The sequence below is a fragment of the Streptococcus mitis genome (genome assembly GCF_005144795.1).
Lineage (GTDB): Bacteria > Bacillota > Bacilli > Lactobacillales > Streptococcaceae > Streptococcus > Streptococcus mitis_BB.
The window spans coordinates 1-57,671 of record NZ_SWFJ01000002.1; the positions used below are offsets into that span (position 1 = coordinate 1).

Annotated in this window: 55 protein-coding genes, 1 tRNA gene, 2 pseudogenes and 1 riboswitch (1 of these 59 running past the window's edge); of the genes and pseudogenes, 12 read left to right on the forward strand and 46 right to left on the reverse strand. The window is 38.8% G+C overall.

The annotated features are described in order from the left end of the window. From FBF73_RS01480 to rexB, 4 genes are all read right to left on the reverse strand, one after another. Window positions 1–1,474, reverse strand: a 1,474-nt coding sequence (locus FBF73_RS01480) for a YSIRK-type signal peptide-containing protein (RefSeq protein ID WP_136936763.1), incomplete at its 3' end; no start/stop codon positions are given. A 242-nt stretch (window positions 1,475–1,716) separates the two neighbouring features. Further along, complete coding sequence (locus tag FBF73_RS01485; protein ID WP_136936764.1) at window positions 1,717–2,895, reverse strand: hypothetical protein; 1,179 nt, start codon at window positions 2,893–2,895, stop codon at window positions 1,717–1,719. A gap of 17 nt (window positions 2,896–2,912) precedes the next feature. Beyond that, entirely contained in the window at window positions 2,913–6,563 is a 3,651-nt protein-coding gene (gene addA / locus FBF73_RS01490) for a helicase-exonuclease AddAB subunit AddA (protein ID WP_136936765.1), read from the reverse strand. After that, on the reverse strand, window positions 6,560–9,835 hold the full coding sequence (gene rexB, locus FBF73_RS01495) for an ATP-dependent nuclease subunit B (RefSeq protein WP_136936766.1): 3,276 nt from the start codon (window positions 9,833–9,835) through the stop codon (window positions 6,560–6,562). Before rexB ends, addA begins: the two co-directional genes overlap by 4 nt. Before the next feature lie 122 nt (window positions 9,836–9,957). Here rexB and FBF73_RS01500 point away from each other — a divergent pair, with 122 nt between their 5' ends. The 4 genes from FBF73_RS01500 to FBF73_RS01515 all read left to right on the forward strand — a co-directional run bounded on the left by FBF73_RS01500 (window position 9,958) and on the right by FBF73_RS01515 (window position 14,003). Further along, window positions 9,958–10,767, forward strand: a complete 810-nt coding sequence (locus FBF73_RS01500) for a Cof-type HAD-IIB family hydrolase (protein WP_136936767.1) — start codon at window positions 9,958–9,960, stop codon at window positions 10,765–10,767. A 124-nt stretch (window positions 10,768–10,891) separates the two neighbouring features. Then, window positions 10,892–12,148: an ISL3 family transposase gene (locus FBF73_RS01505; RefSeq protein WP_136936768.1), complete on the forward strand. Its 1,257-nt coding sequence runs from the start codon at window positions 10,892–10,894 to the stop codon at window positions 12,146–12,148. A 183-nt stretch (window positions 12,149–12,331) separates the two neighbouring features. Further along, window positions 12,332–13,240, forward strand: coding sequence for an ATP-binding cassette domain-containing protein (locus tag FBF73_RS01510; RefSeq protein ID WP_136936769.1), 909 nt, complete (start codon window positions 12,332–12,334; stop codon window positions 13,238–13,240). Window positions 13,241–13,250: 10 nt separating this feature from the next. Then, a complete protein-coding gene (locus FBF73_RS01515) occupies window positions 13,251–14,003 on the forward strand; it encodes an ABC transporter permease (protein ID WP_136936770.1) in 753 nt (250 codons plus the stop codon). Between the two features lie 39 nt (window positions 14,004–14,042). On the opposite strand, the gene FBF73_RS01520 is transcribed toward FBF73_RS01515, so the two are convergent. The 25 genes and pseudogenes from FBF73_RS01520 to FBF73_RS01640 all read right to left on the reverse strand — a co-directional run bounded on the left by FBF73_RS01520 (window position 14,043) and on the right by FBF73_RS01640 (window position 36,191). Continuing rightward, window positions 14,043–14,921: a sensor histidine kinase gene (locus FBF73_RS01520; RefSeq protein ID WP_136936771.1), complete on the reverse strand. Its 879-nt coding sequence runs from the start codon at window positions 14,919–14,921 to the stop codon at window positions 14,043–14,045. After that, window positions 14,918–15,619 carry a response regulator transcription factor gene (locus FBF73_RS01525; protein ID WP_136936772.1) on the reverse strand — a complete coding sequence of 234 codons (702 nt, stop codon included), beginning with the start codon at window positions 15,617–15,619 and terminating at the stop codon, window positions 14,918–14,920. Before FBF73_RS01525 ends, FBF73_RS01520 begins: the two co-directional genes overlap by 4 nt. Window positions 15,620–15,809: 190 nt before the next feature. Further along, window positions 15,810–16,685, reverse strand: coding sequence for an N-carbamoylputrescine amidase (aguB, locus tag FBF73_RS01530; RefSeq protein WP_136936773.1), 876 nt, complete (start codon window positions 16,683–16,685; stop codon window positions 15,810–15,812). Between the two features lie 9 nt (window positions 16,686–16,694). Further along, window positions 16,695–17,780, reverse strand: a complete 1,086-nt coding sequence (gene aguA / locus FBF73_RS01535; RefSeq protein WP_136936774.1) for an agmatine deiminase — start codon at window positions 17,778–17,780, stop codon at window positions 16,695–16,697. Further along, the gene (nspC, locus tag FBF73_RS01540) at window positions 17,777–18,904 is read right to left on the reverse strand and encodes a carboxynorspermidine decarboxylase (RefSeq protein WP_136936775.1); all 1,128 of its coding nucleotides are present in this window, start codon (window positions 18,902–18,904) and stop codon (window positions 17,777–17,779) included. Before nspC ends, aguA begins: the two co-directional genes overlap by 4 nt. Then, the gene (locus FBF73_RS01545; protein ID WP_136936776.1) at window positions 18,904–20,163 is read right to left on the reverse strand and encodes a saccharopine dehydrogenase family protein; all 1,260 of its coding nucleotides are present in this window, start codon (window positions 20,161–20,163) and stop codon (window positions 18,904–18,906) included. Before FBF73_RS01545 ends, nspC begins: the two co-directional genes overlap by 1 nt. After that, window positions 20,160–21,020, reverse strand: a complete 861-nt coding sequence (gene speE / locus FBF73_RS01550; RefSeq protein ID WP_136936777.1) for a polyamine aminopropyltransferase — start codon at window positions 21,018–21,020, stop codon at window positions 20,160–20,162. The genes FBF73_RS01545 and speE overlap by 4 nt, the downstream gene beginning before the upstream one ends. Next, a complete protein-coding gene (locus FBF73_RS01555) occupies window positions 21,021–22,481 on the reverse strand; it encodes an aminotransferase class I/II-fold pyridoxal phosphate-dependent enzyme (protein ID WP_000661018.1) in 1,461 nt (486 codons plus the stop codon). A gap of 568 nt (window positions 22,482–23,049) precedes the next feature. After that, window positions 23,050–23,148 (reverse strand): annotated as a pseudogene (locus FBF73_RS01560) (type II toxin-antitoxin system death-on-curing family toxin); the annotation flags it as partial. An 18-nt stretch (window positions 23,149–23,166) separates the two neighbouring features. Continuing rightward, complete coding sequence (locus FBF73_RS01565; RefSeq protein ID WP_136936778.1) at window positions 23,167–23,883, reverse strand: alpha/beta fold hydrolase; 717 nt, start codon at window positions 23,881–23,883, stop codon at window positions 23,167–23,169. 3 nt (window positions 23,884–23,886) lie between these two features. Beyond that, window positions 23,887–24,198, reverse strand: a complete 312-nt coding sequence (locus FBF73_RS01570) for a hypothetical protein (protein ID WP_000420556.1) — start codon at window positions 24,196–24,198, stop codon at window positions 23,887–23,889. A 285-nt stretch (window positions 24,199–24,483) separates the two neighbouring features. Further along, a complete protein-coding gene (locus FBF73_RS01575) occupies window positions 24,484–25,353 on the reverse strand; it encodes a DUF4300 family protein (protein ID WP_136936779.1) in 870 nt (289 codons plus the stop codon). An 86-nt stretch (window positions 25,354–25,439) separates the two neighbouring features. Then, on the reverse strand, window positions 25,440–27,179 hold the full coding sequence (locus tag FBF73_RS01580; RefSeq protein ID WP_136936780.1) for a glycoside hydrolase family 13 protein: 1,740 nt from the start codon (window positions 27,177–27,179) through the stop codon (window positions 25,440–25,442). Between the two features lie 175 nt (window positions 27,180–27,354). Then, window positions 27,355–27,846, reverse strand: coding sequence for a phosphoribosylanthranilate isomerase (locus FBF73_RS01585; RefSeq protein ID WP_136936781.1), 492 nt, complete (start codon window positions 27,844–27,846; stop codon window positions 27,355–27,357). Between the two features lie 63 nt (window positions 27,847–27,909). Next, the gene (locus tag FBF73_RS01590) at window positions 27,910–28,791 is read right to left on the reverse strand and encodes a diacylglycerol/lipid kinase family protein (RefSeq protein ID WP_136936782.1); all 882 of its coding nucleotides are present in this window, start codon (window positions 28,789–28,791) and stop codon (window positions 27,910–27,912) included. Window positions 28,792–28,904: 113 nt separating this feature from the next. After that, window positions 28,905–29,078, reverse strand: a pseudogene (locus tag FBF73_RS01595) (hydrolase); the annotation flags it as partial. Then, window positions 29,077–29,694 carry an SAP domain-containing protein gene (locus tag FBF73_RS01600; protein ID WP_136936784.1) on the reverse strand — a complete coding sequence of 206 codons (618 nt, stop codon included), beginning with the start codon at window positions 29,692–29,694 and terminating at the stop codon, window positions 29,077–29,079. The pseudogene FBF73_RS01595 and the gene FBF73_RS01600, both read right to left, overlap by 2 nt. A 96-nt stretch (window positions 29,695–29,790) precedes the next feature. Beyond that, window positions 29,791–29,925, reverse strand: a complete 135-nt coding sequence (locus FBF73_RS01605; RefSeq protein ID WP_136936785.1) for an ADP-ribosylglycohydrolase — start codon at window positions 29,923–29,925, stop codon at window positions 29,791–29,793. Between the two features lie 47 nt (window positions 29,926–29,972). Then, window positions 29,973–30,743, reverse strand: coding sequence for an alpha/beta fold hydrolase (locus FBF73_RS01610; RefSeq protein WP_136936786.1), 771 nt, complete (start codon window positions 30,741–30,743; stop codon window positions 29,973–29,975). 203 nt (window positions 30,744–30,946) lie between these two features. Further along, window positions 30,947–31,564: an RpiB/LacA/LacB family sugar-phosphate isomerase gene (locus FBF73_RS01615; protein WP_078352135.1), complete on the reverse strand. Its 618-nt coding sequence runs from the start codon at window positions 31,562–31,564 to the stop codon at window positions 30,947–30,949. A 359-nt stretch (window positions 31,565–31,923) separates the two neighbouring features. After that, entirely contained in the window at window positions 31,924–32,661 is a 738-nt protein-coding gene (locus FBF73_RS01620; RefSeq protein ID WP_136936787.1) for a CPBP family intramembrane glutamic endopeptidase, read from the reverse strand. A 180-nt stretch (window positions 32,662–32,841) separates the two neighbouring features. Next, the gene (locus FBF73_RS01625; RefSeq protein WP_136936788.1) at window positions 32,842–33,450 is read right to left on the reverse strand and encodes a Type 1 glutamine amidotransferase-like domain-containing protein; all 609 of its coding nucleotides are present in this window, start codon (window positions 33,448–33,450) and stop codon (window positions 32,842–32,844) included. A gap of 272 nt (window positions 33,451–33,722) precedes the next feature. Further along, a complete protein-coding gene (locus FBF73_RS01630; protein WP_136936789.1) occupies window positions 33,723–34,475 on the reverse strand; it encodes a hypothetical protein in 753 nt (250 codons plus the stop codon). Between the two features lie 95 nt (window positions 34,476–34,570). Continuing rightward, window positions 34,571–35,242 carry a hypothetical protein gene (locus tag FBF73_RS01635; RefSeq protein ID WP_136936790.1) on the reverse strand — a complete coding sequence of 224 codons (672 nt, stop codon included), beginning with the start codon at window positions 35,240–35,242 and terminating at the stop codon, window positions 34,571–34,573. Between the two features lie 100 nt (window positions 35,243–35,342). Beyond that, window positions 35,343–36,191 (reverse strand): recombinase family protein, encoded by an 849-nt coding sequence (locus tag FBF73_RS01640; protein WP_136936791.1) that lies wholly within the window; start codon window positions 36,189–36,191, stop codon window positions 35,343–35,345. Window positions 36,192–37,471: 1,280 nt separating this feature from the next. On the opposite strand from FBF73_RS01640, the gene FBF73_RS01655 reads away from it, so the two are divergent. From FBF73_RS01655 to FBF73_RS01670, 4 genes are read left to right on the forward strand one after another with little or no spacing between them, the layout of a single operon-like run. Next, window positions 37,472–37,717 carry a hypothetical protein gene (locus FBF73_RS01655; RefSeq protein WP_001813542.1) on the forward strand — a complete coding sequence of 82 codons (246 nt, stop codon included), beginning with the start codon at window positions 37,472–37,474 and terminating at the stop codon, window positions 37,715–37,717. Next, a complete protein-coding gene (locus tag FBF73_RS01660) occupies window positions 37,714–38,049 on the forward strand; it encodes a hypothetical protein (RefSeq protein ID WP_000806926.1) in 336 nt (111 codons plus the stop codon). The genes FBF73_RS01655 and FBF73_RS01660 overlap by 4 nt, the downstream gene beginning before the upstream one ends. Window positions 38,050–38,061: 12 nt before the next feature. Then, window positions 38,062–38,430, forward strand: a complete 369-nt coding sequence (locus FBF73_RS01665) for a hypothetical protein (RefSeq protein WP_000567222.1) — start codon at window positions 38,062–38,064, stop codon at window positions 38,428–38,430. Then, window positions 38,417–38,716, forward strand: coding sequence for a DUF5960 family protein (locus FBF73_RS01670; protein ID WP_136936792.1), 300 nt, complete (start codon window positions 38,417–38,419; stop codon window positions 38,714–38,716). Before FBF73_RS01665 ends, FBF73_RS01670 begins: the two co-directional genes overlap by 14 nt. 117 nt (window positions 38,717–38,833) lie before the next feature. Here FBF73_RS01670 and msr(D) read toward each other — a convergent pair whose 3' ends face one another. The 13 genes from msr(D) to FBF73_RS01735 all read right to left on the reverse strand — a co-directional run bounded on the left by msr(D) (window position 38,834) and on the right by FBF73_RS01735 (window position 51,697). Further along, window positions 38,834–40,297 (reverse strand): ABC-F type ribosomal protection protein Msr(D), encoded by a 1,464-nt coding sequence (gene msr(D), locus FBF73_RS01675; protein WP_000420313.1) that lies wholly within the window; start codon window positions 40,295–40,297, stop codon window positions 38,834–38,836. Between the two features lie 119 nt (window positions 40,298–40,416). Then, complete coding sequence (gene mef(A), locus FBF73_RS01680; protein WP_000417519.1) at window positions 40,417–41,634, reverse strand: macrolide efflux MFS transporter Mef(A); 1,218 nt, start codon at window positions 41,632–41,634, stop codon at window positions 40,417–40,419. Between the two features lie 385 nt (window positions 41,635–42,019). Then, window positions 42,020–42,190: a hypothetical protein gene (locus FBF73_RS01685; RefSeq protein ID WP_000873143.1), complete on the reverse strand. Its 171-nt coding sequence runs from the start codon at window positions 42,188–42,190 to the stop codon at window positions 42,020–42,022. A 593-nt stretch (window positions 42,191–42,783) separates the two neighbouring features. Beyond that, window positions 42,784–44,142: a 23S rRNA (uracil(1939)-C(5))-methyltransferase RlmD gene (gene rlmD, locus FBF73_RS01690; protein WP_136936793.1), complete on the reverse strand. Its 1,359-nt coding sequence runs from the start codon at window positions 44,140–44,142 to the stop codon at window positions 42,784–42,786. Between the two features lie 73 nt (window positions 44,143–44,215). After that, a complete protein-coding gene (locus FBF73_RS01695) occupies window positions 44,216–45,190 on the reverse strand; it encodes a DUF1002 domain-containing protein (protein WP_136936794.1) in 975 nt (324 codons plus the stop codon). A 73-nt stretch (window positions 45,191–45,263) separates the two neighbouring features. Beyond that, window positions 45,264–45,878 (reverse strand): cell wall hydrolase Pmp23, encoded by a 615-nt coding sequence (gene pmp23, locus FBF73_RS01700; RefSeq protein ID WP_136936795.1) that lies wholly within the window; start codon window positions 45,876–45,878, stop codon window positions 45,264–45,266. Beyond that, entirely contained in the window at window positions 45,878–46,852 is a 975-nt protein-coding gene (locus FBF73_RS01705) for a nucleoid-associated protein (protein WP_169435151.1), read from the reverse strand. The genes pmp23 and FBF73_RS01705 overlap by 1 nt, the downstream gene beginning before the upstream one ends. Window positions 46,853–46,859: 7 nt before the next feature. Then, the gene (gene glyA / locus FBF73_RS01710) at window positions 46,860–48,116 is read right to left on the reverse strand and encodes a serine hydroxymethyltransferase (protein ID WP_136936797.1); all 1,257 of its coding nucleotides are present in this window, start codon (window positions 48,114–48,116) and stop codon (window positions 46,860–46,862) included. 59 nt (window positions 48,117–48,175) lie between these two features. Next, window positions 48,176–48,607 (reverse strand): GNAT family N-acetyltransferase, encoded by a 432-nt coding sequence (locus FBF73_RS01715; RefSeq protein WP_102210807.1) that lies wholly within the window; start codon window positions 48,605–48,607, stop codon window positions 48,176–48,178. Window position 48,608: 1 nt separating this feature from the next. Then, window positions 48,609–49,211, reverse strand: coding sequence for an L-threonylcarbamoyladenylate synthase (locus FBF73_RS01720; protein ID WP_169435152.1), 603 nt, complete (start codon window positions 49,209–49,211; stop codon window positions 48,609–48,611). Next, the gene (gene prmC / locus FBF73_RS01725) at window positions 49,195–50,031 is read right to left on the reverse strand and encodes a peptide chain release factor N(5)-glutamine methyltransferase (protein ID WP_136936798.1); all 837 of its coding nucleotides are present in this window, start codon (window positions 50,029–50,031) and stop codon (window positions 49,195–49,197) included. Before prmC ends, FBF73_RS01720 begins: the two co-directional genes overlap by 17 nt. Beyond that, window positions 50,031–51,110: a peptide chain release factor 1 gene (gene prfA / locus FBF73_RS01730; RefSeq protein WP_001028815.1), complete on the reverse strand. Its 1,080-nt coding sequence runs from the start codon at window positions 51,108–51,110 to the stop codon at window positions 50,031–50,033. Before prfA ends, prmC begins: the two co-directional genes overlap by 1 nt. Next, window positions 51,107–51,697: a thymidine kinase gene (locus FBF73_RS01735; RefSeq protein ID WP_061759153.1), complete on the reverse strand. Its 591-nt coding sequence runs from the start codon at window positions 51,695–51,697 to the stop codon at window positions 51,107–51,109. Before FBF73_RS01735 ends, prfA begins: the two co-directional genes overlap by 4 nt. Before the next feature lie 123 nt (window positions 51,698–51,820). On the opposite strand from FBF73_RS01735, the gene FBF73_RS01740 reads away from it, so the two are divergent. After that, window positions 51,821–52,003 carry a 4-oxalocrotonate tautomerase gene (locus FBF73_RS01740; RefSeq protein ID WP_001117401.1) on the forward strand — a complete coding sequence of 61 codons (183 nt, stop codon included), beginning with the start codon at window positions 51,821–51,823 and terminating at the stop codon, window positions 52,001–52,003. Window positions 52,004–52,140: 137 nt separating this feature from the next. Further along, the gene (gene mnmE / locus FBF73_RS01745; RefSeq protein WP_136936799.1) at window positions 52,141–53,514 is read left to right on the forward strand and encodes a tRNA uridine-5-carboxymethylaminomethyl(34) synthesis GTPase MnmE; all 1,374 of its coding nucleotides are present in this window, start codon (window positions 52,141–52,143) and stop codon (window positions 53,512–53,514) included. Between the two features lie 44 nt (window positions 53,515–53,558). Here mnmE and dapA read toward each other — a convergent pair whose 3' ends face one another. The 4 genes from dapA to FBF73_RS01765 all read right to left on the reverse strand — a co-directional run bounded on the left by dapA (window position 53,559) and on the right by FBF73_RS01765 (window position 56,687). Then, entirely contained in the window at window positions 53,559–54,494 is a 936-nt protein-coding gene (dapA, locus tag FBF73_RS01750) for a 4-hydroxy-tetrahydrodipicolinate synthase (protein ID WP_061087953.1), read from the reverse strand. Between the two features lie 56 nt (window positions 54,495–54,550). Continuing rightward, a complete protein-coding gene (locus FBF73_RS01755; protein WP_000542462.1) occupies window positions 54,551–55,627 on the reverse strand; it encodes an aspartate-semialdehyde dehydrogenase in 1,077 nt (358 codons plus the stop codon). A 378-nt stretch (window positions 55,628–56,005) separates the two neighbouring features. Then, window positions 56,006–56,078 (reverse strand) — tRNA-Thr (locus FBF73_RS01760). Between the two features lie 99 nt (window positions 56,079–56,177). Next, window positions 56,178–56,687, reverse strand: coding sequence for a QueT transporter family protein (locus FBF73_RS01765; protein ID WP_000737072.1), 510 nt, complete (start codon window positions 56,685–56,687; stop codon window positions 56,178–56,180). Next, a riboswitch (PreQ1 riboswitch) is annotated at window positions 56,685–56,782 on the reverse strand. (Overlaps the previous gene by 3 nt.) Before the next feature lie 28 nt (window positions 56,783–56,810). On the opposite strand from FBF73_RS01765, the gene FBF73_RS01770 reads away from it, so the two are divergent. Then, the gene (locus FBF73_RS01770; RefSeq protein ID WP_136936800.1) at window positions 56,811–57,242 is read left to right on the forward strand and encodes a GtrA family protein; all 432 of its coding nucleotides are present in this window, start codon (window positions 56,811–56,813) and stop codon (window positions 57,240–57,242) included. 85 nt (window positions 57,243–57,327) lie between these two features. Continuing rightward, window positions 57,328–57,671 carry the 5' portion of a large conductance mechanosensitive channel protein MscL gene (mscL, locus tag FBF73_RS01775; RefSeq protein ID WP_000910205.1) on the forward strand. It continues 37 nt past the right edge of the window, so only the first 344 of its 381 coding nucleotides appear in the window; the start codon lies at window positions 57,328–57,330; its stop codon lies beyond the right edge, outside the window.

The following is a 57,671-nucleotide window of genomic DNA, read 5'->3' on the forward strand; positions in this document are numbered from 1 at the left end:
CTGGTAAATCTGACTGGACTGCAGGCTCGCCTTTTTCAGTAACAACAGCTGCGGGTAATTCAGGTTGGACTTCTGGTGTGCCTTTGTTGGTTACTACAGCTTCTGGTAAAGCTGGTTGAACTTCAGGATCACCTTTTTCAGTAACAACAGCTTCAGGTAATGCAGGATGAACTTCGGCTTCACCTTTTTCCGTGACTAAAGCTTCTGGTAACTCTGGCTGAATTGCAGACTCGCCTTTATCGGTTACAACTGATTCAGGTAACGTAGGTTGAACTGCTGGTTTGTCTTTATCGCTTACAACTGCTTTTGGCAATGCAGGTTGAACTTCGGGTTCGCCTTTGTCAGTAACGACTGCTTCTGGTAAATCTGACTGGACTGCAGGCTCGCCTTTTTCAGTAACAACAGCTGCGGGTAATTCAGGTTGGACTTCTGGTGTGCCTTTGTTGGTTACTACAGCTTCTGGTAAAGCTGGTTGAACTTCAGGATCACCTTTTTCAGTAACAACAGCTTCAGGTAATGCAGGATGAACTTCGGCTTCACCTTTTTCCGTGACTAAAGCTTCTGGTAAATCTGACTGGACTGCAGGCTCGCCTTTTTCAGTAACAACAGCTGCGGGTAATTCAGGTTGGACTTCTGGTGTGCCTTTGTTGGTTACTACAGCTTCTGGTAAAGCTGGTTGAACTTCAGGTTCACCTTTATCTGTTACGACTGTTTCCGGCAACGCTGCTTGAACTTCTGTCGGCTTAGTTGAAGAAACAGGTTTTTCTTCCTGAATAGTTTGTACCTTTGATGGATTCTCTACAAAATTTGGTGTAACATTGTAATCTACCTTTTGTTGATTTTTAGAAGTAGCTACTGATTTCTCTTGATTGCTTACTTTAGATTCAGAAGTTATGTTTCCCTCTTTGATATATCCAATATAAGTATAGCCTGAAATGTCTTTAGGAAGAGGTAATTTTTCTCCTGAGGTTAATTCATAGTCAGTATTATAGTTCAGTAAGAGATTATTTTCTAAAGCATGAGCTGAAACTAAGACACCATTTCCTATTCCTGCAACCAATACTAAATGTAATACTGTTTTATTCTTAACTTTTTTCTTAGAAACGGCAAAAATTAAAATCCCCAGAGCCGCTAAGCTAGCACCAGCAACTAAGGCTTGCATCTCATTCTTACTTCCAGTGTTGGGTAATTCCCCCAGTTGATTTTGGGAATTTAATTTATAAACAAGATAATAAGTCTCATCATCATTCTCCACGTATGTCGGAATACCATAGACAAGCTGCTTCTTTTCATCTGATGATAGCTCTGACTCGGTCACATATTTATAGTGAACACCTTTAGTCTCTTGAGCCTCTACAGATGAACTAGCTAATACAGACATAAAAAATAAACTTGAAATCGTTGCAGATACAAGTCCTACTGATAATTTTCTAAATGAAAAACGCTGCTGTTTTTCACCAAAATACTTTTCCATTCTTCCTCCTTGAAATAAAATTTAAAAATATGTAAGGTAAACTTTATTATAATAGCTTGTTATCTTATAAAAAGGTAACTCACTTTAATTATACTCTTAATTTACAAAAAAGTCTTAAAATTAAGTTGCGCTTTCATACTTTGTTTTATATATAAAATACGAAGGATCAGTGGTTGCCATTTCCTATTTTCTCTTTTGGGATAAAATTACACCTACCATGGCACTTCCACGGTAGGTGTTAGTTATATCAATAATCGTTCTAAAAATGGTTTAATACAGTTGATGAGAATCCCATCTATCCAGCTTTCCTGTGCTGAGGAGAGATGATCTGCCTGGAGACTTTCTTTTAGAAAATCTCGAACTTGTTCTGGTGCGATTTCAAACTCAAAGGCTTTCATTTTATAGAAAAAGTCGAGCAGATGATCTGACAGATATTCAGTTGAAAATGGCACTTCTCCACTTTTTCGATATTCTAATAAGAGTCGAGCAAAGCGGGATTTTTCGTCAGGAAGCTCACGGAAATAGGAATTGAGGAGCCAGGTCTGCTTCTGCTTTCTTTCAATTGGATCCTGACTAGCAATTCGTTGGTCTTTTTCCAAATCTTTTTGGTATTGTTTGGCCTTGATAGCCCGTTCTGTTCGATTTTTACCAAAAAGAATTTTCTCCCATTTGCGTTCTTCTTGAGTCAGGGTCTCTGTAAAACCAAAGTAGTCTTGATAGGCACGTTCTGCTGGGCCCATAGCTAGAACCAGATTGTCTGCATATTGCTTGGCGATTTTATCCTTCTTCTTGCGCTCTTTCTCTGCCTGGATACGGAGTTCTTGTTCGTAATCAATTTTCTCCTTACCTAGCTTGACAAGATAGAGTTGGTCATCTGGCTTTCCAAGTAAAAAGGGTTTGATACATTTTTCAAGAACTTCCTCCATACGAGCTTTCTTCTTGGGTTCTGCCTTGGTCCAACTTCCTCCTTGAAAGACTTCTAGGAAAAGCTGGTAGTCTCTCTCAGGTGCAAATTGATTGCCACGATTGGGTTTAAAAACACCTTTTCCCCAGAGCCACTTTAGAAGACGCTCGTCAAAGTCACTTTTATTGACCTTGATTTTTTCCTTTTTCTGGGCTTTTCTGGTCAGATTTTCAACCTTTCTGAGCAGTTTTTCTTCCTCTTCCAGTTGCTGGTCAAGGGACAATCGATGAAAATGACGAACACAGTCGCTACCAATTGGAAAGAGGCGTTGGCCTGTGACACCGTTAAAGAGTTCATAAGCGTATTTTATGGCATTTCCACAGACACAATTGCTACGGCCGATACCGTTAAAAATCAAGGAAACTTCATTCCATTCCTTGGTAGCTTGTTCCCAAGTATCAGCTTTTGAAGCCTGTAAAACCGCATCATGCAGGGATTTTCTAACTGGAAGTGTCATGAGGTCTCCTTTCTAGATTATACTTTTACAACTTGAACCTCTTCTTTACCGAGTAAAATCAAGTATTTGTCAATATTTTCAATCGAATAGGCTCGAGATAAAGCCTCTCCGTATAGGGCTAACTGACCACGATAACGGTCTATGAGTTGACTTGGTTCATCATAGCGGTCTGTCTTGTAGTCGAAAAGAACGATTCTATCCTCATAAAGCAGATAGCCATCAAGGATACCACGAACAACGAAGTCTTCCTTACTCTTTTGGTCTCGTTTGAGCATGGAGAAAGGTTGCTCACGATAAAGATGGTCGGTATTAGCAAGAATTTCCTGACCGAGTGCTGTGTCAAAGAATGCAAGAATTTTAGCAAGATTGATCTTGTCTCTGACAGCTGGGCTGGTTTGAACTTGTTTGAGAGTTTCTGTCAGGCTAGCAAGCGTTGGTCGCTGACTGAGGTCCATTCTCTGCATCAGTTCGTGGGTAGCACTACCAATCTCAGCTCCTGTTACCTTTTCTTTGGTTGAAAAATCTGGCAAATCAAAGTTGATTTTCTTATCTATTGACTGGCCTTGACCTGCAATCTCGACACCTTCCATATCCATAACTGGTTCGTAGAATTTCTTGATTTGACTTGGGGTTTGAACACTAGGAAGTTCAATGGCTGCGCGGTGAAGAGTATTATAAACTTCCACCTCTTTCAGCATTTCAAGGGCTTCTTTGATGGTTTCTGACTGACGGTTATCTGCTTGAGAGCTATCTTGGAGAGGGCTCTTGTTTTCCAACTCTCCGATAGCTTCTCTGGTCAACTGATCTTCTCCAACAAAACGATAACTAAAGTTGAGATGATCCTTGGCAAATACTTTACTGATAGCCCACATCCAATCTTGGAAATTCTTGGCTTGAAGTCTAGTGTTGCTATTTAGTTTTCCATTTTTAGCTGCTGGATATTCCTTGGCTTCCAGCTTTTCACGAGAACCCTTACCGACAAGATAGAGCTTTTTCTCAGCCCGCGTCATAGCAACATACAGTAGACGCATTTGCTCAGAATAGCTTGCCAGCTGTAATTCCTCTTCATTCTGCCTATAGGTCAGGCTAGGAATGGAGAGTTTGATGGTTCTAGGATAGTGAGCTTCTACTGCTCCTGTTTCCATTTTGGCAATATACTTAACACCTAGTCCATTTTTTCGGCTGAGAATGACTTCTGACATAGAGTCTTGCTTGTTGAAATCTTGATCCATGTTAAGGATGAAGACGTAAGGAAACTCCAGCCCTTTACTCTTGTGGATGGTCATGAGCTCTACTGCATCTTTTGGCGGTGCGACGGCCACGCTTGCCAAATCGTGCTGGGCTTCTAAAACCTGGTCAATCATACCAATAAAACGCGACAAACCTTTGAAATTGCTCTTTTCAAATTGATCAGCACGCAGTGCTAGGGCATAGAGATTGGCCTGTCTAGCAGGACCATTTGGCAAAGCCCCCACATAATCATAATAAAAACGATCGTTATAAATCTTCCAAATCAGGTCATAGAGGGAGTGGGTCTTGGCATACAAACGCCAAGAAGCCAAGATATCCATGAATTGCTTTAATTTCTCAGCTAACTCCGTATGAATCAAGCCTTTTTGGCTGCTTGCCAGTTTTTGAGCATTGACCAGTTTCTCATAAAGATTTTCTTGGATTTTGTCCTCTGCTTTCTGAAGGGATAAACGTGCCAATTCGTCCTCGTCAAATCCAAACATTGGAGACTTCATAAGAGCAACCAAGGCATAGTCTTGAAGAGGATTGTGAATGACACGAAGGGTGTCTAGCATGACTTGCACTTCTAGGGATTGAAGATAATTGTTCTGCTCACCGTCAGTTTTGACAGGAATTCCATACTCAGATAAGGCGAGGAGAATCTGGTCATTACGACTGCGACTGGAGGTCAAAAGGGCAATTTCTTTAAAGGAAACACCTTTCTCCTGATGGAGTTTCAGAATCTCCTTGATAACTAAGCGCATTTCGCCTGTTAGTTTCGTTTCTGCCTGCCCCTCTTCTTCCTCACCTGTGTCGTCCTTGTCATAGATGAGAAATTCTGCCTTGTTGTCTGGATTGGGAGTCAGTTTGGTATTGGCAAAAACAAGCTGGTGCATGTTATCATAGTTGATTTCGCCGAGCTCTTGGTCCATGAGACGTTCAAAGACATCATTGGTTGCTGACAGCACTTCTGAACTACTACGGAAATTTTCTTTGAGGAGAATGAGCTTGCCCTCTTGGGGATTTTGCGCATAGCGTTGGAACTTCTCATTGAAAATCTGCGGATCTGCCTGACGGAAACGATAGATAGACTGCTTGATATCTCCCACCATAAAGCGATTGTGACCATTAGATAGCAATTCCAGCATCCGTTCTTGAATGTGGTTGGTATCCTGATACTCATCAACCATGACTTCATGGAAGCGCTCCTGATAAGCCTCACGGACTTGCGGAAAATTCTCTAAAATCTCAATTGTATAATGGCTGATATCAGCGAATTCAAAGGCATTTTCCTGGCGTTTGCGTTCACGATAAGCTTCCACAAAATCACTCATGAAAGACTGGAAGGTTTTAGCTAGCTCCCAAGTGTCTCCATGATAACGTTCTTGATAATCGAGAATGGTTATCTGGTCTGCTAGTTGTCCTAGTTTAGCAAACTGGGTCTTTCTCTCTTCATTGTAGGCATCGACCAGTGGTTTCAAATCAGCCTTGCGACTGGCATTTGTCAGAGCACGACCATTTTTCTCTTTCGAAATTGCGACAACACGCGCAAGCACTGCTTGATAAGCCTGACTATCGGACTCCTGATTCAAGGAGCTAATTTCGTCTAGAATCAACTGAACATTTTCTAGATAAGCAGCCTTTGGAAACTCCTTGGCATCATTATCCAGATGATAACGGAAAAAGCTTTCCAAATCCCAAAGGGATTGTTTGATCTGCTCAGTCAGTTTTTCTTTTTCACTGGTAAAATCAGCTTTTTCAAAGCCTTTAAGGAAAGATTCACTCAGCCAATTCTGAGGATTACTGGTGGATTGGAGGAAGTCATAAATTTTGTAGACTTGCTGGCGCAGACCCCGTTCATCTTTTCCACGTCCAGCAAAATTTTTCAGCAAATGACTAAAGGTCTCTTTCTGTTTACCTTGATAATGGGATTCAAATACCTCATGAAAGACTTCGTTTTTTAGAAGGAGTTGCTCGCTCTGATTTTGTAAAATTCGGAAATTAGGCGCAATATCAATCAGATAGCCATGTTTGCCAAGGAATTTTTGTGTAAAAGAGTCCATGGTTCCGATGGCAGCGTTGGGTAGGTCTGCCAACTGGCGGCCCAAGTGTTGTTTGAGATCAACATCGCTACTTTCTTGGATTTGTTGGCTGATTTTTTTTTCCAAACGTTCTTTAAGCTCTGTAGCAGCCTTAACGGTAAAGGTTGAGATAAAGAGTTGACTGATTTCCACTCCACGCGCTAATTGATCTAGAATGCGCTCTGCCATGACAAAGGTTTTACCAGAACCAGCCGACGCTGAGACAAGAATATTCTGACCAGAAGTGTAGATAGCTTCTATTTGTTCGGCAGTTTTCTTTTGTTCCTTGCTCGAATGAGCTTCTGCTTCTTGCAGTTTTTGAATTTCCTCCTCAGTTAAAAAGGGAATAGGCTTCATCGATTCAACTCCTCTCTTATTTTTTCAAACCAAGCTTGCTTGAGTTTTTCTCCGACCAGACGCTTGCCATCAGCTAAGGCCAACTTTTCTAGGAAACGGGCTTGACCCAAGTGGTAATTGGCTTCAAATCCTGTAATAGCCTGATGTTGCTGAACATACGGTGCAATGCTTCTACCATTTTCGGTATAAGGATTAATGGCGAACTGGCCTGTTAAAATCTTCTCAGCTGCTTTCTTGTAAAGTTGGGCATTGTAGTCCAGCAGGAGCTGGAATTCCTCATCCGTCAGCTGATTAGCTTTGTTTTTGTTGTAAAATTCACCCAAATGACTGCTTTCTTTTTCTAAAAAGAGGCCTTGGTATTTCATTGATTTGCTAGCTTCTACTACTGCACCTGCCAGACTTTTAACGGCCATCAGAGATTGGACTGGTTCAGCCATTTCCAAGTACATAGCACCGAAAAAGTTCTGCTCCCCTTCTCTTTTTAAGGCAGCTAGATAGGTTGGCAACTGGGAATTGAGTCCGTTAAAGAAATGAGGAAACTGGAACTGAGTCAGACTGGATTTGTAGTCTACTACTCCTATCGCTCCATCAGCTTTCAATCGGTCAATCCGGTCAACCTTGCCTCGTACAAAGACACTGCGTCCATTGTCCAATTGAATAAAGGCTTGCTCTTTCCCACCGAAATTCGCTTCCTCTTTGATGGTTTCGATAGCTGGATTGTGTCGGAGAATATGTCCAGTCGTCCGTGCAACATCAAGCAGAACTTCCTTGGTAAACTGGGCTTCCAAACTTTCCTGATAAATAGCTTCAAATTCGCGTTCTTGACTGGTTTCTTGAATAGCTTGTTCTAGACGTTTGTCAAAGGAATCTTCGTCAGGAAACTGCAAGGCGCGTTCAAAAATACGGTGCAAGAAATTTCCATGACTTCGAGCATCCGGACGTAGACGCAATTCTTCTTGCAAGCCTAAAATGTAGCGAAGAAAATAACTGTATTCATTGCGATAAAACTCCGTCAAACCAGAGGTAGACAGGTAAAATTCCTTGTCAGCTGGATAGAGAGCTTGTAAGGTGTCTTTAGCCAACTGCTTGCTGCTTGGACTGGTTGGGAGGGATGGATTTTCCAGACCTTGCTGGTCTAGTTTTTTACCCATGACACGTGCCAGAACCTTAATAAATGTCAAATCTTGCTCAGTATCACTCATCTCGCCCTGCTGGTGATAGGCAACCAGACTAGACAAAAGACTGTGATAGGATCCCATATCTTCCTTAGACAGCCCTTTGTGATTCATCCTTTTCTCTTTTCGACTAAATCCAAAATGGACCAACTCTTGAAGATAAGCTGATTCCTTGCTTTCACTTTCGTTAAAAAGGCTTGGAGCCGACAAAACCAACTGCTTACGCGCAGAATTGATCAAGGAAAGCATGGTATAGCGATTTTTCTTGAGATTTTCACTGCTGGCAATCAGCAATTGTGCCCCTTCCTCTGTCGCTTGGTTTAGGTTTTGCCTTTCTTCATCTGTCAAAAGACTGGTATTTTGCGCAATTTTTGGTAAATGATCCTGAGTCAATCCAATGGCGTAGACAAAGTCAGCAGTCAGTGGTGCAATCAAATCGTAACTCTGCACCAGAACAGTGTCTACTGTTGCTGGAATGGTGCGATACTGAGATAGACTCATCCCAGAATAAAGCAAGGCAAGGAAGTCTTCTAGATTAACTTGCGAACCAGCAAAAACGGTCGCAAATTGTTCTAAAACATGACAGAAAGCCTTCCAAACTTCGGCTTGTCTTTCCTGTTCTACAGTTTCCATAGTGGCTGTCAAATCTTGTAACTGCTTGGTCACAGCACCTTCTTTTAGAAAAGAGTTCCACTTTTGCAAGAGATTTTCAGCCTTTTGTTTTCGGCTAGCAAAAAGAGTTTCAAGAGGTGTTAAAATACGCAGACGAAGAGCATTTAAACGCCCTAAATCAAATTTTCCATGGTGGGATTTGGTAAAGGTTTGCTGAAAGGCTGGCAAGCCATTGATACCAAGATAGCGGATATATTGCTCAAAAGCATCAATATCAGCCTGACTAAGGTCGGTATACAAACCTGTTCTAAGAAGGTTTATCAAATCCTCCTGACGGAAACGATAGCGTTTCAAAGCTAGAATAGACTCGACAAACTGTGTCAAGGGATGATGCGCCATGGATTCGCTTTTACCAAGATAGAAAGGAATCTGATACTGGTCAAAAATGGTTTTTAGAGATAATTGATAAGACGCTACATCCCCCAATAGAATACGAAAATGCTTGTAACTCAGGTCTGGATTGGCATGTAATTTCTGACGAATACTACGGGCTACCAACTCCAACTCTTCTTTTTGCGTCAAGCAAGACCAGATTTGTAAGTTGTCACGGTCCTTATCATCTACATCCAATGTGAGTTCTGAAAAATCATAAGAAGACTCTAGCAAACGAGAGGCTTTATCAAAACTATCCATCTTCTCATGAGTTTGAGAACAGTCCAGAGCAGGAGTTTGGTATTTAGCAGCTAAATGATTGAGAAACTCCACGCTAGCTTGATAGAGATTGCCTTCAGCGAATGGACTGGTATAAGCTTTCTTACTAGCATAGGCTCCAATGACAATCTCAACACCCTTGCCGTGAAGTAGGTCCACAATCCGCTCTTCCTCGGCAGAAAAACGGGTAAATCCATCAATAACCAAGGCGATTTGACTAAAATCACTACTAACTTTGTTATTCTCAATAGCCTCAATCAAATGGGACAACTGACTTCCCTGAGCCAACTGGCCTTGATTGAGATAAGCAGTTACTTTCTCAAAAATCAAGAGTAAATCGGCTCTCTTGTCCTCATCCGTCAAACTCTCCAAGTCCAAAAAACTCATCTGAGCTTTGGTCATATCGTGGTAAAGCTCAATCAACTGCTGGATAAATTGAGGATCCTGTTTGATAGCTCCATAAACACGTAAATCCTTGGGATCGAGTGCCGCAAGACATCTGTAAAAGACTATCCCAAGCCCGATGTCATCTAAACTAATCTTGGCAGGCAAGTCATTCAAGACCAGGTAACGAGCCATTTGAGCAAAGCGCGTGACGGTAATCGCAAAAGAAGCCTGCTGGGACAAGCATTCCAGCACGGCGCGTTCCTTTTCAAAAGAAAGAGAGTTAGGAGCGATATAGAAGATCCGCTTGCCAGCAGCAACTAGCTTTTCTGCCTCTCTAGTTAGAATTTCTGTCAAAGAAGTCCGAATATCAGTATAAAGTAATTTCATCTCTGCCTCGTTGCAATTTTCATTACCTTTTATTATACCATGATTATCCCGAAGATTCCTCCTCCTTTCCTCTAAAATATGCTATAATAATACCAAAAGATAAAGATAAAGAAGGAAGACCTATGATTAAACTACTAGCCTTGGATATGGACGGAACTCTCCTCAATGAAGCTAAGGAAATTCCACAAGCTCACATTACTGCTATTCACCAAGCTATTGAAAAAGGTATCAAACTGGTTCTCTGTACGGGGCGCCCGCTTTTCGGTGTCCTCCCCTACTATCAAAAACTGGGGCTTGATCTCCAGAATGAGTATGTGATTGTTAACAATGGTTGTTCAACTCACCAGACAAGTGACTGGGGACTAGTTGACTGGCAAGAACTCAGCCCAGATGACATCGAATACCTCTATGACCTAGCTGAAAAAAGTGAGGTTCAGTTGACTCTTTTTGATGAGGAACACTATTTTGTCCTCGGTGGTAAGCCTAATGAAATCGTTCAAAATGATGCCAAGCTAGTCTTTTCAGACCTGACTGAAATTTCTCTTGAGGAAGCGACTAGTGGCAAGTACCGTATGTTCCAAGGGATGTTTTTAGGAACAAAAGAACAAACAGACGATTTTGAGCAGCGTTTTGCTGAGGAACTCTGTCAACGATTTAGTGGAGTTCGTTCGCAACCTGTCATTTATGAAGCTATGCCACTTGGAACGACAAAGGCTACTGCTCTTTCACGACTGGCAGAGATTCTGAAGATTGATTCCTCAGAAATTATGGCCATGGGCGATGCCAATAACGATATCGAAATGCTCCAGTTTGCAGGACTTGGCATTGCAATGGGAAATGCCAGTGATTATGTCAAATCTCTTGCGGATGCCGTTACAGCAAGCAACGAAGAAGATGGTGTTGCGCGTGCCATTGAGAAATATATTTTATAAGGCTCTATAATATTCGTAGTGGGTAAATCCCCTATAGATATTATGGAGCCTATTTTTGTGTAGAAAAAAAGTCCCATATGACCTATAATGAAAAGCGACTAAACAACTCATTAGAAAGATTAATATGGAACAATTACATTTTATCACAAAACTACTCGATATCAAAGACCCAAATATCCAAATTATAGATGTCGTTAATAGAGATACACACAAGGAAATCATCGCTAAACTGGATTATGACGCCCCACTTTGTCCTGATTGCGGAAGTCAAATGAAGAAATATGATTTTCAAAAACCTTCTAAAATTCCTTACCTTGAAACTACTGGTATGCCTACTAGAATTCTCCTGAAAAAGCGCCGTTTTAGGTGCTATCAGTGCTCGAAAATGATGGTCGCTGAGACTTCTATCGTCAAGAAGAATCACCAAATCCCTCGTATCATCAACCAAAAGATTACTCAGAAGCTGATTGAAAAGACTTCTATGACCGATATTGCTCATCAGCTGTCTATTTCAACTTCAACTGTCATTCGCAAACTCAATGACTTCCGTTTTAAGAATGATTTTTCTCGTCTGCCTAAGATTATGTCCTGGGACGAATATGCCTTTACAAAGGGAAAAATGAGTTTCATTGCGCAAGATTTTGACAATCTCAATATCATCACTGTTCTTGAAGGTAGAACACAAGCTATCATAAGAAATCATTTTTTGCGCTACAATCGAGCTGTTCGTTGTCAGGTAAAAATCATTACTATGGATATGTTTAGCCCTTATTATGACTTAGCTAGACAACTTTTTCCAAACGCTAAGATCGTTCTGGATCGCTTTCACATTGTCCAACACTTAAGCCGTGCTATGAGTCGTGTGCGTGTCCAAATCATGAATCAGTTTGAGCGAAAATCCCATGAATACAAGGCTACCAAGCGCTACTGGAAGCTCATTCAACAGGATAGTCGTAAACTTAGTGATAAGAGATTTTATCGCCCTACTTTTCGTATGCACTTAACGAATAAAGAGATTCTGGATAAGCTTTTGAGCTATTCAGAAGACTTGAAACACCACTACAATCTCTATCAACTCTTGCTTTTTCACTTTCAGAACAAGGAACACGACAAATTTTTCGGACTCATTGAGGACAATCTTAAGCAGATTCATCCTCTTTTTCAGACTGTCTTTAAAACCTTTTTCAAGGACAAAGAGAAAATCGTCAACGCCCTTCAATTCCCCTATTCAAACGCTAAACTGGAAGCAACCAATAATCTTATCAAACTCATCAAACGAAATGCATTTGGTTTTCGGAACTTCGAAAACTTCAAAAAACGGATTTTTATTGCTCTGAATATCAAAAAAGAAAGGACTAAATCTGTCCTTTCTCGAGCTTAGCTTTTCTTCAACCCACTACAGTTGACAAAGAGCCTTTTATAATAAAGAAGCCCAGTTCATACCAACTGGGTTTTGATATTTAAGAATTCCTAAAACTTTAGAAACTCTTTAGAAATGCTTGAGCTTTCTTTGATTTCTATACTTTATACTAAAGTTATCAAAATAAATCAAAAGGAGAGAATCATGAAAACAGTACTTGACATTCATGGATTGTCCAAAAACTTTGACAAACAACCTATCCTTCAGGATCTTCATCTAACGATAAGAGAGGGAGATATTTATGGACTTATCGGGAAGAACGGAGCTGGGAAAACCACCTTGATAAAAATCATTACGCAACTACTGTTTGCAGATAAAGGAACTGTTTCCCTCTTTTCTAGTCATTCGGAAAATGAGTGGACCAAGGCTCTATCTCGAGTAGGTTCAGTGATAGAATCACCCGTAGCACATAATCACTTAACAGCCTACCAAAATCTGAAATATTACTGTATGATTCGTCATATTCCAAATGCTGATCAAGTCATTCGAGAAACGCTGGACTATGTAGGTTTGTCAGATACAGGTAAAAAAGTCTTTCGAGATTTCTCTCTGGGAATGAAGCAAAGACTTGGCATCGCTATTGCCCTTCTCTCCAAACCAGACTTCCTGATCCTAGATGAACCTATCAACGGACTTGACCCAATTGGTATCAAAGAATTTCGTCTGATGATTCAACGGCTCAATCAAGAAAAAGGAATCACCATTCTCATTTCTAGTCATATCTTGTCAGAACTCTATCTCCTAGCTAATCGCTTTGGTATTTTAGATCAAGGCAAGATTATCCGTGAAATCAGCAAAGCTGAATTTGAAACACTAAGTGAGGATTATATTGTACTTAAGACAGCTGACCAAGAGAAAGCTTGTCAAGTATTGAAAGAACAAATCCAGCTCCAGTTCAAGGTTGTCAATCCTGAAAACGAAATCCACATCTTTGGTCAGGAACAAGATGTCAAACAGATTCTTAAGGAATTAACCTTGGCAGATGTCGCTATTGACGAGATTTACTATGCCCGTCAAAACCTAGAAGAATACTTCACTCAATTGGTCGAATAGGAGGAAAATCATGATACATACCATTCAAGCAGACTTTTACCGTCTTTTCCGTTCCAAAGGTTTTTGGATTACAGAGTTCATTCTCTTTGCTCTCATGCTAATGGGTGCAAGTATAGGAGCTACGGGTCATCTGATGGCAATCCAGACAGAAGAGCCAGAAATTCCAACCCATGGTTGGGACGGTGTACAAGCCCTGATTAACGCATCTAGTCAAGGTTCAAACCTCGTTTTTCTCTGTATTATTCTAACTTGCCTCGTTCTCGGTGTTGATTTAATCGGAAAGCTCTATAAAAATAGTTTGACAGTAGGGGTTTCTCGTACAGAGTTTTTCCTTGCTAAAGCCTTTGTAGTGGCTTGTATTGCACTCTTGCAACTTATCATCAGCCTTGTGATTGCCTTTATTCCAGCAACTATCTTAAATGGATTTGGAACTATGCCTGATGGCTTTATTGGCAATCTACTGATAACCATTTTCCTTCAATTCCTTTGCCTCCTTGCTTGGCTTTCCATTGTTTCTTTCATCCTCTATGTTAGTCATTCTTATCTTGCAGTATTTATTGGCTATTTGGTCAGCTCCATCTTACTTTCTATGCCAATGCTCATCTTTCCAAATATCAAAATTTTGCCATATTTATCATTGCAGTTTTTCTATGCTATGACTACTAATAGTGAATCCATTTTCTATACCCTTATAGTTACCTTAGCTGTTATTCTAATCTTTAATCTAAGTGGACTGGCAGTTTTCAAAAAGAAAAGTCTATAAAAAATGACCTCCTCTAGCCTACAGAGGAGGTTTATTTCGTTAAAAGTAAATAAAAACCGATAACCACTGCCCATCTGTGCTTAGTTTCATCTCTGCACCGAGAAGATGACATAATTCCTCAGTGATATAAAGGTCTAAACCAGAGGATTCTTCGGTGTCTGATAGATTTTCAGAATAAAAGCGATTGCTGAGATTTTCTATTTTTTTGATGGGCTGTTTGACAAGGTTTGCAATCTCTAAGACAAGCTGTTCCTTTTCCTTTCGCAAAGACAGAATCGCTTCTTCCTTACCATGCTTGAGGACATTTCCGAGCAAATTTTGTAAAATTCGATCCAGCAAGTCTTCATCAGTCCTCATTTTCAAACCAGATTCAACCTTAAAATCAAGCGTGATATTTGCCGCCTGAAAAACGTCATAATAAGCCAGAGTCTTTTTGGTGATAAAAGCTGAAAGATCCACTTCTTCCAGTTTCGGTTTGACAGCCTCTTCCATCAAACGACGATATTCTAGGAGAGCCTCCAAACGTTTGGAAACTAAATCAAGATGCTGGGCTATTTTTTGTAAGGTTTCTGCTTTGTTTTCAGGAGTTTTTATCAATTGTTGGGTGTAGCCTGAAGCGATAGTTAGAGGAGTCCGAATATCATGGGCGATATTGCTGATGGCCATATCCAGAGTGTGCTTTTCCCTTTTCATCACCAGCCGAGATTGTTCCACTTCTTGAAATAGATTTTCAATTTGCTGGTAGAGATGTAAAAAATGTTTGGAAAAAATGCTGACTCCGACTCTTTTCATACTACCTGTGAGAATCTTGTCTTCAATCTGTTGACTCAAGTTTTTAAGTGCTAGATGGTAGCGAATCAATGCAATCGATAAAATAATCAGGAGTACCAGTAGGACAACGATTAAGATGCATGTCATTGCTTGTCTCCTTTTAATCTTACCCCAACTCCCCAAATGGTTTCAATATATTCTTGATTTGGGTCAAGCTGGTTTAATTTTTTACGAAGATTACTCAAATGCGTATTGAGGGTATTATCTCCAGGTAGGTAGTTCTCCTCCCAGACCAATTCATAAAGTTCTTCCTTAGTGAAAATTTTCTTAGGGTGTTTAAGGAGAGTTTGGAGAATCAAGCATTCTTTCTTGGCAAGGCGAATGGTTTCCTGACTATTTTTGATTTCAAAACTTTCTGCATCAAACTGGATATTTTTCAAGTTTTGTGGCAGATTTTCAGTTTTTTCTAGCTCTATAGACTGTTTTTCTGTACTTTGGCGTAATTGAACAGTAACTCTAGCAAAGACTTCGTCCAAATCAAAAGGTTTCACTATGTAATCATTGGCACCGTCTAAGAGATATTGACTGATTAGCTTCTTATCGCTCAAAGCCGTTAGCATAATGACTGGAATTTGACTTTGTTCCCTGATAGCTTTTAAAACCTGATCTCCATTTTTCCCAGGAAGCATGATATCTAGCAAAACGAGGTCAATCCCACATTGGTCAAAACGCATGATGCCTTCAGTTCCTGAAAAGGCTTGAATCACCTCATGCTCCTCAGTAAGAAGTGTTCGTAAAATCTCTTGAATGTCACTATTGTCTTCAATAACCAATATCCTAGCCATAAATACCAACCTTTCTGCAACTATTATAGCATGTTTTATTGATAAAGCTTAAACAGAAAAGCTCCTCGCATAAAAGTGCGAGAAAGCCTTAGAGGGTTAAAATATAAAATCTACTTACTAGATGACCTAGTATCCCTATAGTTACTAGTGAAAACGAGTCTAGCAGAATGAATCTCTCATTTCTCTCCTACTAGTTCGTAATCCGTTGATACATTTCTGGTCTTCTATCTCGAAACAGTCCCCAGTTTAGGCGTTCGCTTGCTCCCTTGTCTAGGTCATAAGTAGCTAACAGAACAGCTTCTTCTTGTCTTTCAGCTAGCTCTAGAATAGCTCCTGTTTCATCTGTCATAAAGGAGGAACCGTAGAAGTCAAGACTGGAACTCTGTCCACCATTTTCCTCACTAGGAGTGACCTCCTCCAAGCCATAGCGATTGGCTGCAATAACTGGAACAATATTTGCTGCTGCGTGCCCTTGCATGGTACGTTGCCAATGACCACAACTATCTGTATCCAAAATCGGCTCTGAACCAATGGCTGTAGGATAAAAGAGCAATTCAGCACCATTTAACGCAAGACAGCGCGCTGTTTCAGGGAACCATTGATCCCAACAGATACCGATCCCAATCTTGGCATAGCGAGTATCCCAGACCTTGAAACCTGTGTTGCCAGGTGTGAAATAAAATTTTTCTTGATAATAATGATCATCTGGTATGTGGGTTTTCCGATAAACGCCCAGCACTTCCCCATCTGCATCAATAACGGCAATAGAGTTATACAAGACATTGCCATCTTTTTCATAGAAACTGATTGGTAAAACAACTTGTAGTTCCTTAGCAATGGTTTTAAAATGCTGAATGGCAGTATTTTCTGTCACCGACTGGGCATGCTGGTAGTAGTCATACTGACGTTCTTGACAGAAATAGGGACGTTCAAACAACTCGGGCAAGAGAATAATTTGTGCACCTTGTTCTGCAGCCTGACGTACTAAACGCTCTGCGGTTTGAATATTTGTTGCCACATCCTTAGCGCATTGCATCTGAATGGCTGCAACTCTTACATTTCTCATCTTTTTCTCCTATTCTGGGATTTGTTGGGTGATACAGTGGATATTGCCACCACCTAAGAGAATATCTCTAGCTGGTATTCCGGCAACTTTACGGTCTGGGAAACACTTACTGAGGATATCTAAGGCCACTTGGTCGTTTTTATCCTGAAACTGAGGAACTAGGACAGCCTTGTTGGCGATATAAAAGTTTACATAGGAAGCAGCGAGCCTTTCACCTGCGTATCGCTCTTCTTCTCCTTCTTCATAGATGTAGCCTGGCAAATCTTCTTTGGTTACAACTTGATGAAGAGCTGGAATTGGAAGTTTATGAATGGTGAAGTGACGACCTTTTGCATCTGTTTCCTTTTCTAAAAGCGCTAAATCAGCTTTTGACATGGCATACTGGGGATCGTTTTGATCATCTGTCCAAGCCAAAACAAGCTCTGCAGGACCAACAAAGGCAGCAACGTTGTCAACGTGTTCATTGGTTTCATCCTGATAAATACCATAAGGAAGCCAAATAACTTTTTCAGCTCCAAGGCACTCTAATAAGGTATTTTCGATTTCTTCCTTACTAAGATGAGGATTGCGACCAGAACTAAGCAAGCAACTTTCAGTCACGAGAATGGTTCCTTGACCATCGCTATGTATCGCTCCGCCTTCTAGGACAAAAGGTTTGACATCATAAACAGGCATTTCCAAGGCCTCAGCAAAACGACTGGCTACTTGGTCATCCTCTTCATAGTCTTGGTAGAGACCATCAACAGCACCACCCCAAGCATTGAAAGCCCAGTCTACTGCCAACTTTTCTCTTTTATCATTTATGAGAATGGTAGGACCTGTATCACGGGCCCAGGCATCATTGGTGGGAATGTCTAGATAAATAACGCTATCTCCAAGGTAGTCTTGGGCTTCAGATAGATAGTCTTGCTCCACCAAAAGATAGACTCTTTCCCCTTCTGCTATGGTCTTAATAATCTGGCTGAAAGCCTTTTTAGCTGCCTTACCTTGAAAGGGCCATGAACCTGGTCGAGTCGGCCAGATCATCAAGGTACCATGATGAGATTCGTACTCTGCTGGCATACGATAGCCTAATTTTTTTGGACTGTCCATCATGATAATCTCCCTTTAAAGTCTTGATATCCGAAAGCTTTGACTAAGTCACAATCGCCATTTTCATCCATGATATAGAGACTTGGCAATCCAATACCATTAAAGGTATTATTTTTGACAAATGAGTAAATAGCCATGTCTTCGAAATAAAGTCTGTCTCCGATTTGGACTGGATTTTCAAAGCTATAATCACCGATCACATCTCCTGTCAGGCAAGTATTGGAAGAAAGTCTATAGGTATGGGCTTTTTCCTGTGCCTCAAAGCCATTTCTCAAAGGTGGACGATAGGGCATCTCCAGTACATCAGGCATATGGCAGGTCGCAGAGGCATCTAAAACCAAGATTTCCATACCGTTTTCGACAATATCCAATACTTCAGTTGCTAGATAACCAGCATTGAGCGCAATAGCTTCACCCGGCTCGATATAGACTTCAAGATTGTAAGTTTCTCGGATACGCTTGATTTCGGAAATCAGTAAATCCACATCATAGTCTTCTCTTGTGATGTGGTGTCCTCCACCCATGTTGAGCCATTTTACTTCATGCAAATAAGGACCAAACTGTTCTTCTACTGCTTTCAAAGTTGTCTGTAAATCATCTGCTCCCTGCTCGCAAAGGGTATGAAAATGAAGACCGTCTACCAATTCCAGCAAATCACTAGGAATCTTGTCTAGAGTAACTCCGAAACGGGATCCGGGGGCGCAAGGATCATAGAGAGCGTGATCTCCTTGAGTTGAACATTGAGGATTGAGACGTAAACCTACACTGACACCAGCATCCCGACAACGGGTCCCATGTTTACGCAACTGTCTCTCTGAGTTAAAGACGATATGGTCCGTTATCTCCAGCAATTCCTCCAAGTCTGCATCCTTGAAAGCAGGCGCAAATACATGGACTTCTCCTGGAAATTCTTCTCTAGCTAGCTTAGCTTCATAGAGTCCACTGGCTGTCGTACCTGATAGATACTGGCTAATCAAGGGATAGGTTTTATAGAGTGAATAAGCCTTCTGGGCAAGCAAAACCTTGCAACCTGCTTTTTCCTGAACTTCATGAAGAATTTTACAGTTAGATTCTAAACGGGCCAAGTCAATAACGTAGGCTGGTGTTGGTACTTGTTCTAACTTCATCAGTCCACCATTTGTGGATTTTCAACCACAACCCATGGCAAACCATACTCATTCAAAGCTTCCATGAATGGATCTGGATCTAATTCCTCAAGGTTATATACTCCAGGTTGTTTCCAAGTACCGTTCATAACCAATTTCGTTCCAATCATGGCTGGAACACCTGTCGTGTAAGAAATGGCTTGTGACCCGACTTCTGCATAGCACTCTTGATGGTCGCAAACATTGTAGATGTAGATGGTCTTTTCAACACCATCCTTGACACCTGTAAAGATACATCCAATATTGGTTTTACCTACAGTACGTGGTCCAAGGCTGGCTGGATCTGGAAGCAAGGCTTTTAAGAATTGGATTGGAACAATTTCTTGGCCGTTAAAGTTAATGGTATCCGTACGAAGGAGACCGACATTTTCCAAACATTTCATGTGCGTCAAGTATGATTGACCAAAAGTCATAAAGAAACGAATGCGTTTGACTCCAGGAATGTTTTTGGCCAATGATTCAATTTCTTCATGGTGAAGGAGATACATATCTTTTTGTCCAACTTGAGGGAAATCATACTCACGTTTGATAGACATAGCTTCGACTTCGACCCATTTCCCATCTTCCCAGTAAGAACCTGGCGCAGAAACCTCGCGTAGATTGATTTCTGGGTTAAAGTTGGTTGCAAATGGATAACCGTGGTCACCACCATTACAGTCTAAAATATCGATATAATGGATTTCATCAAAGTAGTGTTTGAGAGCATAAGCTGAGAAAACACTGGTCACACCTGGGTCAAATCCAGAGCCAAGCAGAGCGGTCAAGCCTGCTTCTTTGAATTTCTCCTGATAAGTCCATTGCCATGAGTAGTCAAAGTAGGCTGTAAATCCAAGTTCCTTACAGCGTTTTTCGTAGATAGCACGCCACTCAGGGTTTTCTGTGTCTTCTGCTTCGTAGTTGGCTGTATCGATATAGTGAACACCTGTTGCCAAACAAGCGTCCATAATGGTTAAATCTTGATATGGTAAAGCTACGTTCAAAACAGCTTCTGGCTTGTAGCTTTCAATCAGCGCAATCACTTCTTCAACCTTATCAGCATCAAGAGCTGCTGTCTCAATCCTTGTACTTGTTTTGCCTTCCAGTTTAGCTTTCAAGTCATCACATTTTGACTTAGTACGGCTAGCAATCATAATCTCTGTAAAGGTTTCGCTATCTTGACAAATCTTTGAAATAGCAACTTGGGCAACGCCCCCACATCCAATAACTAGTAAACGACTCATTTTTTTCCTTCCTCTTCTTCTAAAATGTCCTCGACATACTTGGGCAACATAAAGGCCCCCACATGTAGGTTTGCAGTGTAGTATTCTGTGAAAAGCTGGCGTTTTTTCCATCTTTCCTTGTCAAAATCTTTGACAGGGTGGTATTTTTTCGATGCAAATCCAAACAACCAATAACCAGCCGGGCTAGTTGGTATATGGGCCTGATAGACCCGACTAATTGGAAAGGCTTGATTGACCTTGCGGTGCATGCTTCGGCAAGCTGACTCATCTTCGTCAAAGAAAGGACTCCCATGCTGGTAAATCATGATTCCGTCTTCTTTAAGAGCACGATAACTGTTTCCGTAAAATTCCTTGGTAAAGAGCCCTTCCGTATGTCCAAAGGGATCTGTCGCATCGTTGATAATGATATCGTAATCATCTTCGCAGTTTCGCAAAAAGCGTAGCCCGTCTTGGTAATAGATATTGACCCGAGGATCATCTAGACCCGTTGCAAAATCTGGGAAATACTCACGACAGACCTCAACCAACATCTCATCTGGTTCCACAATATCGATTTGTTCCAGTTCAGGATAGAGTGTTAATACTTGGGCAACACCACCGTCACCACCTCCAATAACCAAGACTTTCTTGGGATTTGGGTGGACAGCCATGGGAACATGAACGGTCATTTCATTATAGACAAAATCATCCGCATCTGAAAACAAAACATGCCCATTTAAAATCAGTATTTTTCCAAAAGCTGGTGTATCCAAGACTTCGATATCCTGCCATTCACTTTTACCAGCGTAGAGTTGCTTGGCTGTTCTCAGGGACAATTTCACATCTGGAGTATGAACTTCAGAAAACCATAAATCCATCTAGTTCTCCTTTCTCTTAATGACGTTGATGTGATTGACCTCTGGATCTTCCGTCCCTTGGAGGGAGCAACCACGTTCCTTAGCAAATTGGATATAGTCTACAATTTCACGTGTAATGCGTTCACCAGGAGCCAAGATAGGGATTCCCGGAGGGTAACACATAACAAATTCTCCACAAACCTGTCCAACAGATTCATCCAAGGTCAAACTTTTTCTTTCTGAATAGAATGCTTCCTGAGGAGACAGGACTAGCTCAGGCTGGATATATTCTCCAGCTATCAAGTCCTTCCCATCTCGTGAATAGAGTCTCTTGATATCAGCCAAAGCACCGACCAAGCGCTCGATGTCTTGGATACGGTCACCAATTGAAATATAGGCTAAGATATTGCCAATATCACCAAACTCAATCTGAATGTCGTATTCGTCTCGTAGGAGGTCATAAACCTCGATACCTGTTAAGCCTATTCCCTGAGTGTAAACTGACAGCTTGGTTACATCAAAATCGCAAACCGAAACACCGTCTATTAACTCTTTTGAGTAGGCATAGTAGCCACCAATAGCATTGATTTCACGGCGGGCATACTCGGATAGCTCAATGACCTTCTCAAAAGACTCTTTACCACGAAGGGCTAAGTTGCGACGTGAAATATCCAGACTAGCCATCAATAAATACGATGCAGATGTTGATTGGGTCAAGTTGATAATCTGACGAACGTACTCAGAATTCATCTGCTCCCCGATAAGTAAAATGGAACTTTGGGTCAAACTCCCACCAGACTTATGCATGGAAACCGCTGCCATATCAGCACCTGCATCCATAGCAGAAATTGGAAGTTTATCAGTAAAATGTAAGTGTGCTCCGTGGGCTTCATCAACTAACACCATCATGCCAGCTTCATGAGCCATTTCCGTTAAACCCTTGAGGTCTGAACAAATTCCATAGTAAGTAGGATTGTTAATCAAAATGGCCTTGGCATCTGGATGCTCCTTAATTGCCTGTGCTACTCGGTCATTTTCAAGACCTAAAGCGATACCAATCTTAGGATCCACACTCATCTCGATATAGATGGGAATGGCACCACATAGAACCAGCGCATTAATAGCAGATTTGTGGACATTACGTGGCAGAATAATCTTATCTCCTGCCTTGCAGGTTGACAGAATCATAGTCTGCACCGATGAAGTTGTTCCCCCAATCATGAGAAAGGCATGGCTAGCTCCAAAAGCATCCGCCGCCAGCTCCTCTGCATCCCGAATAATCGAAATGGGATGACCAAGATTATCCAAGGGTTTCATCGAATTGACATCAATTCCAACACATTTTTCTCCTAAGAGTTCCACAAGTTCTGGATTTCCTCGTCCACGCTTGTGACCTGGAACATCAAAGGGAACAATCCTTTTCTTGCGTAACTTCACCAAGGCCTCATAAATTGGGGCTTGGTTTTGATCTAACTCTTTCAAGACATACTCCTTTCAATATTTTTAGGACCTTATGAAAACTAAGGAACTAAAGGTTGACTTATGAAAAAAGAGCAGGTTTTCACCTGCTCTGCAATCTTCTGACGTTTTTATGTTTGTTTCTTTTGAGTATGTCTGTTCCTGATGTTTCCTAACTCTCTAGTAGCAAATATTACGTACTTTATTGATCGTTTCACAAGATGACGTGTGCTTTCACCACACTAAAATTTATGAATTAGGACAAGTGTCCTAACATCAACTTATAAAAGTAGGCTTTTAACCCTATCAATAATGTGGTTTTTCAACCACGCTTCGGCATTCAACCCTGCCTGTCCGTAGGCATTTTTTACTCGGGTTTATATTTGCTAGAAAACATCATCTCATTTTCTAAGCTTTATTACTATATCATACTTCAAACACTCTGTAAAGTACTTTTTTTAAAAAATATCTATTTTTGTTCGGAAAAATAATATTTTATATAGATTTGAATAAGTTGTATAATGTGAAAGCGGATATAAAAAGAACTAGTCCACTAGTTCTTTTAAATGTATCTTAACGAATCTTGTGATTATTTAATGGTAACAGAAAAACGATAGCCATTTAATTGTATAAATTTCACCAAAACGAATAAAGCGGTTCGTTTATTAGCATTGGCAAAAACATGCTTTTTTCAAGCAATGCAAGTAGCTCATTGAGAATAAGGGAGCCACTCATTAATCATACTAGCGATTTCTTTAGGTGCTTCAGTATAAAGTTCATGGCTAACGTTTTCTAGAAAAATAGTATCAAAATAATCTGGCAATTCTTTTAGGGCTTCCTCTCTCCATGTAGCTTCATTAGGATAGCGAGGACTAATAAACAAGGTATCTCCCACTTCTCTCTTAAAAGCTTGGATTTTTCTTCGTAGGCGGAGTATCGCTTCTATATTTTTATCATTTATAGCTAACTCATATCTATTATACTCAGCATTCCAGTGATAGGACTGTCTTGCGGCTTTCTCCATATTTTCTGACCAATGCTTTGCTTCAGATTTTTCTTTAGAAATAAGAACATCTAAGTCCGAAATAATTTGAGATTTGATATAGTTTTTAGTTTCCTCTAATTCCACATCTAAAGTTAAGATCTTATCTAAATCTAGATAGCCACCATCCAAAAGAATCAGTTTTTTCACTTCTTGAAATTCCGATGCGAGATAACGAGCCAAATCTCCTCCAAGAGAATGGCCTATCAGACAAATAGATTCTTCCTCTTCTATCGATTTTTTAAACCATGATTTCAATTCTGTTTCATCTCGAAGATGCTTTTCATATGGATTTAGAAAGTAAACCTGCGAATCTAGTTCTTGAAGAAAATCCTTGCTATGATAGACATTGCTTCCCAAACCGCCAATAAAATATTTTTTCATTCTCTACTTAATACTATGCTTATTCATTTTTTGTTCAAAGATAGTCGTGATAATCTGACGTAATTCTTCGCGTTCTTTTTCTGGTATTTCACCACTTGTTTGAGCTGCAGCGTAGAGTTCAGGATGTTCAATTGAAATGCGTTTAATAGTACGTGTCGTAGCATGTTTTCTGACGAAAAATGGGATTCGCTTAATCAAGTCTTGCGGGACAAGTGCAAGAATTTTTTCAGCAGTTTCCTTGTCACTAATTTTAGACGTCGTAAGCCCCTTCTTAATCATTTCCTGTTCTTTTTCTGTAAAATCTTTTAATTCCATTCGATTAGTCCTCCTATTTTCACTAAGTTAAATTATATACCAATACATATAAAACTACAAATGGACTGTCTGTAAATATGAGCAACACTGGAAAGAAGACTCTGATTTTTAATTATGAATCTTCCTACTCAGTCACTTCCCATACTTCTGATTGATATCCTTCCCCATCAATATCGTATCTTTGGATATAACCAATAAATGTTTCATTTTTCGTGGTTCCTGGTATTAATGATTAACTCATCAAAAATATAAATGTCCTAGGATTACTGTCATATTATACCACTATTAAAGCTTAACCCACTTATCATTATCCATGATGAAGGGCTTAGCCAGTCCGTCACCTGTGTAATCCGCATACTTGGTGCCTAAATACTTGTAGCAATCTTCCTTGCTGGCAAATTTAATCGCTTGGTAGGGCTCTTCGAAAGTCAATTTCTCTACAAATAAGAAACCATCATCAGCAGGCACTAAGACCCCAACGTGGCCTACAAACAGATACTCACCATCCAGATTGTCGTGCAAGACTACAGATAGCATTCGAGCTTTTTCATTAAATTGAAATTGGGAGAAGAATGTTTCCATCTTTTCAGCGTGAACCTTGACATCCGTCGTTGCTTCAGTTGGAACTCTCGAAAATAGAATATCAAACTCTTCCTTATCTTGGGAATTAAAGACCTTTCCCTTATCAATCGCATCGTTATCTATGAAAAGCAATTGGTCATTTTTTTCAAGTTTTGGAATGGTGACTGAATTTTTCAAAAGACAATAACTATTGATACGACAGTTTGTACCAACGAAATCGCCCTTCTTTTGATTCCAAAGGTTGCTAATTTTTTCAACATCGTATTCGGTGTGAGTAAAGGAAGTGAAATCTCCTGATAAACCTGTCGAGCCGACAATGGTATTATAATCATTTACAAGATTAAAAAATGCATCAACACTATTTGGATCCAAATGGGCTGATAAGAGAGATTTGACCTCTTCTGTACTTACCTGATTGTTTAGGTTGGTGTATGAAGCTTTCCATGGAACTTTAGCTGAACTGATTTGCCTTTGATTCGTCCCTTCAGAAGTAGCATGTTGTTGACAAGCAGCCAAGCCTAAAAACAAGGCAGAACAGATTCCTAATGTGGCTAATTTTCTTGATTTCTTCATCTCTTTCTCCTTTTTACAGGTTTAGTAACTAGCCTTATTATACTACATAAGTTGACCATACGACTAAAATCTACATCAACCACTTTTTAGAAAATCACAAATCCATTTGGAGAAATCATAAGCTCATTCTCCAATTCTTGGTAATTGCTTGCTAGTGCTACTACTTCTTTCTCTAAAAGATAATCATCTTTTGATTGGTTAAATATAGCTTTGAGGACCTGTCCTTCGTATTTCCATTCCAAGGCTACTACATCAGCTTTAATTTCTTTTAGGCTATACTTGCCATGCTGAATAATTGCTGATGAGTGTTTGCGAATTTGGATTATCTTCTTCATAAAGTTCAGCATATCATTGTCACTTGATACACGTTCCCAAGGCATACAACGACGACAATCTGGGTCTGGACCGCCAGTCAAGGATAACTCTGTTCCATAATAGATGCAGGGTGTTCCTTTTTGTAAAAAGAGAAAGGCTAGGGCTGATTTAACCAGTTGAACATCCTCATTGGCCGTCCACAAAATACGTTCTGTATCATGAGAATCCAAGAGATTAAACATAACCTCTGAAATCTGCTGTTTGTAATACATAGATTGGCCATTGATTTCATCGATGAACTGATCCGTCTTCTTAACACCACGCAAAAAATACTCCTTGATGCTATCAGATAAGGGATAATTCATAACAGCATGGAACTCATCGCCATTTAGCCAAGGCTGAGACGTATGCCAGACTTCTCCAAGGATATAAAGATCAGGCCTTTTAGCTAAAACTGCCTTACGAAAATCCTTCCAGAACTGATGGTCAATCTCATTAGCCACATCCAAACGCCAAGCATCGATATTAAACTCTTCAATCCAATAAGTCGCAACCTTTAAGAGATAGTCCTTGACCTCTGAATTGGCTGTATTTAGCTTGGGCATATAGTCCTCGAAACCGAAAGCGTGATAGGGTAACTCTCTCTTATTGGCTAGCTTTTCAGTCGTCACTGGGAATTGTTGAATATGGAACCAATCCTTATAAGCAGATTGCTCACCATTTTTGACAACATCTTGCCATTGAGGCGATTGCGAACCAATATGGTTAAATACAGCATCCAGCATGATTTTCATACCACGCTGATGAGCTTGCTTGACCAGCTCCCGAAAAGTCTCCTTGTCTCCAAAATGACGGTCAATTTCAAAGTAGTCTGTCGTATTGTACTTATGATTGCTCGTAGATTCAAAGATCGGACAAAGATAAAGTCCAGTAATTCCCAAGTCTTGCAAGTAATCTAGATGGTCAATAATCCCCTGTAAATCACCACCAAAGAAATCATCACTCTTAGGTGTGACAGAAGAATCCCAGTCTAATGTCCCTTCTGGGTTTAATAGAGCATTTCCATTGGCAAATCTCTCAGGAAATATCTGATACCATACCGTATTTGAAACCCAGTCAGGAACCTGGCAGGCATCAATCTCATGAAGATAGGGCAACTTACATCCATTCCCAATAGCACGAAGATTTTCTAAAGAATTTTCAACACACCCTTTATCACCATACAAAATACTTTGACCTTCTGTATCCTTGAGTTCAAAGAGATACTGGATACGTGCAAAGTCAACAGACACTTCAACCTGCCAATAATCAAAGATGACATCAGAAGTTATCTTGGCCATTTTCTTTGTATCTTGATAAAACTCCTCCATAAAAATAAAAGGGTCACCATAATGCAAGTTGATACTTTCAATGTCCCCTTTCTTAGTTCGAATCCGAATATGAAGCTTCTTATCCTTATAAAGATAGGCATACTCCGACTCAGGCCTATGGAAAATAGCGCTTAATTCCATCAATTTGTCTCCTGATTTACTTGGTTGCATTTGCGACGCAAACGTTTTCATAGTTGTAATTCTAGTATACTACTTTCGTATTTTATTTTCAAGGCTTGTCCGTAGATTCTAGTGGTTTAGTTCTATAAATCAAAAAGCAGCCAGTCTTACAACTTGCTACTTTTCAAATGATGATTTACAAATGTCTTTCCAGCCACTCAATTTTTTTAAAATCCTTATTGTTATTATGCTCATTTCGATAAGAATCTTGGGAAGAAGCCTTGTAAATACTTAAAAACTGTTCTAGATTTGGAATTCGAAAAGTGATGTCATCGAGATGGATCAACTCTATATCCGATTCCGAAACTCCTGCAAAATCAGGTAAAGAATCGATACTTCCGAATTTAACACTCAGACCATCTTTTTTGAATTCATGCTCATGAATATCTATTAAGGCGTAGCCTAAGTGTTTCATCACTTTCATTATCTTGTCCCACTCATAAATTCTGAGATGATCGGGTGCTTCCCAACCTCTAGGGTCACCAGGCACATGAATGTCAATGTCAGACGGCCCCCATTCTTCATTTGATCGGTATTCAAACCCCAAAGACCCCATGAGCGTCGGAGTGATTCCGACTTGGTTTAAATGAAAACAAATTGTTCGAAATTCATCAAATAGAGAATTCATTCCTCCTCCAATCGTTGATATAGAACTTAATTTCGTTGTGAATAATAAACTGATTTTTACCTTTTACTCTTTCGATTTTGAAAATACTTCTACTCGCTGAGCTAGGACTTTGATTTCTACAGGTAGGTTATCCGATTTATCGCCGTCAACATCTGACTCCAATTCACTATCTGAAGAGATCTTAATATTACGCGCTCTGATATACTCAATATTATCATTGCCGACAACATCACCTTTTAGTAAATCTGGAATGACGGATAATTTGGAGAATAGAGATGCATCTTTCAGAATCAAAATATTGGCATAGCCGTCTTTGTTTTCTTCAAAGATTTTCTTATCTGCGAAGTAATTTGTCAAGAGAACCAAAACATGGCTCGCTTCACCAACATAATTTCCATTTTCTGTCTCCACCTTAATGTTAAAGACCTGATCTGTCATGACAGACTTCATGGTATTTACAGCATAGGCTAAAATACCGAATTTTGTCTTGTCCTCGATTTCAACATTGTGAATCGCCTCAGGTAGAGAGCCGATACTAAAGATATAACCAAAATAGTTGTCATTTGCTTTTCCGATATCAATCTTATTGGTTAAATCAAAATCCAGTTCATCAATCGCGCCATCGATGTCTTGATTGATTTCCAACAGTTTTGTAATGAGGTTACCCGTACCGCCTGGGATAATACCCAACTTAGGAACGTAGTCTCTCTCAGCAATACCCGAAATGACTTCGTTGACAGTCCCATCTCCACCGAAAACAACCACTGCGTCGTAGTGCTCACGAGAAGCTTCTTCAGCAAAATGTGTTGCATCCAAAGCTTTTTCGGTAATTTTGGTTTCCACGTGCTCAAAGTATTCTTTTGCTTTATTTTCCAGCTTATCTTTGTAATCCAAAGCCTTCTCGCCACCAGAAGTAGGGTTGATAATTAACATTGCCTTTTTCATTGATAATACTCCTTAATTTTTAAATAGAAATGTTTACATTTCGTCGTATGCAAGTAAATGTACTCCCATTATATAATGAAAATGCAGAAAAGAGAAATATGATGTACTGGAGATTAATATAATTTTATTCTATTTTCCCATCGCATAACTACATCCTTTAAGGGTTCATCCAAGTAAGAATAGGCCTTATCTTTTATCCAATAAGGAATACCGTAAGCTGCCTCGGCAATGCTGCCAGTGATTGCAGCGAGAGTATCACTGTCGCCACCAAGTGAGATGGGGTTTCTACTTACCATACTCTTTTATTTTATCAGCATATTCAGTCAAAAGATTTTTTGAATAAATTTTTTCATTGCTTAAATTTCTAACTTCTTTCCAAAGAATAGAAGCTACTTTTAGTTTATTCGAGTAATTATGACTATTTTCGTCTGCACAGAAATCCTTTAAAAACTGATTCCATTGACAAACCGAATGGTCATATTTGGCATAACCTGAATTTCCATAATAAACTTTTAGCATATCTTGGATTGTAAAACTCAAATCATGTTCTCTTTTGACTTTTCTCCAAGCAGTGGCCATATCAGCAGTAAATTTAAAGGGCGAAACACCTGTTAAAGTTGAGAAATATTTTCTAAAGTGTGCATTAAAGGAGAATCCACATTCAAGTAAGGGCGTATCTAAGGTAACGACTTCTACTCGTTTCTTATTTCTTTTTACTGATGATTTTTTAATCAAGTTTCCCTTGAAGTACTGCTCAATAATGTCATTGAGTTCTTGTTTTGTCCCTCTATATTCAAATCCTAATGACTTGCATATCTGTGAAAGTTCATCACGATACCAATAGTATTTATTAAACTCATCAAAGGATGCGATTTTATCAAACTCAGGTCTACTTTCTATCAATATAACACCTCCTTAAAACCAATTTAAGTTGTCATCTTAAAATAATGGAGTTTTAGTTTCTTTATTTTGAGGATTAGTTACGTTTCACTAACAAGCTTACACACTCAGCTTCGGATTTACCGTGTCATCTGTAAAAAAGCAGTCCTTCCTAAATAAAGGAAAATCCTTCGTTTTGATATTGTTCCATTCGTAAACAGAACCGGCAATATCTCCAATAATTGCTCCAAGCATCAGATTCCTCCTTGTGACATATCAGATTTATTACACATTCCCAATGGTTAACTCTTTAAAAATGGCACCACCAAATCAATCCACTCATGAGGCAGGTAAGCTGATAAATAGCCGTGGTTATAGCCCTTTGCCTCATACAAAATTGTATTTGAATGTAGCTGATGAAATAATTTCGCTGATTCTTTCACACAGTTCAATTCTTTTTCACCATAGATATACAGAACTTGAGCCTTGCTAGCAGAAATCATATCTTTCAGCTTGTAACGCCCCATATAGTTTTTGTAAATGGTTACCAATGTTTTGACAGGCGTCCTTGACAGATCCTCCAAATAATAAGCTTTTATTTCTTCTGGATAAACGAGTTTAGGATAGAGTTTGTTCATCATGCTTAACTGAAGTTTGCAAGAGAATTTATTGAACATCAGTTTACCAAATAGACGTACAAGAAAAATGCTGATTTTAGCTAACCTTGGTTGAGGAATACAGAGGCTTCCGTCTATAATGGCCTTCTCAGCAATTTCACTATCTAAAGATAAAAGCTCCATGGCAATTTGACCACCAAGTGAAACACCACCGATTGCAAACAATTTCCCACCACAGTTTGCTTTGATATAGTCTAGAATCTCCAAAGCCGAATCTTCAGTAGAAACATAATCAAGTTGATATTCCTCGCCGTGGCCATTCAAAGTGGGTAGAATAATACGGTATTTTTCTGACAAGATACGTGCTTGACGAAGATAATTCCACCAAGAACTGCCGCCACCGTGTATTAGTAAGATAGGAGGTAAATTCTTATCCCCAAATTCATGGAATTTCATGTTTAAACTCCTTACTGTAGGATTTTCACTAGCTAATTTTCCTTGTTCAATCAGCTCTTAAAAGCAGTACCACATACTCGACATAAAACGAGTGAACACTATGTATGCCAACTGAACATGTATGTGGGAACATGTCTATAAACCTTTTGACAATAGCATAAGGTAATCGTTAAAAGGTATTACCCCGACAAACTGTGATTTACTCATTTCATTAAATCAGCTATTTCTTTCTTCCCATACGCCTTTACATTCTGAATTACATTCTGTTTCCTTTTTATTGATTCAAACAATGATATATCTAGTACATTTGCGAATTCTTCAAACTGAACCTGCCCGATTCTTCTTATTTCTTTAAGTTTCTCGGCATCTCTTACCTTTCTCTCTGCCTCACTTTTGGGGTATCCTTGCCCAAATGGCTCCGAGAAAAGAGCTTCTATTGTTCTTTCAAGATTTTCAGTACCTGACCATGTATAATCTTCACCTAATGGTAATGATATCGCATTTCCATTATTAATCTGAGCAAATAAATAGGCATCATTCGGTGTAGGTGCATACCCGCAAATGACATCAGGCATACTATTACAAGCAAGCATCATTCCTTGTCCGGAAGAACAGCCCGTAATAACGAAATCAACTGTCCTACTTGCCAACAAGATGCCTATAAGAATAGAAATTTCTATATACGAGTATTTTTCATTTTCTTCCATCGTACAGCCAAAATTTATAACCTCAGATTTCTTTGGGGCATACTTTAATACAGCATCATAGATTATTTGATTTTTGGTCGCTTGCGAACTTGCTTGAATAACTCCGATTCTCATCATTTCACCTACTACTTCTAATTTAACTATTTCTTTTTCTTTGGTTTGGGTGCCGGTAATTCATCATATATTGAATTGAACAAGCCTTTATTTTCTACACTTCATTTATTCACTGGTTGCAACTTTTGACATCAAAACTACCGCCTCCACATATGAAAATATTTTTCTTTTATACTAATAAACAAAAGGCAGTAAAAATCATTTTAGAATGATACTGTGGAACGGAAAGATTTTCACCACTTCAAAAGAAACGGCATTCATCACTCCACTTTAAATTATAATAGATAATTCTCTAACATAGATCATCTAATTAGCAAATCGTTACTTTCAATAATGGATATACTAATCTAAAGTTAAAATTACTTTTCCTTACTAATTCTATTACTAGCCAATATTGTATAAATTAAATAAGTAATAAATATGATAATGAAAATAAGATTAATTTTTAACACAAAATAGAGATTTAACAAATTTGCGAACGCATGAAATAATATACAGTATCCCACAGATTTCGTTTGACGGTAAAGAAGCCCTAAAACAAAACTTAAAAATAATGTATATATAAAAAATAAAATAAAAGGAAATCCTTGATGACTTTCTCCAACTATACACCATAAAGGCAGATGCCATATTCCCCAAATTGATCCTACAATCAAATTAGATTGCCAATAAGTATATTTTTTATCAAGTAATAGCTGTAATATTCCTCTCCATCCTAATTCTTCATGTCCACCACCAAAAAAAATTAGTTGTATAAAGAATAATGGCATCAGATAAATTGATACTCCATTTAATTCTAAGGAAGATACAGAAAATAGTATCAAAATTGCTAACAAATGAATAATGAAATAAATACTACTATTTTCTTTCTTATTAAATACAAAATGTTTAAATTTTATATTATTACTTTTCAAATAAAACACACTTGCAATAGCTGGTCCAAGTGCACCAACTATATGTAATGTTCTTCCTATAATCGTTTCTAATCCCAAAATATGAGATTGCGTAAAGATGGCAAGAATCCCCCAAGCTATATAAGTAATTCCAAATGTACAATAAAGATAATTTTTTAAATTCTTTTTGTCAATTTCTGTCATTTTATCTTCCTAATCTTGATTATTCTACGTATAATATTTTTTTACTGCTTCTTAGTTGCTCTCGATTATAACTACCTATATTCTATCATAAAAACACAAAAAAAGTCTTACAATCAAGGCTTTTCATTATTCATTTCGTCAATACTTTAGTTTCGTAGATTCAGATTCGCATGATTAAAACTAGTCAATTTTCTCTGTGATGTTTCCAAGTTTATCCAATACAAGACAGGAATGATCATTTAGTGGAATTATGGGAACATTAACGAGTTCTTCAGCTCTCTCCTTATTAGCTTTATCATTCCAAGAATCATAATGGACACTAATTAAAAACTGACTAAAGAGTCCTAATCCATTTTTTATCTTTATCTGATGATCTGAATTATCATTAGGTGAGACATAGACTTTTTCTCCTAATAATAGGGCTCCTGCAGAAAACCCTATAACTTTTGCCCCTTTATTCAGCATACGATCGATATAATTTTTGAACTGCTGGTTGACGTAAGTAGCTAAATACTTTTCCGTATTTCCACCACCTATAATAATTAGATCAGCATCTAGATAGCTATCAAAATTAATCTGCTCAGTATCCAAGAGTAAGTAATCAGTGTTTAGGTTAGAAAAATAGCTTCGGAAAACTTCCGTGTACTTTTTCATATACGGTTCCCAATTTTCTCGATAAACTGTAAAAATAACAATTCTTTCAATCTTGCTTGATAATACAATTTTATCAACAATGCTATATTTCGTTATTGGGGGATTTCCACCCATCAAAAAAATTTGTTCTTTCAAGTTAACACACTTTCTAAAGATACATAAAGTTTAACAAGTTTATTCACGTTTCTAAATTATAATTTTTTCTTAAAACATATCATTTTATTATAAACTGACTAAGATCGCACCAGCAATACTACATACTCCACGTGTTCTGTTAGTTTCCTTATATACTATAGGACGAAATGCTTTCCTAAAATAATTAGAATAATACTATAGAACTAAACTGATGCTTAAACATCATCTTGTTATTGTAAATTAGAAGGATAATTTTAGGAAAAACTATCCTTCTAATCTATCCTTGCACTGATATGGTACATATCCAACTCTTCATTACCAATGATTAATTTCATGTTAAGTCTAGTAGGATTTTCATCATGATCCAAAGTTCCTACAAACTTGACTTCAATAGTGGGTTTAAATTGTCCCTTATCAATTGAACCTTCAATAGTTTGAGTACGCTGTATACAATCCTTAGTTCTGCCTATAGGAATTGCTCCCCAACATTGTACTGGTCCTGCTCGTTCTATAATCATTCTAGGTATATATTCTGGAGCAAATTGATCGTTAGCTATACATAAGCCACCATTGACTTTAAAAGACCGATACAAATTTTCAAATACTTTACTTCTACTATCTTTCAACTTACATCTAAAACCGATTAATTCCTCCACAGCACTAGCAATTTCATCAATATTCTCATTTATATACTCCAGTACCTCTTGATTTTCGGGTATATTTTGTCTAGTCTCATAAATTCTTTGCCAATTATTATTATTTCCTTTATAATTTATGCAATTGAGTTTTGCCACCTCATTAAAATTCAAATCCCTGACTTTATTTTTTGTATGTGCTGCATATAATCTTCTTTCTTTATTCTGTGTCAAGTTATTAATTCCTCCAATAATTTGAACAGATGAACCACAACTTGGGCATAATGCATATTTTTTTCCGGCTTGAAAATAAGGAAAGCTTTTGTTTGTTTTATCTTCAAATTTTTCAATATCAAATGGAATACCTGTATTTAACTTTACATGTTTCATAATTTCTCCTCAATTATTATATTCTTACTGGTGAAATTGTTTTAGTCTATGACTATAAAAAGAAATAATACTCTAAATTATACTATTGGACTTAACTAACTTAGATTGAAATACAATGTTTCTAGCTTTTGTCTGTATAACTCTCTCAAGTGGTCTAAATCTTTTTCTCGGTTTTCTACTTCAAATATCTTATATTGCATTTTCTCCTCAGGTATTAACTCAGTTAAGATAGAATTATAAATAGAATATTTATCATCAATATCAATGCTTACAGTATTAACTAATGAGAACTCAACACTATTATTTATCACATTTTCTAACACTACAATAATTGATTTCAATAGTAAACAACTACAAACGCCCTTTCCTCTATACTCCGATATAACACCGATACTTTTATATCTAAAATTATAATCCGCAGTTTTATTGACGCTATCTCCAACTCCTATATTACGAAAATAAAAACTTTCCGATAGAAGCACACCTTTAAATATCAACTCCAGCTCTAGAGTACCCTGCACTTCTAGAAGTGACTCAAATATCTGATTCTCCCAATTTTCATAGTATGTTTTAAAACATAATCCCATTTCTTGTGCTAAAATATCATTAAACTTTGGATCGTAGTCCATAGGATTAGAATCATTTCCATTTTGATACACTGAAAAATTAAAAATAGTATTATCACCTATATCTAATGGTTTCATATTTGAAGAATTTCCATTTAAAAATCTCTTTATTCTATCTAACAAATTACTAATCCATGACATGTTGCTAACCTCCTAACAAAACAGCAATCCTTTTTCCTATTATACCACTTTCAAGACTATTAAACACTAAAGAGGAGCAACCCTCATCAGGTTGCTGCTACTACAATGTTACTTCGGTCTCTTCAAGGAATACAATTGTAATTGAACCATCAATAGTTAATTTGATGTGATCGAGTACTTGACACATCACCTCACCATTAAATTCTAAATTTTCTTGGGACATCAAATGTTTAAGTCTATCACCGTACATCTGTTCAAGAAGATTTCCTTCTTCTTGGAGTCTTTTCCATCTCTCAAACAAAAGATTCTTGTTATCCTTTAATTCTTCAATTGCTCTAAGGAATATAGTTTCAAGCATTTCTTCATCGATATGGTTGTTCTGACAACCAATCTGGCCTTTAATCCTATATAGATTATTACACTCCCAAACCTTGCGTTTGCCTCGACTTGTCGTCCAGTTCTTTCGACCAAAGGCTGAAGCACATTCGGCGCAAAATACTTTTGTTGTAAAGGGATTGTTTTCTTTCTGCATGATATAAAATTGGAGCTTATGTTGATCTCTAAATTTCTTTCTTCTTGCTATTTCTAACTGAACAATCTCCCACTTCTCTCTATCTAAGATTGGTTCATGATTTTGCTCGATATAGTATTGATTAACTTGTCTATCATTATCAATTCGTTTCTTCTTCAGGAAATCAACGGTATAGGTTTTCTGAAGAAAAGCATCACCCTTGTATTTTTCATTTTGAAGCATTTTCCATATAGCACTTGGGCACCACTTTGCTTTACCTGTGCAACCTGGTATTTCCAGTTCTCTTAACTCTTTGGAAATAAATTCTGGACTGTATCCTTCTAGAAATCTATCAAATATATACCTTACGACCTTTGCTTGTTCATGTTTTATAATGCGATTTGCTTTTTTATATTTGTCCAAAAACATAAACTTCATAGTATTTACTCCTTACTTAAAATTTACAATACCAGTATATAAACTAATAAAAGGATGACTATATAGCCACCCTAAGAATTTTTATAATTGTATCAAGTTTTACCCAAAAATACTATATTAATCTAACATTCTCACATTAAAAACATCAAAAGTTCAGTCTGCGAAAGCATTACATCCTTTATATCAGGACTAATACTCTCACTTGTTAACATATTTAAAAAAACATCAGTCAAAATGTAATCACAATCTATATAACACTACAAAAGAGTATTCCACTATTTGCAATACTCTTTTGTAGTGTCTCGCTAGCTTTGCATAAATGCTACCGAAGCTCCTCACCGCTGCGACGAGACACATTAGAAATTTTGAACCCTGCGAAATTATTGTTATCATAATCTTGCCCTCCATTACATTCAATACATTGAATAAGCAATCACTTACTAAGTCTATAAGTATTTCTACAGTCACTTGTGTGACCAATAAAAATAAGGTTGAGGAGTCTGATACATCGGTTAGCAGCAAATGATGAGGAGGGGAGCGAACCCCTATTCCCGATAACAGAAAATTCAATATTTCAATCTCATTCTATCATAAAATTTTCAAATAAACAATCATAATTTTACTCTTAATGTTCTAAAAATTAAAACTCAAGCTTTGTTAAGAAATTCATCACAACAATTACAAATTTCCCCAAGACCAAATCTTCCCTAAGTTTCATATATAAGAGGTGATGCATTAATTCCCATAAAGCCATGCTCACAGGTAATAAATGTACCCCCTACGTGTAACTGGAAATATAAACTCAATAACACCCCCTATCGGACCAAAACACTCAACTTATGCTCTCAGTCTGATACTTCCTCATATATCAAAAAAAGCCTTACAATCAAGGCTTTTCATTATCCCTTTCTTTACAAGTTTTTTAAGATTTTACCAGCAATCCCACACACTCCACGTGATGCGTCTGCGGGACTCAAAAGGTTTGGGGAATCTTTTGAGGATTAACTACGTTTCTCCAACAAGCTTACACATTCGACGTGTGCTGAGAGCTTTCTTCTATACTAATAGACGAAAGGGTGTGAAAATGATTTTTAAATGATACTGTGGAACGGAACAGTAGCCCTAGTATTGACTACTGTCGTTTCTATTCATATTGGCTATTCTAGGACTGAGATGAAAAAATCTATAAATGCTCAGAATAAAATTGAACCCGCAAATCTCCCCAAAACAATGGTGAGTCATGTACTTGTATTATTCCGAAAAAATACACCTCTGGTGCAGTGAGACAAATTGGTGTATCTTATAGTGGCTTCGTAGATGAAAGCTATACTCTACTATCACTCTTTGATGATGTAGAACAAATTGAAAAAGATAATAGACTTCAGACAGCTATTGATGTTGTCAGAGAACAGTTTGGTTTTTTAGCCATACAAAAAGGAACCGTCCTAACTGAAGGTTCCAGAAATATTGAACGCAGTAAACTTATCGGTGGTCATTCCGCGGGTGGATTGGAGGGATTAAAATGAAACAAGAAAAAAATACAGTACAATTTTCAGAAATCCGTAGCAAAGGATGTAATGATATTGAAATGCTTGAAAGATTTTTACATGGAATCGTTGAAACAGCAACTTCAAAACTTCGTCAGAGAAAACTCAAAACAACTGAAATATCGATACGACTAGTACATGCTAAATCTGAAAACCGATTACCATTGGAATTTACATTTAGCATTAAGCCAACAAGCTCATCTGTGATAATCTATACTGAGGTAATCAATCGCTTTAAAGAATGTTACACAGGTGGGGGAATTCAAGGTTTTACGATTCAATTTGATAAAAATACCCTTGCCTCTGCATAGAAAGGATTTGATATGATTGACCGTTCATATTTACCATTTCAATCAGCAAGAGAGTACCAGGATACAAAGATGCAAAAATGGATGGGCTTTTTCCTATCTGAACATGCATCAGCACTCTCTGATGATACAAACAAAGTAACGTACATGTCTGACTTATCACTAGAGAAGAAATTATTACTCCTCAGTCAAGTATACGCCGGGCAGCTACGCACACGCATTCAAGTGATTGAAAAAAACAAGCGTGTTTCCTACACTGGAACAATACCAAGTCTGACCAAAGATTTCATTTTGATAAAAACTACAACAGGTCACATCAATTTGAAATTAAAAGACATTATTAGTATTGAACTTGTCGAGGAGGTGCTCTATGAATCAGCTTGAGTTTCAGCGTAATCACCTACAAATGGACTATTATAGCGAGAGCTACCAAGATTTTGAACGTGACTTCTACCGCTACTCTAACATGAATATTCCATTGACCTTCCTAACTGATGATATCCTAAAAACAATGGAGACTTCACGTAAGAATTACTTTGTCCTCAATAAGGAAAAGTCCAGAGATAACCGCGATCACTTCTTCATATTTGAAGTAAGTACCGTAGATGAGAATCCGCTAATCTATCATTATACATATAAGAAAACTACAATATATTTAGCAGAAAAATAGGAGCAGTTCAATTGACTGTTCCTATTTTCAATATTCATAAAATCTAAAGTCTTTATACTCTTTAACAATGGAGTCGCCAACCAGAACAGACTATACTGACCAGCGACTACCTTAAATTTAATGTTTCAGATTTATTTTCTTATCTCTAATTTCATAAACTACATCTGCTACATTTTCGAGTAATCGTTTATCGTGGGTGATAAACACGATAGTTCCGGTGTACTCCTTCATTAGTATTTCCAAAGCCTCTAAACTTGGTATGTCAAGGAAGTTACTGGGTTCATCCATTATTAGGATGTTATATCTACCCATGAGCATTTTAGCAAGCAACAATTTTATAATTTCTCCACCGCTTAAAACAGATAAACTTTTTCCAATATCGTTCTGTTTGAACCCCATAGATGCTAGCACTGAACGAATTTCTGATATATTGTAGTCACAATCCTTCTGCATAAACTCCATAACATTCTGATTACTGTTGTACTTGTAACCATTCTGTGCAAAGTAACCTATTTTTGCCTTAGGCGAAATAGAAATTCCTTCTTCATGGTTTAAGATCATTTGGATTAAAGTTGTTTTTCCGATTCCATTACCACCAGTTAACGCCACTTTTGCTCCTAACGGAATTTGAAAAGATGCATTTTCAAACAGAGCCTTATCCCCAAATACTTTATTAATTTCTGCACCGACTATAGGGTATGGATTATGGAGCTCCAATGCTTTACTTTGCCTGAAACGAATTCTGCGAATGCCTTCCGGAGCTTCTACTTTTCCTAAGGCCGCAATCCTGTGCTCTAGGGTTTTAGCAGCATTATACATCTTTTTTTCCTTACTTCCTATTGATTTTTGATGAGCTAAACGCCCTCCGTCTTCAGTACTTTTTTTCTTTGAAGAACCTTTTGCCTTCTGTTCTATTTTACGAGCCTGTTTTCGCTTTTCCTCCGCAGCCCTTTCCAATCGGGCACGTTCCGCAATAAATTGTTCGTATTCTGCAGCTTGGCTCTTACGTTCTTCCTCTTTCTGACGAAGATAATCAGAATAGTTTCCCCAATACTCAGTGATTTTGCCATCTTTCAGTTCCCATATTTTATCTACTATTTCATCAAGAAAATAGCGGTCATGGCTAATAACTAACAGTGCACCTGTAAAATATTTTAGCTGTCCTATTAGAAAATCAATTCCTTCACGGTCTAAATGGCTCGTAGGTTCATCCGCTAAAATACCATGAACCTGTGCCGATAAGGCCTGTGCTATTTTAAGCCTTGTTTCTTCACCACCGCTCATAGTCTGTATATTTAATTGCTCAACACCTAGCTTGCCTACAAGTGCAAAATCTTTTTCCTCCTGCAGAGTTACTTCGTCCAACTGGGGAATATAGGCAAGTTCACCCAGACGATTCATTTTACATCCTGGGGGAGTTAATTCTCCTAAAAGTACCCTGAGTAAAGTGCTTTTTCCAGCACCATTTGCTCCTACTAAACCAATACGGTCATAATCATATACTTCTAATTCATTTATATCTAAAACATCGCGTCCTTTGAATTCCACACGAATGTCTTTTGCTTTTAATATTAATTCCATAACATTTCCTCCTGTCTATAATCGCATGCTTTCATTTGCTTGTATGCAGGGAAAACCCTGCGATTTTAGCAGGAAGAGTTACATGAAAATAAGATACATAAATATTCCTCCAATATTGTTTATTTTAAATCTAATTTTCTAACCTCAGTTATCATTTGGCAAACTATAGCAATGCCAATAATTAAAATACCTGATAGTAAAAACCAATGATTTACACCGATTTTATCAGCAAAGAATCCAGAAAGAATTAACCCAATTGGCATAGCAAGTGACATGATACTTCCGATCAAAGAAAATACACGTCCTAAATATTCAGGCTTAATTTTCTCCTGAAAAAGAGCTGTTTGCACACCGCTATAAAATGGCACCGAAAGCCCCATTATTGCACAGCAAACTACGAATATTACAAATCCATTTGGAGGAAGTATTCCCGAAACGGCTAAACTGGTCCCCATTATAAAAAATGAACTTGTTATTAGTAATACATGCTTTTCGAAGCCCCCTAATCTTCCTAATAATAAGCCTCCTGCTAGCATCCCAAATGCAAAGGAAATTTCCGTAATAGAAATATGCACAGGTGTTCCATTAAAGTGTTCCATGCTTATTAAAGGAAATAGTGCATTGATTGGCATATAAACAAAAGTATATAGTGTTCCTAAGAGTAATAAGGCAAACAATCCTTTGTTTTGTCTCAGAACCACAACTCCTTCTTTCATCTCCCTTATGAAATTTGGTTCTAAACTTTGCACTTGATTACCCAGCTTAGGTATACGTACAATTGCTACCGTAATAGATGCAATCACAGCACCCAATACGTCGATGGCAATAATAGCATTTAAATCCCAAACGGAGTATAAGAGTGCTGCAACTGCCGGACTAACAATATAGCTTATAGACTGCAAAGACTGACTATAGCCTGCGCATTTCGTTAGCTGTTCTTCTGGTACTAAAAGTGGTGTAACCGCATTGAGTGCTGGGGTATGAAAAGCTGTTCCAATGCTACGGATAAACAATACTATCATAATCATCCAGACAGGTAGCTCCATACAGAATGCAACAATAGCAAGCACTGCACCAGCTGCTGCGATAATTAAATCGGCACCAATCATTATCTTCTTCCTATCATGACGATCCACTAGCACACCAATGGCAGGTCCCAAAATCGCATAGGGTAAAAAACCTACTAATGAAGCCATAGACAAGACCATCGCAGATCCTGTTTTTTCTGTAAGGTAAAAAATAATCGCCATTTGCAGGATGGCACTAGTGATTAATGATACTGCTTGCCCTGCCCATATTGCATAAAATTTTCGTTTCCAATTGTTGTATTTTTCCATTTATATTATCTCCTGCATATTATTTTGCTTGAATTTCTATTTTGAATAGCATTCTAGGCAATAAAAAATGCAGGCCAAACCCCACAATGTGGCTTTTGGTCTGCATACATACAATTTGGAAACATTCATATTAAAGACATAGTTAAATAAAGGTATAGTTAAATAACCAATATCCTCACCGTAACTAATGAATGCTCAATATCGTATAAATAAGCACAACAAAAAAGCCTATCATCGGGTATAGATTCTGCTTTTTTTATTGCCAGCTTATCTTAAACGCATTGAGGCTGTCATAGTTTCGGTTCCTCCTACATCTTTGTTTATATCAATTTATAGTATAACACAACAAGATGATATGTTCAATATAAAAGTTATGGAATGAGACTCATACTTCCAATTCGATGCCAGATTTAAAGGATATGACGAAGTTTTCTTCATAGACTGTAACGCTCTGGATTATCTTCCTTAGTAGCAAGCGATTAGCTTTCACAAAATCTTCTGTTTGTAGTTTTAAAAATTCATCAGGATTTTCTAACTCAACCTCAAAATATTTCATTTTACATTCCCTCATTTCATTTATTGATAAATTGAGTTTGCAAAAAAGAGTGGACAATTTTTGTCTACTCTTAACCTTTAAAATAGTTTTTTTTAATCGATTTGAAGTTGCCTAAATTATTACTTATTCGGTAAAATGAAGTATTGCTTTCAACAGATTTCCTTCAACTACACTTCACTTGATTCAAACAAGGTGGGTACATTTCTATTCCCACAAACTCCTTGTCAATGGAAACAAACACGTACCCACAGGGTAAATGGAAATAGAAACTGATAATTTCTAGCTATCACTTCTACTCATTCCAAAAATTTTCTCACTCTGATACTTACCCACCATAAAGCAAAAAGCCTTGCAATCAAGGCTTTCATTATCCCTTTCGTTCAAAGGTTTCTAAGCTTTTACGAGCAGAGCGACACACTCAGCGGTTCGCTATCTCCGTTCTGTCTGCGTGCTAGCACTTGTCAATCACGGACAGCTATCGCATGGGCGGAAGTAAATGCTAATCTTCGTCGTTTTACTCCTTGACTAGCAAACTTACCGCCTCAACATGATGCGTCTGCGGGACTCAAAAGGTTTGGGGAATCTTTTGAGGATTAACTACGTTTCTCCAACAAGCTTACACATTCGACGTGGTGCGTTTGTGGAAAAAGATCCACCGGCTGGACTTTCTTCAATTCATATCCCAATTCTTGGTAGAGTTTGATATCACGCGCCATGGTTGCGACATTACATGAGATATAAGCGATGCGGTCTGCTCCTGTTTGACTACTTGCCTTGATAAAGCTTTCTGTGAGACCTTTTCTTGGTGGATCCACTAGGATAAGGCTTGGTTGAATTCCATCTTTAAGCCAATTCTTCATGGCATTTTCGGCTGTATCACAGACATAGTGGGCGTTTGAAATATTGTTCATCTGAGCATTCTTTTTGCTATTCTCAACCGCCTCTGGAATTACCTCAACACCATAAACTTCTTTGACATGTTTCGCAACAGAAAGACCAATCGTCCCGATACCAGAATAGGCATCAATGACCACATCATCTTCTTTTAATTCAGCAAAGTCAATGGCTGTTTGATAGAGTTTTTCAGCCATTTCAGTATTGACTTGGTAAAAAGCGGGTCCAGCGATTTGGTAGTCATTTCCCAACATCTGGTCAGTGATAAAGTCTTGTCCATAAAGTGTGCGCCATTCCTTACCAAAAATAGCATTAGTGTTCTGGTCATTGATATTTTGCATAACAGACACAATCTCTGGGAATTGCTTGATTAGTTGTTCAATCAATTGTTCCACACGGAAAACTTTAGGTCGAGTTGTTACCAAAATAACCATAATTTGACCTGAATAGTGTCCGCAACGCACCACAAGATTCCGAATCAAGCCTGATTGCTCTTTCTCTTCATAAGGTTTCAAATCATAACGACGGAGCAAGTCGCGTAGGGCTACTACTACCTCATCAATCGCGGGATCTTGGATAAAGAAATCTTCAAGAGGCATGAGGTCGTGAGAATTCTTACGGAAAAATCCAGTTTCCAAGACACCATTCACTCGACGAACAGGGACCTGTGCCTTGTTACGGTACTTGACTGGATTTTCCATACCAAGTGTTTCAGCAACCTCTACATCAGCAATCCCAGCAATCTTGTATAGACTGTCCTTGACTTGCTTGGTTTTAAACTTGAGCTGTTCTGGATAGGAAAGATGACCTAAATCCGCGATTCCTGAACGCAGGTAAGCCAAATCTAGATCTTGGTTACGATGTGGTGACTGGACAAGGTATTCTTCAACTTTCCCAAAACCAATCTTTTTATTGACCTTGAGGATACGCATGAGAATTTTTTCACTCGGTAAAGCATTTTCGACAAAAAATACCAACCCATCCACCTTGGCAACTCCTGCGCCTTCATGGGTCAAATCAACAATTTCAACTTCTACAATATCATTTTTCTTTAACATTTTCTTCTCTTTCTATTGACCGACAAAAAAGACGGCAACGTTACGGTTACCATCTATTATACCATGATTTTTCTTAAGAACCAAAACTCTTGAAGAAGTTGGCAATGGCTTGCCAGAGGGAACTTAAGAAGTTACCCCCGTCTTCTAGCGCCTTATCAGCATCAAAGTTAAGGTTGATATTTTTAAAACTGTCGCCAGCTTGTGATACGATACTTTGTTTAAGGTCATTTAAGGTTTTAGTGAAGTCTGCATTGCTGAGGATATCACTCTTTGAGAGATTCAAAGCAAAATTAATGATAATATTAATCTGGTTTCCTGTTATAACCTGATCAAGTTTGTAATTTTTTAAGGTATCTTCAACAATTTTACGGACATCTTCCTCTGTCAGATTTCCCTTGCTTTCTTTAGCCTTGGAGAGTCCTGACTTGATATCGGCTAGGGCAACGTTCAATTTATTAGCATCATAGCCAGTTTTGTCCTTATTTTCAGCATTGATATCTGACAAAGCCTTCAACTCTTCTTGAGCCAAATCTTTATTGGCTTGCGGTACCTTGGCTCCATTAGCCTCTAGCGAATAATAAATCCCTGCTAAAGCACTTTCTCCTGTAACTGGAATGGGGGCTGCTACAGTGATTTTGGCGTGTTCCACACCCAAAGTTACGGCTGCATTTCGGTACATATCCTGAGTTACCTTAGTGATGTTTTCAGGTGTTTCAATCTTGACCTCAAGTGGCGATTTGTCCCCTAGCTTTTGAATCTTGGCTGATGAATACAATTGTAAGCTAGAGTCATTGGCCACATTCATAATCTTAGAATAGACATCAGGTGTCATGGTCTTGAGTTCTTTGGTGTCTGTTGAGGCATTGTAGCCTAGTTTTTTAAGGGTTTGATTTTTTTGTTCTTCAGACAATGATGAACCTAGGACATATTCAGGTTGGACATAGGTTTCATCGATGACTTTTTGAACATCTGTTGCTGCATGGACACTATTCATAGCTGTTACTGCCCACAAGACCGCAGCACTGGTCAGAAAGAGTTTCTTTCTCATAGGGAATTCCCTCCTTTACCTTTCTAGAGTAATATATCTATCTTAAAGAAAACTTATAACAAAAACACCTGGGCTAGCCAGATGTCGAAAAGAGAGTGAAACATTTGATGATGTAAAGGTTGAGTTGCACCTGTCTAGAATAGTAATAGTTTCCTCCATTTACATAGAGTTCGGCACCGTGAAAAATAGAAATGGGGTGCATATAACTATAAGTCTTTCCAGTGGTATTACCCAGCAAGGGAGCAACAGTATCACGAGAGTACTGTTTGGCCAGAGCTAAGGTGTTTTCCTTGCCATTTTGGGCGATAAAATCGATATAGGCAGGTCCAAAATTATAGGCTTGAACAGCCGTCCAGACATCTACCCCCTTCTTCTGGGCCAGATAGAGATTGTCTGTCAGAGTTTGAACGCCTTGCCGAATGCTAGAGGCATTATCATTGATGGTATTGGTAGCGCCACTAGCAGACTCACTAGACTGCATAACATCGCCTTCTTTTCCTTTTGTTTCGGTATAAATCATAGCGAGCACAAGCTCTTCGTTTGCTGGGGTGTCTTTTTCACTCAAGATTTCTCGCACCATGGGTTGATAGGTCATGACTTGCTTGACATCTTGGTGAACGCGGTAAGCTTTATATCCAGCAAAAAGGAAGACTGCTAGTACAAGCACTCTTCGAATTCGTTTAAACATTATTTACTTTGGATATCCTCGATATTTTTGATTAAGATAGAGTAGGTTCCATTGTCGTTTTGGATAAACTCAACAGACTCGGCGTCTTGATAGACGTTATGGGGAACGATAAGCTCAATTCCATTTGACAAGGAAAGTTTTTGGTTTTCAAATTTTTTAAGCTGACGACTGGCATCAATTTCATCAAATTGAACAGGCTCTGGTACAGCTTCCTTGACTTGATCAATAAAGCTCAAACGAGCCGTCAGATTATTGTCAAAAAGGTCGTTGGCCAATTTTTCAGGTGACAATTCATTACTTTCTTCTAGATTATTGAAAATCGCTGATTTGACCTTAGATTGAAATTGAAAATCATCTGTGTTAAAAGTCTCAGCAATGCGCTGGGCCGTTTTTTCCAGTTCTTTGATAGATTTCTTAGGTGAAATTTTAGGGGCGACGGCTAGGAGATTATCTGAAAAATAATTCAAAAAAGTCCCGTTATACTTGATTCGTTTTTCAATCAGATGGTACTTGCGACTCTGAAGATTGACCACCAAGGATTCGTCAGCACCCGTTCCAAATCCAGGCAGGTTATTCTGAGTTATCTTGATTGGATTCTCAACTTCTCCTCCGAGGTGAGTCAAAGTCTCCCGCAGGGCAATTCGCAAGAAAGCGAAATGTTCTACACCTTCTTTAGAAAATTGCACAAAAATCAAGTCATTGGTCTTAAGATTTTCTGAAATGCTGAACTCCTCTTTCCAGAGATTAGCCAGTGTCACTGATGTCTCCAATAAATCGTCTGTGATGTGATTGAAGAAGGGATTTTCTTCTTCGAAAATCCCAGTCTTGGCTTCATCTGAATACACACGTTCAATTTTTTTACGCAGGTATTCTTCGATTTTTGGAGTGATATTGAGAAACTTATCCGCTAGGAACAGCTCGGTATCATCCGGACTGAACTGATGAATAATAGCTTTCTTAATATAAATGTCCATAAAAGTATTAGTCCTCGTATAATGGGAAGGCATCTGTTAATTCTTTAACTGCACTTCTCACTTCTTCTAAGACAGCTTCATTTTCTGCATTCTTTAGGGTTTTAATGATGAGCTCAGCCACTTTGCGACTTTCTTCTTCACCAAATCCACGTGCAGTAATGGCTGCTGCTCCGATACGAATACCACTTGTCTTGAATGGTGACAAGCTTTCGTAAGGGATTGAGTTTTTATTTAGAGTAATATTGACTTCATCCAGCAAGTTTTGAGCAACTTTTCCGTTTTCTACAACCTTGGTTACATCAACTAGGAAAAGGTGGTTTTCAGTTCCACCAGAAATGATACGGAAATCAGGGTCTTGCAAGAAGACATCTGCCATAGCCTTACTGTTTTTGATAACATTAGCAGCATATTCCTTGAAGGCTGGATCCAAAACTTCTTTGAAAGAAACTGCCTTAGCTGCAACAACATGTTCCAAAGGACCGCCCTGAATACCTGGGAAAATTGCTGAATTGATTTTCTTAGCTAGTTCTTCATCATTAGTCAAAATCAAACCACCACGTGGACCACGAAGGGTTTTGTGGGTCGTTGTTGTCGTGATATGAGCGTATGGCACTGGACTTGGGTGTAGACCAGCTGCAACCAAACCAGCGATATGAGCCATATCGACCATGAGCTTAGCTCCAACAGCATCAGCGATTTCACGGAATTTTGAAAAATCGATAATTTGAGAATAAGCTGAAGCACCTGCTACGATCAATTTGGGTTTTACTTCTTGCGCTTGTTTCAAGATAGCATCAAAATCTAAGAGTTCCGTTTCAGGGTCAACACTGTAAGAAACAAAGTTGTAGGTTTGACCTGAGAAGCTAACTGGAGCTCCGTGGGTCAAGTGTCCACCTGCTGCCAAATCCATCCCCATAACGGTATCACCTGGCTCAATCAAGGCCATGTAAGCCGCACAGTTGGCTTGGCTTCCTGAGTGTGGTTGAACATTTGCAAATTTTGCACCGAAAATTTCTTTGGCACGTTCAATAGCTAGACTTTCAACTACATCTACTACATTTGTACCGCCATAATAACGGCGTCCTGGGTAGCCTTCTGCGTATTTATTCGTCAAGATAGACCCTTGAGCTGCCATAACAGCCTTGGAAACTACGTTTTCCGAAGCAATCAACTCAATGTTGTTTTGCTGGCGTTCTTCTTCTTTGGTAATAGCATTCCAGAGATCAGCATCATATGCTTTAAAATCGTCTTTATCAAAAATCATAGGTCTTCTCCTTTATAGCGTGACTGGTCCTTTAGTTTGTTTTACAATAAGAAAATAAACTAAAAGATGCGAATAAACCGTTTCTGCACTTTATCACAAGTATAACCAACTTTTTCATAAAATGCATGAGCACCCAGACGATGATCGGCAGAGTTTAAGCGGATAAACCCATAACCACGTCTTTTTGCTTCTTGATCCAACCCTTGCAGTAAGCTTTTACCAATACCTTGCCCTTGTGCTTGAGGTGAAACTGCTAAAGCTAAAATATTAAATCCTGCTTTGGAATAAAGTGATTCGTAAACTTCAGCGTGGACATATCCAAGTAAGACATGACTGGCTGCATCCTCATATCCAAGTAGGAAATGATGGGAATCCTGAGACAGTCTAGCTAGTTGACTAGCCGTTTCCTCTGGACTAAACGAATAGCCCAAAGCATCTTGGTTAATGTCACATATAGCTTTCACATCAGTTTCTTGTAAATCTCTTAGCATTTCATTCCTCCTCAAAAGAAATCTCTGGCAACTGAGCAAGAATATCTTCTCGCTTAATGGCCCCTTGGCGTAAGATTTTCACCTTGTCTCCAGACAAATCCAAAATAGTTGAATCCTGTCCAGTTAGAAAAGAATCGTCTTCCAAACCCAAAACCTCTTGGTCAAAATCCTCTAGAATTTGATTAAAGGTCACTCCACTTGCCTGACCTGAAATATTGGCAGACGGTCCAATCAAGGGACCTGTCTCTCGAATCAAATCAAGGGTAATGGGATGACTTGGCATCCGAAATCCAACAGTTGCAAGACCAGAATTGACCCAATAGGGAACTCGGTCATTGGCTTCTAGTATAATGGTCAAGGGACCTGGTAAAAAGGTCTCTACAAGTTTTTGCAGATAAGATGGTTGATTCTTAGAAAAGTGCAAGATGTCCTCTAGAGAGGCGATATTGAGATTGAGTGCCTTATCTCTAGGACGACGTTTGAGCTGGTAAACATGATCCACTGCTTTTTCATCTAGAGCCTTGGCAAAAAGACCGTAAACCGTCTCTGTAGGCAAAACAACAGCTCCACCCTTTTCCAACTCTTGCCTAATCCTGTCCATCATCAACCACGACCATCCTATCTTGACCAAATTGGTCCTTGAGCGTTCGTACTCTTTTTTCAGGAAGATGCTTCCTAAAAAGTTCAGGAACACTTTGACCTTGCTTGTATCCAATTTCAAGGTAAATCTTACCACCATCTTTGAGATAGTCTTTTGCATCTTCCGCAATTCTACGGTAAATAGCTAGGCCATCCTCGTCTGCAAAAAGAGCTAGATGAGGTTCCGAATGCAAGACATTCAAGCCAACCTCTGACTCATCTTCACGAGAGATATAGGGTGGATTGGATACAATTATATCATATTTTTCAGAAATTTCTCCAAAACAATCAGATTTTTTAAAAAATATATTAAGTTTTTGATTTTTAGCATTCTCGCTAGATAAATCTAAAGCCTCTTGGGAAATGTCTGTTGCTGTCACTGACCAAGCTGGTCTGTTTTTTGCTAGAGCGAGAGCAATAGCTCCACTACCTGTACCTATATCCAAAACTGATAGATTCATATCAGGATTTTCAGCCAGGATAAGCTCCACCAACTCCTCTGTTTCTGGACGAGGGATCAATACTCGCTCATCAACTTTTAACTGCATTCCATAAAAATCTGCCTGTCCAATGATGTACTGTGCTGGTTTATGATCTACTAACTGTTGGAAAATTCCTTTTACAAATACTTCTTCCTCTTCCGTCACTTCCTGCTGGAGGGCAAAAACGAAATCTGTAAAAGATAGATTTTTCAGGCTACGATAGACAAAAGAGAGGCTTTCAGCTTCCTCTCCTTGTCTTATCAACTCTTCTTCAAAATCTGAAAATAATTGAGCTAATTTCATTATTTGTTTAATTCTTCTAATTTTTGTGTTTGGTCATAGAGTACCAAGGCGTCCACAACTTCATCCAATTTACCAGATAAAATGGTATCTAGTTTTTGGAGAGTTAAGCCGATACGGTGGTCTGTGACACGGTTTTGTGGGAAGTTATAAGTACGAATCCGTTCTGAACGGTCACCAGTACCGATTGTTGACTTACGCTCAGCGTCTTGTTCATCCTGAGCAATCTGAGCAAAGTGGTCAGCGACACGCGCACGGATGATTTTCATGGCCTTCTCACGGTTCTTCTGCTGGGTACGTTCTTCCTGCATCTCAACCTTGATATTGGTTGGCAAGTGAACGATACGAACGGCAGTCGCAACCTTATTGACGTTCTGTCCACCAGCACCTGATGCATGGTAGATGTCGACACGAAGGTCTTTTGGATCAATATCGTATTCAACTTCTTCTACTTCAGGCATGACAAGGACTGTGGCAGTTGATGTATGAACACGACCTTGACTTTCTGTCACAGGGACACGTTGCACACGGTGGGCACCAGATTCATACTTGAGTTTAGAGTATACAGACTGACCTGAAACCATGGCAACCACTTCTTTGAAACCACCTACACCATTCATAGAAGCCTCCATGACTTCAAAGCGCCAGCCTTGGGCTTCAGCATATTTTTGGTACATGGTTAGGAGGTCACCAGCGAAAAGTGCTGCTTCGTCTCCACCAGCTGCACCACGGATTTCTAGGATGATGTTCTTATCATCGTTTGGATCCTTTGGAAGGAGCAAGATTTTCAGTTTTTCTTCGTATTCTTCTTTTTCAGCCTTGGCATCTTTGAGTTCTTGCTTGGCCATTTCTTCCAAATCCGCATCTCCGCCTGATTCCTTAATCATCTCTTCGGCATCAACGATGTTTTGAAGGACTTGTTTGTACTCACGATAGGCTGTTACTGTGTCACGAGTTGAAGCCTCTTCTTTTGAAAGCTCCATGAAACGCTTGGTGTCCGAAACCACATCTGGGTCACTAAGCAACTCTCCTAATTCTTCATAACGGTCTTCTACAGCTTGTAGTTGATCATAGATGTTCATTTTTCTTCATTCTCCTTATTGATTTCAGGGGCAAAATAATGTTTACGGCAAACTGAGATATAGGTTTCATTACCACCAATCTGGATCTGTTCTCCATCGTAAACGGGCAGTCCATCCTGAGTTCGTAATACCATGGTCGCCTTTTTCTTGCAATACTGACAAATGGTCTTGATTTCGTCGATCTTATCTGCTAAGAGCAAGAGATACTTGGAACCTTCGAACAGTTCATTGCGAAAATCATTTTTCAAACCAAAAGCCATGACGGGTATGTCTAGCTCATCAACAACACGAGCTAAGTCGTAAACATGGTGACGCTTGAGAAACTGGGCTTCATCGACCAACACACAGTAAGGTGTTTCTGGTAGGTCTCGGATATAGCCAAAGATATCCGTCGTTTCCTCAATCGCAATGGCAGGGCGTTTCATGCCAATACGACTCGACACATAGCCAACACCATCACGCGTATCCAGAGCCGAGGTCATAATCACAACACTTTTTCCCTGCTCCTCGTAGTTATAGGCCACTTTGAGAATCTCAATGGTTTTACCAGAATTCATGGTCCCATAACGATAATACAACTGTGCCATGTTTCTTGCTTCACGTCCATTTCTAAATTTTTGCTACATTCTAGTATATCATAATTTTCTTAAGCTTTAAACGGCAAAATGTGGTAAAATAGAAGAAATCAAAAACTAGTGGAGGAAGCTATTATGCCATTTGTACGCATCGATTTATTTGAAGGACGCACGCTCGAGCAAAAGAAAGCTCTTGCTAAGGAAGTAACAGAAGCTGTTGTTCGCAACACTGGAGCCCCTCAATCTGCTGTCCATGTCATCATCAACGACATGCCAGAAGGAACTTACTTCCCTCAAGGGGAAATGCGTACCAAATAAACTAGCTTAAGCAGAATTGCTTAGGCTTTTTCAATCTCCAAGTAGCATCCATTGAAGAAATAGTTCAAATTTGTTACAATTTGAAAAGAGACTTGGAAAAATTTCCAAGAAAAGAGTTATTGATTAAAGGAAACATTATGATTACACGTGAATTTGATACCATCGCTGCTATCTCTACTCCACTAGGTGAAGGAGCAATTGGTATTGTCCGCTTAAGCGGAACAGACAGTTTTGAAATTGCACAAAAGATTTTCAAAGGGAAAGACTTGAGTCAGGTTGCTAGCCATACCCTTAACTACGGTCACATTATTGACCCTCAGACTGGTAAAATCATGGACGAGGTTATGGTTGGGGCTATGAAATCTCCAAAGACCTTTACTCGTGAAGATATTATCGAGATTAACACCCACGGTGGTATTGCCGTGACCAATGAGATTCTCCAGCTAGCTATCCGTGAAGGAGCTCGGTTGGCTGAACCTGGTGAATTTACCAAACGTGCCTTTCTAAACGGTCGCGTAGACTTGACACAGGCTGAGGCGGTGATGGATATCATCCGTGCCAAGACTGACAAGGCTATGAACATTGCGGTCAAACAATTGGATGGTTCCCTTTCTGACCTTATCAACAATACCCGTCAAGAAATCCTCAATACACTCGCCCAAGTTGAGGTTAATATCGACTATCCTGAGTATGACGATGTTGAAGAAGCGACTACTGCTGTGGTCCGTGAAAAGACTATGGAGTTTGAACAATTACTAACCAATCTCCTTAGAACAGCCCGTCGAGGTAAAATCCTTCGAGAAGGAATTTCCACTGCTATTATCGGACGTCCCAACGTTGGGAAATCAAGCCTTCTCAACAACCTCTTGCGTGAGGACAAGGCTATCGTAACAGATATCGCTGGGACAACACGTGATGTCATTGAAGAATACGTCAACATCAACGGTGTCCCTCTCAAGTTGATTGATACAGCTGGTATCCGTGAAACAGACGATATCGTTGAACAAATCGGTGTTGAACGCTCTAAAAAAGCTCTTAAGGAAGCTGACTTGGTTCTACTAGTACTAAATGCCAGTGAACCACTGACTGCTCAAGATCTTCAGCTTCTTGAAATTAGTCAGGATACCAACCGCATTATTCTACTTAATAAAACCGACTTACCTGAAGCGATTGAAACTTCAGAACTACCTGAAGACGTCATCCGTATTTCCGTCCTTAAAAACCAAAACATTGATAAGATTGAAGAGCGCATCAACAACCTCTTCTTTGAAAATGCTGGTTTGGTTGAGCAAGACGCTACTTACTTGTCTAATGCTCGTCACATTTCCCTGATTGAAAAGGCAGTTGAAAGCCTACAAGCTGTTAATGAAGGTCTTGAACTGGGGATGCCAGTTGATTTGCTTCAAGTAGATTTGACACGTACTTGGGAAATTCTAGGTGAAATCACAGGTGATGCGGCTCCTGATGAACTCATCACCCAACTCTTTAGCCAATTCTGTTTAGGAAAATAAGAAATCCATGATCGTACATTCGGTCATGGATTTTATTGTCTTTATTAGTAATCTGGTCTTAAGACACCTGTTACAGTTGCCTTAGTCGCTTCGTAGTCGCCATCTACAACAACCTTGATAATGCGTTTGGCATCTTCTTCTGGTGCTGGAACTAGAGGTAATCGAGTTGGACCAGCTTCAAATCCCATATAGTTCAGAACTGCCTTAACAGGAGCAGGACTTGGATAAGAGAAGAGGGCATTGACTTTAGGGATGAATTTACGCTGAATAGCCGCTGCTTTTTTCATATCGCTTTCTGCAATGGCAGTAAACATCTCGTGCATTTCATCCCCATTTGTATGAGAGGCAACAGAAATAACCCCATCCGCACCAAGGTTCATGGCATGGAAAGCATCTCCATCCTCACCAGTATAGACCAAGAACTCTTCTGGCTTGTGCTCAATCAAGTAAGCCATATTTGCCAAGCTAGTACATTCTTTGACACCAATGATATTTGGATGGTCAGCCAAACGAAGCATAGTTTCTGGAGTCAATTCGACAACCACACGCCCTGGAATGTTATAGATAATAATCGGTAAGTCAGAAGCGTCTGCAATTGCTTTAAAGTGCTGATACATCCCTTCTTGAGAAGGTTTGTTGTAGTAAGGGACGATTGCAAGTCCAGCTGCAAAACCACCAAACTCTGCTACTTCTTTTACAAACTCGATTGAATCACGAGTATCATTGGTACCGATACCAGCAATAAGCGGTACCCGACCATTAACAACTTTTTGTACAGCAGTAAAAATCTCCAACTCTTCATCGTGGGTCAAGGTAGGACTTTCAGCTGTCGTACCAGCAAGAAGAATTCCATCCGTATGATGGTCCAATAAATGCTCAATCAAGGCTGGAATAGCATCAAAGTTGATGGAACCATCCTCGTGGAAGGGGGTAATAAAGGCTGTGATGATTTTACACTCTTTTAAATCTTGATAAGACATGAGAAACACCTCTCTATTTCAAAGAAGGAGTTCATCTGAACTCCTAAATTATATGACTATTTTAATTCAAATTTCAATTCAGCTGTTGGACGAACCAAGCCACGTTCGTGAAGAGTTTCTGCAATCTGAACTGAGTTCCAAGCAGCACCTTTGAGAAGGTTATCTGAAACAACCCACATGTGAATTCCTTTTTCAGCATCCAAGTCTTTACGGATACGACCAACAAAGGTATCACGTGAACCAACTGCATTGATGGCTTGCGGATAGATTTGATGAGCTACATCATCTTCAAGAACAGCACCTGGGAAGGCTGCGATAGCTGCTTTCACTTCTTCGATTGGAGCCACTTCTTTTGTTTCGATGTAAACAGACTCAGAGTGAGCTGACAAGACTGGAATTCGCACACATGTTGCAGATACTGCGATGCTATCATCTTCCATGATTTTCTTAGTTTCCTTAGTCATCTTCATCTCTTCGTATGTGTAATCATTGTCAGTGAAGACATCGATTTGTGGGAGAGCGTTGAAGGCGATAGGATAATGTTTCTTATCACCACCTGAAGGCAAAATTTCTGCGTGTAAATCACGTGGTTTCACTCCATCATTCAAGACTTCACGAAGTTCACGTTGTGTTTCAAGAATTGCTCCCATACCAGCACCTGAAACTGCTTGGTAAGTTGAAACAATGATACGATCCAAGCCCCATTTTTGGCGAACTGGCTCAAGCGCTACCATCATTTGGATTGTTGAACAGTTAGGGCAAGCAATGATACCGTTGTGGGCATCAAGTGCGTGAGCATTGACCTCTGGAACAACCAAAGGAACATCTGGATTTTGACGGAAGTAAGATGTATTATCAACTACTACCGCTCCAGCTTTAACTGCGTACGGTGCATACTTAGCTGATGTAGAACCACCTGCTGAAAAGAGAGCAATATCAACTCCTTCAAAAGCTGTTTCAGTCGTTTCTTCAATCGTAATATCTTGGTCTTTAAATTTCAAAGTCTTGCCCGCTGAACGTGCAGAAGCAAGTAAACGAATTTTATCGATTGGAAGTGTTGATTCTTCCAACATTTTTATCATCTGAGCACCGACAGCACCTGTCGCGCCGACTACAGCAACTGTATATCCCATAAATAACCTCTTTCGGAATTTTCTAAAAATTTCTATAATAGATGTATTATACTACTTTTTCCATGAATTGCAAAGCTTTTTCATCATTTTTTGGAAAATAAAAATCCCCAGTCGCTAGACCAGGGACTAAGAGGCATCTTCATGTGATGAGCAGGTTCACACAACTCATCAAGGTCCGCTCCTGCGTTATGACCTCCTTATGCTCAATAGTAGTCCGAAGACTACCTATCGACTCATCGCATCTACTATATTACTAGAGATACTTGGTTTTGTCAATAAAAAATTTTTGCAGGATGATTTTTATTATACAAAAATCAAAATTTTTCTCGCGAGCATAAGAAAAAACTCTTGCGTTCAAGAGTTTCCCTGTAAATATCATGCTAATTGCCGGGATTGAACCGGCGACCTCATCCTTACCATGGATGCGCTCTGCCAACTGAGCTAAATCAGCTTACTTAAAAAGTATACTATAGTTAGAAAAACTTGTCAAGTTTTCTTAGAAATTTTCTATAAGGAAAAGCCAGGTAAGAGCTACCTAGCTTATCTAATTCTATTTGCTTAAATCGATTCGACGACCAATTTTACCGATAATAATCGCTCCAATAATCAATGAGGCAAATTCACCAATTCCTGTTGTGAACCAAGTAAGGAAAAATGGTAATTGCGCTACGATATTCAACTCTGCAGCGATAGTAAACATGGAAATTGAAAAGAGGATTGAAAAGAAGAAATGATCTTTTCGAATCAATCCGTTAAAAAGGTAATCTTTGCTGTATTTTGCAAAAAGCCAAACACCTAGACTGAGGAATACCAAGGTTGATCCACCACCAACAAAGACATCTAGCAGTCCGAAACTAAAGAAATTAGCAATCATACAACCGATGGTAACTCCGATGATGTACTTAGGATTGTAAAAAGCCATAAAGTTCATCATTTCTGAAATACGGAACTGATAAGCGCCATAGCTAATGGCATTTAGAGGCGGTGTGACAGTCAAAACGACGTAGATAGCAGCGACGATTGCAATATCTGCAACATCACGAATAGTTAATTTTTTCATCTTTTCTCCTTTGGCGGGTTACCCGCGTATAATATGCTTGGTGAAAGAAGCTAAGCACCAAGGGTTGATTCATTCAACCTTACTAGTATAGCACAATAGACTGCTTTATGCTATACTTAATACATGAAAAAATGTATTCAAAAAATTTTTAACAATGAAATTTTTGCCTATCTCTTCTTTGGCCTTGCGACAACTCTAGTTTCTATTCTCTCGCGATTGGTCATTTATCAATTAACCCATAAAGAACTCCTTGCTACTGGACTAGCAAATATTATCGGTATCTTCTTTGCCTTTATTACAAATGATACAATCGTGTTTAAGCAAACAAGGAAGAATCGACTTATCCGTTTATTGAAATTTTCTCTTGCTCGCCTTTCTACTTTTCTGTTAGATTTGCTCTTTACTTTTCTGTTTGTGACTCAATTTCCTCATATCATAGGGCAATTTGTAAATAATAATATAGACAAGGTTAATACTATCGAAACAGCTATTTCACAATTTTTGATAATTATCCTCAATTACATTTTTAGTAAGGTATTTATTTTTAAAAAATAAGAAAAATTTTAAACATATAGCTTGCAAGAATTTCTTAATTAATATATAATTAAGTGTAAGAGTTTTTTGAAAGGAAATTATGAAAATGTTAAAAGATCTTAAAGCATTCTTGCTTCGTGGTAATGTTGTTGACCTTGCTGTCGGTGTGATCATTGCCACTGCTTTTGGTGCAATCGTTACATCACTTGTTAACGATATCATCACTCCACTTATTTTGAATCCAGCCTTGGAAGCTGCGAAAGTACAAAACATCGCTGAGCTTGCTTGGAATGGTGTTACATATGGTAAATTCTTGAGTGCTGTTATCAACTTCCTAGTTATCGGTACTGTTCTCTTCTTCGTTATCAAAGGAATTGAAAAAGCTCAAAGCCTTACTAAGAAAGAAGAAGCTGCTGAGGAAGCTCCAGCTGGTCCAACTGAGTTGGAAGT

Excerpts from the sequence above, each read along its gene's own strand:
- FBF73_RS01510 (WP_136936769.1), top strand. The coding sequence starts at position 12,332 with ATGAAAACAGTACTTGACATTCATGGATTGTCCAAAAACTTTGACAAA.
- FBF73_RS01620 (WP_136936787.1), bottom strand. The coding sequence starts at position 32,661 with ATGACAGAAATTGACAAAAAGAATTTAAAAAATTATCTTTATTGTACA.
- FBF73_RS01755 (WP_000542462.1), bottom strand. The coding sequence starts at position 55,627 with ATGGGATATACAGTTGCTGTAGTCGGCGCGACAGGTGCTGTCGGTGCT.
- FBF73_RS01705 (WP_169435151.1), bottom strand. The coding sequence starts at position 46,852 with ATGGACATTTATATTAAGAAAGCTATTATTCATCAGTTCAGTCCGGAT.
- FBF73_RS01505 (WP_136936768.1), top strand. The coding sequence starts at position 10,892 with ATGGAACAATTACATTTTATCACAAAACTACTCGATATCAAAGACCCA.
- FBF73_RS01605 (WP_136936785.1), bottom strand. The coding sequence starts at position 29,925 with ATGCTTGGAGCAATTATTGGAGATATTGCCGGTTCTGTTTACGAATGG.
- prfA (WP_001028815.1), bottom strand. The coding sequence starts at position 51,110 with ATGAACATCTATGATCAACTACAAGCTGTAGAAGACCGTTATGAAGAA.
- FBF73_RS01520 (WP_136936771.1), bottom strand. The coding sequence starts at position 14,921 with ATGACATGCATCTTAATCGTTGTCCTACTGGTACTCCTGATTATTTTA.
- FBF73_RS01585 (WP_136936781.1), bottom strand. The coding sequence starts at position 27,846 with ATGAATTCTCTATTTGATGAATTTCGAACAATTTGTTTTCATTTAAAC.
- FBF73_RS01670 (WP_136936792.1), top strand. The coding sequence starts at position 38,417 with ATGAATCAGCTTGAGTTTCAGCGTAATCACCTACAAATGGACTATTAT.
- FBF73_RS01485 (WP_136936764.1), bottom strand. The coding sequence starts at position 2,895 with ATGACACTTCCAGTTAGAAAATCCCTGCATGATGCGGTTTTACAGGCT.
- pmp23 (WP_136936795.1), bottom strand. The coding sequence starts at position 45,878 with ATGTTTAAACGAATTCGAAGAGTGCTTGTACTAGCAGTCTTCCTTTTT.
- dapA (WP_061087953.1), bottom strand. The coding sequence starts at position 54,494 with ATGTCTTATCAAGATTTAAAAGAGTGTAAAATCATCACAGCCTTTATT.
- addA (WP_136936765.1), bottom strand. The coding sequence starts at position 6,563 with ATGAAGCCTATTCCCTTTTTAACTGAGGAGGAAATTCAAAAACTGCAA.
- FBF73_RS01590 (WP_136936782.1), bottom strand. The coding sequence starts at position 28,791 with ATGAAAAAGGCAATGTTAATTATCAACCCTACTTCTGGTGGCGAGAAG.
- FBF73_RS01635 (WP_136936790.1), bottom strand. The coding sequence starts at position 35,242 with ATGTCATGGATTAGTAATTTGTTAGATAGAATAAAGAGATTTTTAAAT.
- FBF73_RS01575 (WP_136936779.1), bottom strand. The coding sequence starts at position 25,353 with ATGAAGAAATCAAGAAAATTAGCCACATTAGGAATCTGTTCTGCCTTG.
- FBF73_RS01570 (WP_000420556.1), bottom strand. The coding sequence starts at position 24,198 with ATGGAATTAAAAGATTTTACAGAAAAAGAACAGGAAATGATTAAGAAG.
- FBF73_RS01500 (WP_136936767.1), top strand. The coding sequence starts at position 9,958 with ATGATTAAACTACTAGCCTTGGATATGGACGGAACTCTCCTCAATGAA.
- rlmD (WP_136936793.1), bottom strand. The coding sequence starts at position 44,142 with ATGTTAAAGAAAAATGATATTGTAGAAGTTGAAATTGTTGATTTGACC.
- aguA (WP_136936774.1), bottom strand. The coding sequence starts at position 17,780 with ATGATGGACAGTCCAAAAAAATTAGGCTATCGTATGCCAGCAGAGTAC.
- FBF73_RS01740 (WP_001117401.1), top strand. The coding sequence starts at position 51,821 with ATGCCATTTGTACGCATCGATTTATTTGAAGGACGCACGCTCGAGCAA.
- FBF73_RS01545 (WP_136936776.1), bottom strand. The coding sequence starts at position 20,163 with ATGAGTCGTTTACTAGTTATTGGATGTGGGGGCGTTGCCCAAGTTGCT.
- FBF73_RS01630 (WP_136936789.1), bottom strand. The coding sequence starts at position 34,475 with ATGAAACATGTAAAGTTAAATACAGGTATTCCATTTGATATTGAAAAA.
- FBF73_RS01515 (WP_136936770.1), top strand. The coding sequence starts at position 13,251 with ATGATACATACCATTCAAGCAGACTTTTACCGTCTTTTCCGTTCCAAA.
- FBF73_RS01665 (WP_000567222.1), top strand. The coding sequence starts at position 38,062 with ATGATTGACCGTTCATATTTACCATTTCAATCAGCAAGAGAGTACCAG.
- glyA (WP_136936797.1), bottom strand. The coding sequence starts at position 48,116 with ATGATTTTTGATAAAGACGATTTTAAAGCATATGATGCTGATCTCTGG.
- FBF73_RS01765 (WP_000737072.1), bottom strand. The coding sequence starts at position 56,687 with ATGAAAAAATTAACTATTCGTGATGTTGCAGATATTGCAATCGTCGCT.
- aguB (WP_136936773.1), bottom strand. The coding sequence starts at position 16,685 with ATGAGAAATGTAAGAGTTGCAGCCATTCAGATGCAATGCGCTAAGGAT.
- nspC (WP_136936775.1), bottom strand. The coding sequence starts at position 18,904 with ATGAAGTTAGAACAAGTACCAACACCAGCCTACGTTATTGACTTGGCC.
- FBF73_RS01565 (WP_136936778.1), bottom strand. The coding sequence starts at position 23,883 with ATGAAAAAATATTTTATTGGCGGTTTGGGAAGCAATGTCTATCATAGC.
- FBF73_RS01770 (WP_136936800.1), top strand. The coding sequence starts at position 56,811 with ATGAAAAAATGTATTCAAAAAATTTTTAACAATGAAATTTTTGCCTAT.
- FBF73_RS01685 (WP_000873143.1), bottom strand. The coding sequence starts at position 42,190 with ATGAAATATTTTGAGGTTGAGTTAGAAAATCCTGATGAATTTTTAAAA.
- FBF73_RS01640 (WP_136936791.1), bottom strand. The coding sequence starts at position 36,191 with ATGAAGTTTATGTTTTTGGACAAATATAAAAAAGCAAATCGCATTATA.
- FBF73_RS01610 (WP_136936786.1), bottom strand. The coding sequence starts at position 30,743 with ATGAAATTCCATGAATTTGGGGATAAGAATTTACCTCCTATCTTACTA.
- FBF73_RS01660 (WP_000806926.1), top strand. The coding sequence starts at position 37,714 with ATGAAACAAGAAAAAAATACAGTACAATTTTCAGAAATCCGTAGCAAA.
- FBF73_RS01735 (WP_061759153.1), bottom strand. The coding sequence starts at position 51,697 with ATGGCACAGTTGTATTATCGTTATGGGACCATGAATTCTGGTAAAACC.
- prmC (WP_136936798.1), bottom strand. The coding sequence starts at position 50,031 with ATGAAATTAGCTCAATTATTTTCAGATTTTGAAGAAGAGTTGATAAGA.
- FBF73_RS01615 (WP_078352135.1), bottom strand. The coding sequence starts at position 31,564 with ATGAGAATCGGAGTTATTCAAGCAAGTTCGCAAGCGACCAAAAATCAA.
- FBF73_RS01720 (WP_169435152.1), bottom strand. The coding sequence starts at position 49,211 with ATGATGGACAGGATTAGGCAAGAGTTGGAAAAGGGTGGAGCTGTTGTT.
- speE (WP_136936777.1), bottom strand. The coding sequence starts at position 21,020 with ATGGATTTATGGTTTTCTGAAGTTCATACTCCAGATGTGAAATTGTCC.
- FBF73_RS01525 (WP_136936772.1), bottom strand. The coding sequence starts at position 15,619 with ATGGCTAGGATATTGGTTATTGAAGACAATAGTGACATTCAAGAGATT.
- FBF73_RS01580 (WP_136936780.1), bottom strand. The coding sequence starts at position 27,179 with ATGGAATTAAGCGCTATTTTCCATAGGCCTGAGTCGGAGTATGCCTAT.
- mnmE (WP_136936799.1), top strand. The coding sequence starts at position 52,141 with ATGATTACACGTGAATTTGATACCATCGCTGCTATCTCTACTCCACTA.
- rexB (WP_136936766.1), bottom strand. The coding sequence starts at position 9,835 with ATGAAATTACTTTATACTGATATTCGGACTTCTTTGACAGAAATTCTA.
- FBF73_RS01695 (WP_136936794.1), bottom strand. The coding sequence starts at position 45,190 with ATGAGAAAGAAACTCTTTCTGACCAGTGCTGCGGTCTTGTGGGCAGTA.
- FBF73_RS01715 (WP_102210807.1), bottom strand. The coding sequence starts at position 48,607 with ATGCTAAGAGATTTACAAGAAACTGATGTGAAAGCTATATGTGACATT.